The organism is Streptomyces sp. NPDC050617 (assembly GCF_040654795.1).
Lineage (GTDB): Bacteria > Actinomycetota > Actinomycetes > Streptomycetales > Streptomycetaceae > Streptomyces.
This window is the reverse complement of record NZ_JBFAIS010000028.1, coordinates 1-54,842: the sequence shown is the minus strand read 5'-3', so window position 1 is coordinate 54,842 and position 54,842 is coordinate 1. Positions and strand designations below refer to the sequence as shown.

The 54,842-nt window shown below is 71.7% G+C and carries 52 protein-coding genes and 2 pseudogenes (1 of these 54 running past the window's edge); 29 read left to right on the top strand and 25 right to left on the bottom strand.

Features of this window, described 5'->3' with window-relative positions:
- Positions 1-195 carry the end of an alkaline shock response membrane anchor protein AmaP gene (amaP, locus tag AB0I49_RS30060; protein ID WP_363230270.1) on the top strand. It extends 402 nt beyond the left edge of the window, so 195 of the gene's 597 nt are visible here — the last part of the coding sequence; its start codon lies off the left edge, out of view; it ends in the stop codon at positions 193-195.
- Positions 196-279: 84 nt separating this feature from the next.
- On the opposite strand, the gene AB0I49_RS30055 is transcribed toward amaP, so the two are convergent.
- The 5 genes and pseudogenes from AB0I49_RS30055 to AB0I49_RS30035 form a co-directional block, all read right to left on the bottom strand.
- Positions 280-1,038 carry an SDR family oxidoreductase gene (locus tag AB0I49_RS30055; RefSeq protein ID WP_363230269.1) on the bottom strand — a complete coding sequence of 253 codons (759 nt, stop codon included), beginning with the start codon at positions 1,036-1,038 and terminating at the stop codon, positions 280-282.
- A gap of 4 nt (positions 1,039-1,042) precedes the next feature.
- Entirely contained in the window at positions 1,043-2,830 is a 1,788-nt protein-coding gene (locus tag AB0I49_RS30050) for a glycoside hydrolase family 15 protein (RefSeq protein WP_363230268.1), read from the bottom strand.
- Between the two features lie 350 nt (positions 2,831-3,180).
- A pseudogene (locus AB0I49_RS30045) lies at positions 3,181-3,942 on the bottom strand (SURF1 family protein); the annotation flags it as partial.
- 58 nt (positions 3,943-4,000) lie between these two features.
- The gene (locus AB0I49_RS30040) at positions 4,001-5,014 is read right to left on the bottom strand and encodes a DEDDh family exonuclease (RefSeq protein ID WP_363230267.1); all 1,014 of its coding nucleotides are present in this window, start codon (positions 5,012-5,014) and stop codon (positions 4,001-4,003) included.
- A gap of 106 nt (positions 5,015-5,120) precedes the next feature.
- Entirely contained in the window at positions 5,121-5,738 is a 618-nt protein-coding gene (locus AB0I49_RS30035) for a helix-turn-helix domain-containing protein (protein ID WP_363230266.1), read from the bottom strand.
- Between the two features lie 114 nt (positions 5,739-5,852).
- Between AB0I49_RS30035 and AB0I49_RS30030 the strand changes: the two genes are divergently transcribed.
- From AB0I49_RS30030 to AB0I49_RS30020, 3 genes are all read left to right on the top strand, one after another.
- The gene (locus tag AB0I49_RS30030; RefSeq protein WP_363230265.1) at positions 5,853-6,650 is read left to right on the top strand and encodes an acetoacetate decarboxylase family protein; all 798 of its coding nucleotides are present in this window, start codon (positions 5,853-5,855) and stop codon (positions 6,648-6,650) included.
- Between the two features lie 108 nt (positions 6,651-6,758).
- On the top strand, positions 6,759-8,048 hold the full coding sequence (locus AB0I49_RS30025) for an amidohydrolase family protein (protein ID WP_363230264.1): 1,290 nt from the start codon (positions 6,759-6,761) through the stop codon (positions 8,046-8,048).
- Positions 8,041-9,288, top strand: coding sequence for an amidohydrolase family protein (locus AB0I49_RS30020; RefSeq protein ID WP_363230263.1), 1,248 nt, complete (start codon positions 8,041-8,043; stop codon positions 9,286-9,288). The genes AB0I49_RS30025 and AB0I49_RS30020 overlap by 8 nt, the downstream gene beginning before the upstream one ends.
- On the opposite strand, the gene AB0I49_RS30015 is transcribed toward AB0I49_RS30020, so the two are convergent.
- Positions 9,245-12,454 carry an NACHT domain-containing protein gene (locus AB0I49_RS30015; RefSeq protein ID WP_363230262.1) on the bottom strand — a complete coding sequence of 1,070 codons (3,210 nt, stop codon included), beginning with the start codon at positions 12,452-12,454 and terminating at the stop codon, positions 9,245-9,247. The two genes, AB0I49_RS30020 and AB0I49_RS30015, sit on opposite strands and share 44 nt — an antisense overlap.
- A gap of 156 nt (positions 12,455-12,610) precedes the next feature.
- Here AB0I49_RS30015 and AB0I49_RS30010 point away from each other — a divergent pair, with 156 nt between their 5' ends.
- Entirely contained in the window at positions 12,611-13,519 is a 909-nt protein-coding gene (locus AB0I49_RS30010; RefSeq protein WP_363230261.1) for a sterol desaturase family protein, read from the top strand.
- Positions 13,516-14,271 (top strand): lysoplasmalogenase, encoded by a 756-nt coding sequence (locus tag AB0I49_RS30005; protein ID WP_363230260.1) that lies wholly within the window; start codon positions 13,516-13,518, stop codon positions 14,269-14,271. The genes AB0I49_RS30010 and AB0I49_RS30005 overlap by 4 nt, the downstream gene beginning before the upstream one ends.
- Here AB0I49_RS30005 and AB0I49_RS30000 read toward each other — a convergent pair.
- On the bottom strand, positions 14,243-15,766 hold the full coding sequence (locus AB0I49_RS30000) for a S8 family serine peptidase (protein ID WP_363230259.1): 1,524 nt from the start codon (positions 15,764-15,766) through the stop codon (positions 14,243-14,245). The genes AB0I49_RS30005 and AB0I49_RS30000 overlap by 29 nt on opposite strands.
- 670 nt (positions 15,767-16,436) lie before the next feature.
- On the opposite strand from AB0I49_RS30000, the gene AB0I49_RS29995 reads away from it, so the two are divergent.
- The 3 genes from AB0I49_RS29995 to moaA all read left to right on the top strand — a co-directional run bounded on the left by AB0I49_RS29995 (position 16,437) and on the right by moaA (position 19,531).
- Entirely contained in the window at positions 16,437-16,730 is a 294-nt protein-coding gene (locus tag AB0I49_RS29995; RefSeq protein WP_363230338.1) for a DUF485 domain-containing protein, read from the top strand.
- Positions 16,727-18,349, top strand: coding sequence for a cation acetate symporter (locus AB0I49_RS29990; RefSeq protein WP_363230258.1), 1,623 nt, complete (start codon positions 16,727-16,729; stop codon positions 18,347-18,349). The genes AB0I49_RS29995 and AB0I49_RS29990 overlap by 4 nt, the downstream gene beginning before the upstream one ends.
- A 192-nt stretch (positions 18,350-18,541) precedes the next feature.
- Positions 18,542-19,531, top strand: a complete 990-nt coding sequence (gene moaA, locus AB0I49_RS29985) for a GTP 3',8-cyclase MoaA (RefSeq protein ID WP_363230257.1) — start codon at positions 18,542-18,544, stop codon at positions 19,529-19,531.
- Positions 19,532-19,634: 103 nt separating this feature from the next.
- On the opposite strand, the gene AB0I49_RS29980 is transcribed toward moaA, so the two are convergent.
- Both AB0I49_RS29980 and AB0I49_RS29975 read right to left on the bottom strand, forming a co-directional pair.
- The gene (locus AB0I49_RS29980; protein ID WP_363230256.1) at positions 19,635-19,901 is read right to left on the bottom strand and encodes a hypothetical protein; all 267 of its coding nucleotides are present in this window, start codon (positions 19,899-19,901) and stop codon (positions 19,635-19,637) included.
- A 179-nt stretch (positions 19,902-20,080) separates the two neighbouring features.
- Positions 20,081-20,455 (bottom strand): DUF3099 domain-containing protein, encoded by a 375-nt coding sequence (locus AB0I49_RS29975; protein ID WP_363230337.1) that lies wholly within the window; start codon positions 20,453-20,455, stop codon positions 20,081-20,083.
- A 210-nt stretch (positions 20,456-20,665) separates the two neighbouring features.
- Here AB0I49_RS29975 and AB0I49_RS29970 point away from each other — a divergent pair, with 210 nt between their 5' ends.
- A complete protein-coding gene (locus AB0I49_RS29970; protein ID WP_363230255.1) occupies positions 20,666-20,941 on the top strand; it encodes a GlsB/YeaQ/YmgE family stress response membrane protein in 276 nt (91 codons plus the stop codon).
- Positions 20,942-21,067: 126 nt separating this feature from the next.
- Here the strand turns inward: AB0I49_RS29970 and tyrS are convergent, their stop codons facing one another.
- The 3 genes from tyrS to AB0I49_RS29955 form a co-directional block, all read right to left on the bottom strand.
- Entirely contained in the window at positions 21,068-22,492 is a 1,425-nt protein-coding gene (gene tyrS / locus AB0I49_RS29965) for a tyrosine--tRNA ligase (protein ID WP_363230254.1), read from the bottom strand.
- 156 nt (positions 22,493-22,648) lie between these two features.
- Positions 22,649-24,058 carry a metallopeptidase TldD-related protein gene (locus tag AB0I49_RS29960; protein WP_363230253.1) on the bottom strand — a complete coding sequence of 470 codons (1,410 nt, stop codon included), beginning with the start codon at positions 24,056-24,058 and terminating at the stop codon, positions 22,649-22,651.
- A gap of 79 nt (positions 24,059-24,137) precedes the next feature.
- Positions 24,138-25,679, bottom strand: coding sequence for a TldD/PmbA family protein (locus AB0I49_RS29955; RefSeq protein WP_363230252.1), 1,542 nt, complete (start codon positions 25,677-25,679; stop codon positions 24,138-24,140).
- Positions 25,680-26,027: 348 nt separating this feature from the next.
- Here AB0I49_RS29955 and AB0I49_RS29950 point away from each other — a divergent pair, with 348 nt between their 5' ends.
- Positions 26,028-26,981, top strand: coding sequence for an AraC family transcriptional regulator ligand-binding domain-containing protein (locus AB0I49_RS29950; RefSeq protein ID WP_363230251.1), 954 nt, complete (start codon positions 26,028-26,030; stop codon positions 26,979-26,981).
- Positions 26,982-27,046: 65 nt separating this feature from the next.
- Complete coding sequence (locus AB0I49_RS29945; protein WP_363230250.1) at positions 27,047-28,210, top strand: alpha/beta fold hydrolase; 1,164 nt, start codon at positions 27,047-27,049, stop codon at positions 28,208-28,210.
- Here AB0I49_RS29945 and AB0I49_RS29940 read toward each other — a convergent pair.
- The 3 genes from AB0I49_RS29940 to AB0I49_RS29930 all read right to left on the bottom strand — a co-directional run bounded on the left by AB0I49_RS29940 (position 28,194) and on the right by AB0I49_RS29930 (position 29,297).
- On the bottom strand, positions 28,194-28,385 hold the full coding sequence (locus tag AB0I49_RS29940) for a Scr1 family TA system antitoxin-like transcriptional regulator (protein ID WP_363230249.1): 192 nt from the start codon (positions 28,383-28,385) through the stop codon (positions 28,194-28,196). The two genes, AB0I49_RS29945 and AB0I49_RS29940, sit on opposite strands and share 17 nt — an antisense overlap.
- Before the next feature lie 109 nt (positions 28,386-28,494).
- On the bottom strand, positions 28,495-28,995 hold the full coding sequence (locus AB0I49_RS29935) for a hypothetical protein (protein WP_363230248.1): 501 nt from the start codon (positions 28,993-28,995) through the stop codon (positions 28,495-28,497).
- Entirely contained in the window at positions 28,992-29,297 is a 306-nt protein-coding gene (locus tag AB0I49_RS29930) for a hypothetical protein (protein ID WP_363230247.1), read from the bottom strand. Before AB0I49_RS29930 ends, AB0I49_RS29935 begins: the two co-directional genes overlap by 4 nt.
- 256 nt (positions 29,298-29,553) lie before the next feature.
- Between AB0I49_RS29930 and fabG the strand changes: the two genes are divergently transcribed.
- Together fabG and fabI are read left to right on the top strand one after the other, a co-directional pair.
- Entirely contained in the window at positions 29,554-30,258 is a 705-nt protein-coding gene (gene fabG / locus AB0I49_RS29925) for a 3-oxoacyl-[acyl-carrier-protein] reductase (RefSeq protein ID WP_363230246.1), read from the top strand.
- Positions 30,259-30,263: 5 nt separating this feature from the next.
- Complete coding sequence (fabI, locus tag AB0I49_RS29920; protein WP_363230244.1) at positions 30,264-31,034, top strand: enoyl-ACP reductase FabI; 771 nt, start codon at positions 30,264-30,266, stop codon at positions 31,032-31,034.
- Positions 31,035-31,128: 94 nt separating this feature from the next.
- On the opposite strand, the gene AB0I49_RS29915 is transcribed toward fabI, so the two are convergent.
- Entirely contained in the window at positions 31,129-31,812 is a 684-nt protein-coding gene (locus AB0I49_RS29915; RefSeq protein ID WP_363230243.1) for an FCD domain-containing protein, read from the bottom strand.
- Between the two features lie 257 nt (positions 31,813-32,069).
- On the opposite strand from AB0I49_RS29915, the gene AB0I49_RS29910 reads away from it, so the two are divergent.
- The 4 genes from AB0I49_RS29910 (at position 32,070) to AB0I49_RS29895 (ending at position 34,808) form a co-directional block, all read left to right on the top strand.
- Positions 32,070-33,308 (top strand): MFS transporter, encoded by a 1,239-nt coding sequence (locus AB0I49_RS29910; RefSeq protein WP_363230336.1) that lies wholly within the window; start codon positions 32,070-32,072, stop codon positions 33,306-33,308.
- A gap of 132 nt (positions 33,309-33,440) precedes the next feature.
- Positions 33,441-33,557 (top strand): SGM_5486 family transporter-associated protein, encoded by a 117-nt coding sequence (locus tag AB0I49_RS29905; protein ID WP_363230242.1) that lies wholly within the window; start codon positions 33,441-33,443, stop codon positions 33,555-33,557.
- Positions 33,558-33,758: 201 nt separating this feature from the next.
- Positions 33,759-33,968, top strand: coding sequence for a hypothetical protein (locus tag AB0I49_RS29900; protein WP_363230241.1), 210 nt, complete (start codon positions 33,759-33,761; stop codon positions 33,966-33,968).
- Between the two features lie 288 nt (positions 33,969-34,256).
- The gene (locus tag AB0I49_RS29895) at positions 34,257-34,808 is read left to right on the top strand and encodes a histidine phosphatase family protein (RefSeq protein WP_363230240.1); all 552 of its coding nucleotides are present in this window, start codon (positions 34,257-34,259) and stop codon (positions 34,806-34,808) included.
- Positions 34,809-34,893: 85 nt separating this feature from the next.
- Here AB0I49_RS29895 and serB read toward each other — a convergent pair whose 3' ends face one another.
- Together serB and AB0I49_RS29885 are read right to left on the bottom strand one after the other, a co-directional pair.
- Complete coding sequence (serB, locus tag AB0I49_RS29890; RefSeq protein ID WP_363230239.1) at positions 34,894-36,144, bottom strand: phosphoserine phosphatase SerB; 1,251 nt, start codon at positions 36,142-36,144, stop codon at positions 34,894-34,896.
- 253 nt (positions 36,145-36,397) lie between these two features.
- The gene (locus AB0I49_RS29885; protein ID WP_363230238.1) at positions 36,398-38,053 is read right to left on the bottom strand and encodes a streptophobe family protein; all 1,656 of its coding nucleotides are present in this window, start codon (positions 38,051-38,053) and stop codon (positions 36,398-36,400) included.
- A gap of 220 nt (positions 38,054-38,273) precedes the next feature.
- Here AB0I49_RS29885 and AB0I49_RS29880 point away from each other — a divergent pair, with 220 nt between their 5' ends.
- Complete coding sequence (locus AB0I49_RS29880; RefSeq protein ID WP_363230237.1) at positions 38,274-40,940, top strand: FHA domain-containing protein; 2,667 nt, start codon at positions 38,274-38,276, stop codon at positions 40,938-40,940.
- A gap of 100 nt (positions 40,941-41,040) precedes the next feature.
- Here AB0I49_RS29880 and AB0I49_RS29875 read toward each other — a convergent pair whose 3' ends face one another.
- The 4 genes and pseudogenes from AB0I49_RS29875 to AB0I49_RS29860 form a co-directional block, all read right to left on the bottom strand.
- Complete coding sequence (locus tag AB0I49_RS29875) at positions 41,041-41,778, bottom strand: transglycosylase SLT domain-containing protein (protein ID WP_363230236.1); 738 nt, start codon at positions 41,776-41,778, stop codon at positions 41,041-41,043.
- 331 nt (positions 41,779-42,109) lie between these two features.
- Complete coding sequence (locus AB0I49_RS29870) at positions 42,110-42,811, bottom strand: nitroreductase family protein (protein WP_363230235.1); 702 nt, start codon at positions 42,809-42,811, stop codon at positions 42,110-42,112.
- 32 nt (positions 42,812-42,843) lie between these two features.
- A complete protein-coding gene (locus AB0I49_RS29865) occupies positions 42,844-43,914 on the bottom strand; it encodes an S-adenosylmethionine:tRNA ribosyltransferase-isomerase (protein ID WP_363230234.1) in 1,071 nt (356 codons plus the stop codon).
- Positions 43,915-44,042: 128 nt separating this feature from the next.
- Positions 44,043-44,768, bottom strand: a pseudogene (locus AB0I49_RS29860) (SDR family oxidoreductase); the annotation flags it as partial.
- Between the two features lie 193 nt (positions 44,769-44,961).
- Between AB0I49_RS29860 and AB0I49_RS29855 the strand changes: the two are divergent.
- From AB0I49_RS29855 to AB0I49_RS29840, 4 genes are all read left to right on the top strand, one after another.
- The gene (locus AB0I49_RS29855; protein ID WP_363230233.1) at positions 44,962-46,119 is read left to right on the top strand and encodes a GAF domain-containing sensor histidine kinase; all 1,158 of its coding nucleotides are present in this window, start codon (positions 44,962-44,964) and stop codon (positions 46,117-46,119) included.
- Positions 46,112-46,792, top strand: a complete 681-nt coding sequence (locus tag AB0I49_RS29850) for a response regulator transcription factor (protein WP_363230232.1) — start codon at positions 46,112-46,114, stop codon at positions 46,790-46,792. The genes AB0I49_RS29855 and AB0I49_RS29850 overlap by 8 nt, the downstream gene beginning before the upstream one ends.
- A 197-nt stretch (positions 46,793-46,989) precedes the next feature.
- Positions 46,990-47,235, top strand: coding sequence for a chaplin (locus AB0I49_RS29845; RefSeq protein WP_363230231.1), 246 nt, complete (start codon positions 46,990-46,992; stop codon positions 47,233-47,235).
- A gap of 198 nt (positions 47,236-47,433) precedes the next feature.
- Positions 47,434-47,691, top strand: coding sequence for a chaplin (locus AB0I49_RS29840; RefSeq protein ID WP_363230230.1), 258 nt, complete (start codon positions 47,434-47,436; stop codon positions 47,689-47,691).
- A 103-nt stretch (positions 47,692-47,794) separates the two neighbouring features.
- Here AB0I49_RS29840 and AB0I49_RS29835 read toward each other — a convergent pair whose 3' ends face one another.
- Entirely contained in the window at positions 47,795-48,613 is an 819-nt protein-coding gene (locus AB0I49_RS29835) for a hypothetical protein (protein ID WP_363230229.1), read from the bottom strand.
- A gap of 110 nt (positions 48,614-48,723) precedes the next feature.
- Between AB0I49_RS29835 and AB0I49_RS29830 the strand changes: the two genes are divergently transcribed.
- The 3 genes from AB0I49_RS29830 to AB0I49_RS29820 all read left to right on the top strand — a co-directional run bounded on the left by AB0I49_RS29830 (position 48,724) and on the right by AB0I49_RS29820 (position 51,059).
- Positions 48,724-49,515, top strand: a complete 792-nt coding sequence (locus AB0I49_RS29830) for an ABC transporter ATP-binding protein (RefSeq protein WP_363230335.1) — start codon at positions 48,724-48,726, stop codon at positions 49,513-49,515.
- A gap of 82 nt (positions 49,516-49,597) precedes the next feature.
- Positions 49,598-50,020: an NfeD family protein gene (locus tag AB0I49_RS29825; RefSeq protein ID WP_363230228.1), complete on the top strand. Its 423-nt coding sequence runs from the start codon at positions 49,598-49,600 to the stop codon at positions 50,018-50,020.
- A gap of 85 nt (positions 50,021-50,105) precedes the next feature.
- Positions 50,106-51,059: an SPFH domain-containing protein gene (locus AB0I49_RS29820; RefSeq protein ID WP_363230227.1), complete on the top strand. Its 954-nt coding sequence runs from the start codon at positions 50,106-50,108 to the stop codon at positions 51,057-51,059.
- 71 nt (positions 51,060-51,130) lie between these two features.
- On the opposite strand, the gene AB0I49_RS29815 is transcribed toward AB0I49_RS29820, so the two are convergent.
- Both AB0I49_RS29815 and AB0I49_RS29810 read right to left on the bottom strand, forming a co-directional pair.
- Positions 51,131-51,634, bottom strand: coding sequence for an HNH endonuclease (locus AB0I49_RS29815; RefSeq protein WP_363230226.1), 504 nt, complete (start codon positions 51,632-51,634; stop codon positions 51,131-51,133).
- Positions 51,635-52,053: 419 nt separating this feature from the next.
- Entirely contained in the window at positions 52,054-52,593 is a 540-nt protein-coding gene (locus AB0I49_RS29810) for a YbhB/YbcL family Raf kinase inhibitor-like protein (RefSeq protein ID WP_363230225.1), read from the bottom strand.
- Positions 52,594-52,683: 90 nt separating this feature from the next.
- On the opposite strand from AB0I49_RS29810, the gene AB0I49_RS29805 reads away from it, so the two are divergent.
- The 3 genes from AB0I49_RS29805 to AB0I49_RS29795 all read left to right on the top strand — a co-directional run bounded on the left by AB0I49_RS29805 (position 52,684) and on the right by AB0I49_RS29795 (position 54,336).
- Entirely contained in the window at positions 52,684-53,148 is a 465-nt protein-coding gene (locus tag AB0I49_RS29805) for a ribonuclease domain-containing protein (protein ID WP_363230224.1), read from the top strand.
- Positions 53,145-53,576 carry a barstar family protein gene (locus tag AB0I49_RS29800; protein WP_363230223.1) on the top strand — a complete coding sequence of 144 codons (432 nt, stop codon included), beginning with the start codon at positions 53,145-53,147 and terminating at the stop codon, positions 53,574-53,576. The genes AB0I49_RS29805 and AB0I49_RS29800 overlap by 4 nt, the downstream gene beginning before the upstream one ends.
- A 109-nt stretch (positions 53,577-53,685) precedes the next feature.
- Complete coding sequence (locus AB0I49_RS29795) at positions 53,686-54,336, top strand: DNA-3-methyladenine glycosylase (RefSeq protein ID WP_363230222.1); 651 nt, start codon at positions 53,686-53,688, stop codon at positions 54,334-54,336.
- Positions 54,337-54,842: the final 506 nt, after the last annotated feature.

Here is a 54,842-nt window from a genome sequence, read left to right as displayed (position 1 = left end):
ACGCTGCGCGGCCGGCGCACGGCGCCGCACGCCCGCGTGGGCCTGGTCCTCGAAGCCCACGCGGAACCGGCGGTGGCCCTGGACCGGCTGCGGACCGAGGCCCTGGAGCACGCCCGCGCCTCGGCGGGCCTGGACCGGCTGCCCGCCGAGGTCCGCCTCAGGGCGGTCCGGCACCGCGCGCGCCGGGTGACGTGACGACCTGATGACCTGACGGGCCGGGGCGCGCGCCCCGGCCCGTACCGCTCAAGAAGCAGCGCACCCCGTGAGAGCCCGTAAGGGCTAGAAGCCGTGCCGCGCGCCCCCGTCCACCGGCAGCATCACGCCGTTGACGTACGACGCGGCGGGGGAGAGCAGGAAGGCCGCGGTGCGGCCGAACTCGGCGGGGGTGCCGTAGCGGCGCAGCGGAATGGCGGCGGTACGGCGCGCCTGGTTCTCCTCGGCGTCGCCGCCGCCGAGCGCGTCGAGTTCGCGGATGCGGTCGGTGGAGATGCGGCCGGGGAGCAGGCCGAGCACGCGGATGCCGCGCGGGCCGAGCTCCACGGACAGGGACTTGGCGAACCCGGCGAGGCCCGGCCGGAGCCCGTTGGAGATCGTGAGTCCGTCGATCGGCTCGTGCACGGACGCGGAGAGCACGAAGGCGATCACGCCGCCCGCGCCGAGCGCCTGCGACGCGGCGCGGGCGAGCCGGACCGCGCCGAGGAAGACGGCCTCGAAGGCCGCCCGCCACTGCTCGTCGGTGTTGTCGGCGGCGGAGCCCGGCGGCGGGCCGCCGACGCTGATCAGGATGCCGTCGAGACGGCCGAAGCGGTCGCGGGCGGCGGCGATGAGGCGGTCGGCGGCGTCGGGGTCGGCGTTGTCGGCGGGCACTCCGGCGCAGCCGTCGCCGAGCTCGTCCGCGGCGGCGGCCACCGTCTTCCCGTCCCGGCCGGTGATGATCACCTTCGCGCCGTCGGCGAGCAGCTCGCGCGCGGTGGCGTTGCCCAGCCCGCGGGTGGCCCCGGTGACGATGTACACGCGGTCTTCGAGTCCAAGATCCATGGGGTCAGTCTGCCGGTTGCCCGTCCGCGAGGGTGTGGGCGGTGCCGACCAGCCCGATGTGGCTGAACGCCTGCGGGAAGTTGCCGAGCATCCGCCCGGCCACCGGGTCGTACTCCTCGGCGAGCAGCCCGACGTCGTTGCGGAGCGCCAGCAGCCGCTGGAACAGCTCCTCGCCCTCTTTCTTCCGGCCGGTCATGCACAGCGCGTCGGCCAGCCAGAACGAGCAGACGAGGAAGGCCCCCTCGGATCCGGGGAGCCCGTCCACCGTGCCGCCCTCGGTGCTGTAGCGGCGTACGAGGCCGTCGTGGCACAGCTCGCGCGCCACCGCGTCGACGGTGCCGACCACGCGGGGATCGTCCGGCGGCAGGAAGCCCACCCGCGGGATGAGGAGCGTGGCGGCGTCGAGCTCGGGCGAGCCGTAGGACTGCGTGAAGGTGTTGCGCTCCGGGTCGTACCCCTTCTCGCAGACCTCCCGGTGCACCTCGTCGCGCATCGTCCGCCAGGCGTCCAGGTCGCCTTCGAGCCGGGGATCGGCCTCCAGGGTGCGCACGGCTCGGTCGGCGGCGACCCAGGCCATCACCTTGGAGTGGACGAAGTGCCGGCGCGGCCCGCGGACCTCCCACAGCCCCTCGTCGGGCTCCCGCCACGTGGACTCCAGGAACTCCATGAAGCGCCGCTGCACGTTCCAGGCGTGCGGCTTGTCCTTGAGCCCGGCCGAGCGCGCGAGGTGGAGGGAGTCGATGACCTCGCCGTACACGTCGAGCTGGAGCTGGTCGACGGCGCTGTTGCCGATGCGTACGGGCGCGGACCCCTCGAATCCGGCGAGCCAGGGCAGTTCGGACTCCGGCAGCCGGCGCTCGCCCGCGATGCCGTACATGATCTGGAGGTCGGCGGGGTCGCCGGCGATGGCGCGCAGCAGCCAGTCCCGCCAGTCGGCGGCCTCCTCCTGGTAACCGGCGGAGATCAGCGCGCCGAGGGTGAGCGTGGAGTCGCGCAGCCAGCAGTAGCGGTAGTCCCAGTTGCGCACGCCGCCGATGGACTCGGGGAGGGAGGCGGTGGGGGCGGCGACGATGCCGCCGGTGGGCGCGTAGGTGAGCGCCTTGAGGGTGATGAGGGAGCGGACGACGGCCTCCCGGTGCGGACCCCGGTGGCAGCACTTGCGGGCCCAGGCGCGCCAGTCCTCCAGGCTGTGTTCCAGGGCCTCGTACGGGTCGATCTCCTTCGGGCGCGGCTTGTGCGAGGGGTGCCAGGTCAGGACGAACGCGACCTGCTCGCCCTCGGCGACGGTGAAGTCGGAACACGTGGAGAACTCGCGGCCGTACGTCTTGACCGGGGGTTCGCTGCGCAGCCACGCGGAGTCCGGGCCGGCGATGGCCACCCGCCGGCTGCTGCCGGAGCGGCGCACCCAGGGGACGACGCGGCCGAAGTCGAAGCGCAGCCGCAGCACGCTGTGCATGTCGACGGAGCCGCTGACGCCTTCGACGATGCGGATCACGTCCGGGGCCTTGTCGCGCTGCGGCATGAAGTCGGTGACCTTGACCGTGCCGCTCCCCGTCTCCCAGACCGTCTCCAGGACGAGGGAGTCGTCGAGATAGGCGCGGCGGGTGCAGGTCCCGGCGCCGTCCGGGGCGAGCCGCCAGTGCCCGTTGTCCTCGTCCCCCAGCAGCGCCGCGAAGCAGGCGGCCGAGTCGAAGCGGGGCAGACAGAGCCAGTCGATGGAGCCGTCCTTGCCGACGAGGGCGGCGGTCTGGAGATCGCCGATGAGCGCGTAGTCCTCGATGAGTTGAGCCACGCGTGCCGCCTTCCCGGTAGGCGGGGGCGCTACTCCGCCGAGGCGGCCGTACGAGCGATCCCGGCACCCTCGGAAGCACCGGCCCCCTTAGGCTCACCGGCCTCGGCAGGCTCGCCGGAGCCCTTCGGCCCACCGGCTTCCTTCGGCCCGCCGGCCTCCGCAGGATCGCCGGAGCCGCTCGGCCCACCGTCGTCCTTCGCTTCGCCGGTGTCCTCAGGCTCGTCCTTCGGCCCACCGGCTTCCTTCGGCCCGCCGGCCTCCTCCGGCTCACCGGCCTCCTCCGGCTCGCCGGTGTCCTCCGGCGCTCCGGAGCCCTTCGGTTCGCTCGGGGCGGCCTCTTCGGCCGCCTTGGCCGCCTTGGCCGCTTCGGCGAGGCGGTCGCGGCGCTCCCTGCGGACCAGGATGACCCATCCGACGGGGACGGCGCCGGAGAACAGCCACCACTGCACGGCGTACGCCATGTGCGGGCCGATCTCGCTGTGGTCGGGCGCGGGGACGAGCTCGGGCTGGCCCTTGGCGTGCGGGGATGTCAGCTCGATATAGCCGCCGAGCAGCGGGCGGTGCACGTTCTTCGCCTGCTCCTCGCTGTTGATCAGCATGACCTGGCGGGGCGGCAGGCCCTTTTTGTCCTTGATGCCGCTGTAACCGCTGGTTTCGTCCTCTTTGAGGCGGCCGGTGATCGAGACCTTCCCGGCGGGCGGCGCGGGGACCTTCGGGAACTCGGTGAGGTTCTCGTTCGCGGGGATCCAGCCGCGGTTGACGAGGACCGCCCGCCCGTCGTCGAGCAGCAGCGGCGTGAGCACGTAGTAGCCCTGGCTCTGCCCGTCCGCCGAGGTCCGCTGGCGGACCACCACCTCGTCCTTGGTGTCGTACGTTCCCTGCGCGGTCACCCGCCGCCACATGTCGTCGTGAGGGACGGTCCGGCCGGGCGCGGTGAGCTTGCCGACCGGTACGGGCGTGGCGGCCAGGCTGTCCGCGATCAGCTGGTTCTGCGCGACTTTGTGCTCATGGCGGTGGAACTGCCAGAAGCCCAGTTTGATCATCACCGGAATCAGGACGAGCCCCACCAGCGTGAGGATCACCCACTGCCGGGACAACAGGAAGCGATACACGGCTTTGACGGTACCCGCAGGGGCGCGGGCCCGGACTACGGGGTCCCGCGGCCCCCCCTCACGGGGCGGACGGCGCGGGCACCACATGCTGGAGCAGCTGCATGAAGGCGGCCTCGTCGATCACCGGGGTGCCGAAGGAGGCGGCCTTGACCGTCTTGGAGGTGGCGGAGCCGGGATCGTTGGTCACCAGCACGCTGGTCAGCCGGGAGACGCTGGTCGCGATGTGCAGCCCGGCCTCGATCGCCCGGTCCTCCAGCAGCTCCCGGTCCACGGACGTGTCGCCCGAGAACGCCACCCGCATGCCCTGGACGAGCTGTTCGCCCGGTACGTACCGGCCGGGGTTCGGATACGGGCAGGCGGGCCGCTTGCGGCTGGCCCGCCAGGTGCCGGGGCGGTACGAACCGCCCCCGGCGTGCCCGGAGCGCCCGCCCTGATAGCCGATGGGGGAGGCGGCCGACGGCCCGTCCGACCACTCCGTGAGCGGCTGGCACGCCAGCAGCGGCAGCCGCAGCCCCGCCCGCGCCGCCAGCGCCAGGCTCGGCCGGAACGCCTCCGCCAGCACCCGCGCGTCGTCCAGCGCGTGGTGGGCGCGCTGCTGCACCACCCCGTAGTGCGCGGCGAGGGACTCCAGCTTGTGGTTGGGCAGCGGCAGCCGCAGCTCCTTGGAGAGCGCGATGGTGCACAGCCGCTGCCGCACCGGCGTCGTGGCCCGCGCGCGGGCGTACTCGCGCGCCAGCATCGACCAGTCGAAGGCCGCGTTGTGCGCGACCAGCACCCGCCCCTCCAGCTTCTCGGACAGCGTGGCCGCGATCTCCCCGAACAGCGGCGCGCCCGCCAGCATGTCCGAGGTGAGGCCGTGGATCCAGACCGGACCCGGATCGCGCTCGGGATTGACCAGCGTGTACCACTGGTCCTGCACCTCGCCGCGCGCGTCCAGCTGATAGACGCCCGCCGACACTATCCGGTCGTCTCTGGCGAGGCCGGTCGTCTCCACGTCGACGACCGCGTAACCCTCGGGGTACGCGGTCGGCCACGGTGTCGGCAGTGCGGCTGCGGTGTGGTCTTCGAGCATGGTCCCAGAGGATACGGGCCACCGCTGACAGCGAGGCCCGGCAGGGGACGGCGGGCCGGCCGCCGCGCGCGCCGCGCGCCGGACCGGCCGGAGGCGGCGGGCCCGGTCAGCGCGGGAGGAGCCCGTCGACCAAGGCCCGTACGGACGTGAGGAAGAGCCGCTCCGAATCGACCGGACGGGCGAGGGCGCGCGCGAGCGGCGGATCGCGGTCGGCGGCGGACGCGTCCCACCGGGCCACGCCGCTCGGGCCCCGGGCGGGCGCGCGTTCGCGGTTGCGCTCCACGAGGACGTACCCGACCACCTGGAACTGCACGGCCCGCACGGCCGCCGCGGCGCGCGCCCCGCGCAGCCCGGCCGCGTGCACCTCGCGGATCAGCGCCCGCTGCGCGGGGACGAACATCCGCTCCGTCAGGCCGCGTTCATGGACCACCGCGATCAGCTGCGGATGCTCCAGCAGATCGCGCCGGAGCGCGCGGGCGACGGAGACGATGCGCTGCCGGGGGGTGCGCCCGGTGGGCCGTACGGTCCCGAGGCGGCCCACGGTGGCCTCGACGAGCGCGTCGAGCAGCGACTCGCGATTGCCCACGTGCCAGTAGATCGAGGTGACGGCGGTATCGAGCTCGGCGGCCAGTCTGCGCATCGACAGGGCCTGCGGGCCGTGCCGCTCGACGAGTCGCGCGGCGGCGTCGAGCACGTCCTCGCGGGTCAGCGCCGGTTTCGGCATGTCGCCCCCAACTCCGCTGTGTACGGCGCTCTTTACCCTTCGCGCTCGCGCCTGTAACTGTGTTACACGCAACAGGTCCGGAACGCTGGGGATGCTGTCGAAGGGCGGTAGCACATGGCACGCGTACGGTACGGCGCGCGCGAGGCGGCCGAGGTCGAGGCGGAGCGGGAGCGGAACACGCGGCTCCCCGACATCTGGTCCACAGGCGTGGTCGCGCTCTGGGAGAGCGACCCGGACGCGGTGGCGGCGGTCCTGCCGCCGCCCCTCAAACCGACCGGCCGCCCGCTCGTACGGGCCGCGATCAGCAAGGTCGACCTGCCCGGCTACCCCCTGGGCGCGGGCTCGGTGGCGGTCGCGGCGCACCACGCCGGGCACGACGGCTGGTACCCGCTGGTCATGCCGATGACCCACGAACGGGCGCTGATCGGCGGGCGCGAGGTCTTCGGCGAGCCGAAGAAGCTCGGCGAGGTGGTGATCGAACGGGACGGCGGCGTCGTACGGGCGTACCTGGCGCGGCACGGCATCGCCTTCGTCGAGGTGCGGGGCGCGGTCGGCGGCGCGCTGCCGCTGCCGCCGACCGCCGAGAAGCTGGACTTCTACTTCAAGTTCCTGCCCGGCGTGGACGGCGTCGGCTTCGACGCCGACCCGGTGCTCGTGCACTGCACGCGCACCGAGAAAGTACGCAAGCTGGAGGCGATGAGCGGCGACGTGCTGCTGCGCGAGTCCGCGTACGACCCGGTCGCCGACCTGCCGGTGCGCCGCCTCGTGGAGATCACCATCGGCGAGAAGACCACGGACCAGAAGGGCCGGGTCGTGGAACGGGTCAGCGCGCGGGCCCTGTTGCCGTACGTGCACCAGCGCTACGACGACGTGCGGCAGATCGTGGACGGGCCGCCGGAGGGAAGCGTCTGAGCCGGTGCGGCCGGCCCGGCGCCCGTAGCCCCGCAGATCACCTGAATCCACCTGAATCCACTGAGTTCATCTGAGTCCATCTGATTCCATCCGACCGAGGAGCAAGTGATGACGGACATGACGGACCCGTACTTGATCATCTCCTCCGACTCGCACGCCGGACTGCCCACCGAGGAGTACCGGCCGTATCTGGACGCGAGGTTCCACCGGGACTTCGACGAATTCCTCGGGCAGCGCGAGAGCCGCCGCCAGGAGATGACCCGCCTCGGCATCCGCAACGAGACCTTCGCCGCCAAGTGGTTCGAGGAACACGAGGAGGGCCTGCGCGGCGGCTGGGACGCCGCGCAGCGGGCGAAGGAACTCGACGGCGACGGCGTGGCGGGCGAAGTCGTCTTCCCGGACGCCGACGCCGTCGACAGCCGCACCGCCGCCCCCTTCGGCGTCGGCCTCGGCCTCTCCGGCGACCAGGACCCGGACCTCGGCATGGCGGGCGCCCAGGCCCACAACCGCTGGCTCGCCGACTTCTGCGCGCACGACCCGAAGAGGCACTGCGGCGTCGCCCTGCTGCCCATCACCGGCGACGTGGACCGCGTGGTCGCCGAGATCCACCGCGCCAAGGAGACCGGGCTCGGCGCGCTGATGATCCCCGCCATGTGGGTGGACAAGGCCCCGTACCACGACCGCCGCTACGACCCGGTGTGGGCGGCCGCCGCCGAGGCCCGGATGCCGGTGATCACCCACTCGGGGGCCGCGCCGCGCCACGAGTACGGCGACCACCTGGGCATCTACGTTTCCGAGGTGACCTGGTGGCCCGCCCGGCCGCTGTGGTTCATGCTCTGGTCCGGCGTCTTCGAGCGCCACCCCGGCCTGCGCTTCGGCATCGCGGAGTCGGGCTGCTGGTGGCTGCCCAACCTGCTGTGGTTCATGGACCGCCTCTACCTCGGCTCGCACGGCGGCAAGAAACTCTCGCCGTTCGCCGAACTCAAGCGTCCGCCGCACGAGTACCTCGACCGCAACATCTTCATCTGCGCCACCAACACCAAGCGGCGTGAACTCGCCCAGCGCTACGAGATCGGCGTCGACAACATCCTGTGGGGCAGCGACTTCCCGCACCCCGAGGGCACCTGGCCGCGGACGCGGGAGTGGCTGCGCGGCACGTTCCACGACATCCCGGTCGGGGAGACCCGCCGGATGCTCGGCCAGTCGGCGGCCGAGGTCTTCGGCTTCGACGTCCCGGCCCTGACCGAACTCGCCCGGCGCATCGGCCCCGTCCCGGCCGACCTCGGCCAGAGCGCGAACCAGGCGCCCGTCGAGGCGTCCTGGCGGCGGTCGCGTGAGACCGGCCGGCACTGGCTGACCGGGTTCGACTTCCCGTACATCGGGGTGGGCGATGACTGAGCACGGCCCCGCCGATCGCTATACGGTCATCTCCGCCGACTGCCACGCCGGCGCGGATCTCCTCGACTACCGCCCGTACCTGGAGCGCGCGCACCACGAGGCGTTCGACGCCTGGGCGGCCACGTACGTCAACCCGTACGAGGACCTCCTCGCCGACTCCGCCGACCGCAATTGGAACTCCGACCGCCGCCTGGCCGAACTGGAGGCGGACGGCATCGTCGCGGAAGTCGTCTTCCCCAACACCATTCCGCCGTTCTTCCCCAGCGCGTCCTTGATGGCCCCCGCGCCGACGGTGGATGAATTCGCCCAGCGCTGGGCGGGCCTGCGCGCCCACAACCGCTGGCTCGCCGACTTCTGCGCTGCGGCCCCCGGCCGCCGCGCGGGAGTGGCGCAGATCCTGCTGAACGATGTCGAGGAGGCCGTACGAGAAGTCCGCTGGGCCAAGTCTTCGGGCCTGACGGGCGGCATCCTGCTGCCGGGCACCCCACCGGGTTCGGGCCTCCCGGAACTCCACTCCCGGACGTACGACCCCCTGTGGGCGGTCTGCGCGGAACTCGACGTCCCGGTCAACCACCACGCGGGCTCCGCCTCCCCGCCCCTGGGCGACGAACCTTCGGCCCGTGCCGTCTTCATGGTCGAGACGACGTGGTTCTCGCATCGGGCCTTGTGGCATCTGATATTCGGCGGAGCTTTCCACCGCCACCCGGGGTTGCGATTGGTCCTTACGGAACAGGGCTCGGGCTGGATTCCGGGTGTGCTGGAAATGCTGGACTACTACCACGGGCGGCTGGTCGCCGCGTCTACGCGCGCGGCTGCGGCTACGGCGGAGGCCAAGTTCGGGGCAGGGCTGGGGGAATTGATGGGTGCGCGTCCGAGCGAGGTGTGGCGCGACCACTGCTTCGTCGGCGCGAGCTTCATGCGGCCTCATGAGGTGCCGCTGCGCGACCGGATCGGCCTGGAGAAGATCATGTGGGGAAGCGATTACCCGCATGACGAGGGCACGTATCCGTACACGCGGGAGGGGCTGCGGGCGGCTTTCGCGGGGGTGGAGCGGGGAGAGGTCGCGGCGATGGTCGGGGGGAACGCGGCGCGGGTTTACGGGTTTGATTTGGAGGTTTTGGGTGCGATCGCGGGGAGGGTGGGGCCTACGGTCGCGGAGGTTGGGGAGCCATTGGGGGAGGTGCCGGAGGGGGCTACTAGTCCGGTATTCGCGAAGGGGGCTTCTTTGCGGGTTTGGTGAGGAGAAACAGCAGAGTGATTCGTTCGGGTGCAATTTGCTCTTCGCCGGTTACGCGGGTCTCGTCGGTGAGGCAAATGGTGAGCTTCTCCAAGTCGGCCACTGGGCTCAGGTCGATCGGGGTTCCGGAAAGCGCGCAACGCGATAGCCAGAGTGATCTTAGGTTTGGCAGTTCGCGCAACGGGGCGAGTCCGTTGGGTATGTTGCATTGCCATAGGCTGAGCCGTTTTAGCTGCGGGAATTTTTCTACCAGGGTCAGGTCGAGTGCACTCAGTTCTCTCAGGTGCAGATCCGATAACTCGGTAAGGGAGGTAGTCCTGGACAGTTGCTGCAAATGCATCGAACCAGTGAGCCCGAGCAGGGTGAGGTGCGGCCAGCGTTCAATGCCCTCCAGGCTCAGATGGCGTGTTTGTGGATGGAGTCGGAGCTCTGTGAGTTGAGGGCCGACTGGCAATTCCTCTAAGCGGTCGAAGAACAAGGGGTGATCGATCGATAGAGACCGGAGATTAGGCATGTCCCGCAGTGGCTCCGAGGAGGCGCCAGGGTGAACGTCGGAAAGGTGGAGAGAAGCTAGCCCCGGACCGGCGAGCGGGCTCAGATCGCTTAATTCTGGGCAACGGTTGAGTGCGACCTCTTGCAGGTGGAGGTTGGTAGAGAGTGCGGATAGGTCGCTGAGGGTGTGGTTATCGAGAATAGTGAGCCTTTGAAGGCCGTTGGTTAGGAGCAACGGCCTCAGGTCGGCGTGTGGACCTGCCACAAGCGCGCAGTGTATCTGCGGTATGTGACGTGAGGCGGCGAGCTGCTCTTCGCTCTCCACTCGCAGATAGGATTTTTCCCACGAGTGGAAAGCCAGGATTTCCTGAGCATACGGTTCTGCCTCGAAAGAACCCCATGCCTGCGACATCTGGTTTGCGACCGGTGAACGTGCGTCATCTTTGAAGCGAGAAATCAGGGCGAAGGCGGCATCCCCCTTGATCAACCCCGCAGTTCGCACCACCGCTGCCGCAGCATCTTCGTCGAGCCCGTCCGGCCCTGGTAGCAACTCCAGGACTAACGCGCCGACCTTCGCCAGCTCCTCTGCATCGTTCAGCGTGCGTGGTGGCAGCAACTCGGCTGTTCGCCTCTCCACATCCGCCCGAAGCGCCGGATCTAATTCTGGAGCATGCTCCAGACAAGCCGCAGCCAGCAGCACGAGCCTTTGTCGATGCCCCTTCCCCCGCTCCGCGCGTCGCAGTAACTGCCGTAGCAGCCGCTTCCGTTCCTCCACGCGCGCGTGCCCCACTGCCATCCGTACAACGTCATCCCACTGGTCGTCATGCGCGTTGCGGACCAGCAGCCCGAAGTCGCGCGTCTCGACCGCCTCCTTAGACCCCAAGTAGTCCTGAAACGTCCGATGGACGAAGTTCACCGAACCGGGGATCGGTTCAAGAAGCAGACCGCTGCGGTTGAGCAGATGGTTGAAGACCGCTTGCGCGTCGCCTTGCGCGCGTACGTGCGGCATTGCGGTCATCCATCCGTCGATCATCTCGATGGCCTCCGCGCACGTAGCTTCGGCCTGACCATTGCGGATCAGCCAATACGCCAGGCGCTGGAGCAGCACCATCTGCTCGTCCCGCGTCAGGTCGACGCCCTCCACCCCGGCGATCTCGCGCTCCGTATCCCGCCGTACGAGCAGCATGTCCAGCGAGGCGTCGTACAGCTCCTTGCGGGCGCGCGGCAGGTGCATGCGGCGGTCGCGGTTGAGGGCGCAGAGCAGGGCGCACATCAAGGGGTTCGTGGCGAGCTGGCCCAGTTCGCGGCGGGAGGTGACGGCTTGCTGGAGTGAGCGCTCGTAACCGTCCAAGAGTTGCTGTTGCCGAGGATCGGCACACTCCTCGCGAGCCGCCCCATGCCAATGCGCGATGAACTGCCGAATGTCCTCGCGCCCCATCGGCAGCAAGGAGTGCGCTGTAAATCCCTGCCCCTGCAACCAGTCCTCCGGGACGGCGGAAGGGCGCGTGGTGACGATGTACCGGGCATGAGGGAAGGCGGACAAGAGCGACCGCAGCCATTCCCTCGTGCGCTGCCGCAGCGCCGACGGGACCTCGTCCACGCCGTCCACCAGGACCAGCGCCCGCCCCTCGGTGAGCAGTTCCTCCACCCACCCCGCCGGCGCGGCCCCCGCCAGCGGATTGCCCGTGGCGGCCAGGAACTCACCCGGCAGCGGCAGCGACTCGCGCGTCGCGAAGGACCGCAGTCGCAGCACGAACGGCACGTGGCCGTTCCAGTCGCCCAGCGTCTGCCCGAAGCTGCGGCGCGCCGCATTGGTGGCGAGCCATTGCATGAGCGTGCTCTTGCCCGAGCCCGCCGGGCCGCGCAGCAGCATCCGGTCGCTGCCCGCCAGGGCCTGTTCGGCCGAGACCGAGACAGTCATGGGTTGGGCCGTCGGCTCCAAGCTGTAGTGCTCGGCCTCGCTGCTCATACTCAACGTGATGTACGCGGTGCTCAACGGCCATTCCCGCGCCCCGTTGCACCCCAGCGTCAGCCCGAAGAGCTGCAACCTGCCGTGCGTCGCCTCGACGTACCGCCCGTAGCGCTCCTCGAACTCAAGGGCCCGCGCCTCGGGCGTGGGCCCCAGCCTCTCCCGCACGGCCTCCACCGCCCGTCCCGCCTCGCCTGACCGCCGCACCAACTCGACACTCGTACGCGCCGGGAAGGACCGCAGCGTCGTCACGTACTCCACAAGGTGCGAGCAAGCGGCATCCAGCAACTCCCCGAACAGCGCTGTCCCTTCCTCGCCGAGCCCCGCCCGTTCCGGCAGCCCAGGGGAGCGCTCCAAGAGCGCCGCCCGCAGCCGCGCCGGATCGAGGTCCGCCGCGAACAGTGTCTCCTGATCGATGACGTCCGGCCCGCTGAAGACATCGCACACCGCATCGACCGCTGCCCGCTGCTCATGCTCCGGCAGCGACGGCCCCGCCCCGGCCCCCGTTCCCGCCAGCCGCCGCGCCAACACCCCCACCAGCCGCGCCGTCTCCTCCTCGCCCAGCCGCTCGGGCCGCCGCCCCGCCCGCGCCGGGCGGCCGGGCCTGCGTACGAGCCCCGCCCCCGGGTTCTTGGCGATCAGCGACTTGGCGAGCGCGCTCACGACCGTGGTCGCCAGCCGTAGAACGACCGCTTCCGCCCCCTGCATCCGCCGCTACCTCCCGTGTCGCAACGTCGGAGCAACGTCGGAGCCAGTATCCGCCCGCGCCCCCGCCCCTACTGGCCGAACCCCCGGTAACCCCATCTCATACCGATCGGTAACAACCCCTAGCGGCACCCCCTCCCGCCCGCCTATGGTGCCGCCATGCCCCATCTCCCCGATGTCGTGATGTGGTCCATACCCGCCTTCGTCCTGCTCACCGTCCTTGAGATGGCGAGCTACCGATGGCACCCCGCCGAGGAGAGCGGGGCCGCGGGGTATGAGGCCAAGGACGCCGCCACGAGTATCGGGATGGGCGTGGGCAGCCTCGTCTTCGACGCGCTCTGGAAGATCCCGATCGTGGCGGTCTACACCGCGGTCTACGAACTCACGCCGCTGCGCGTCCCCGTCCTGTGGTGGACGCTGCCGCTGATGCTGCTCGCGCAGGACTTCTTCTACTACTGGTCGCACCGGGGCCACCACGTCATCCGCGTCTTGTGGGCCTGCCATGTGGTCCACCACTCCAGTGAGAAGTTCAACCTGACGACCGCGCTGCGGCAGCCGTGGACGACGCTGACCGTGTGGCCGTTCTACGTGCCGATGATCGCGGTGGGCGTGCACCCGGCGGCGGTCGCGTTCTGCTCGTCGGCCAATCTCGTCTACCAGTTCTGGGTGCATACGGAGCGGGTCGGCAGGCTGCCGCGGCCGTTCGAGTACGTGCTGAACACGCCGTCCCACCACCGGGTGCACCACGCCTCGCAAGGCGGCTACCTCGACCGCAACTTCGGCGGCATCCTGATCATCTGGGACCGGATGTTCGGCTCCTTCGTGCCGGAGACGGAGCGGCCGGTCTACGGGCTCACCAAGAACATCCGCACGTTCAACCCGCTGCGCGTCGCCACCCATGAGTACGTCGCCATCGCGCGCGACGTACGGGCGGCCACCAGCTGGCGCGAACGGGCCGGGCGGATCTTCCGGGGGCCGGGGTGGCAGCCCGTACGGACGGCGGCCGGGGACGCGACCCCGGCCCGCACCGCGCCCGCCTCCGCCACCGCCCCCGAACGCGTCGCATGAACCACCGGCAGCGGGCCCTGGCCGTACGCGCCACCGGCGCCCTCTTCGCCGCCCTCGGCGCCGCCCACCTCATCGCCCTCGCCGCGCACCTCGACGGCGTGCACCACCTCACCAAACCCGCCCTGATGCCCGCCCTCGCCCTGCACGCCGCCGCCCGCGGCGCGCCCCGGCCGCTGCTCGCCGCGCTGCTGTTCGGCTGCGGCGGCGACACGCTGCTGCAACTCGACGACCAGGCCGCCTTCCTCGCCGGCATGGGGTCCTTCGCCGCCGGGCACGTCTGCTACCTCGTCCTTTTCGCCCGGCACGCGACAGCGATCGGCCGCCCGCGTACGTCCGTACTCGCGGCCGCCTACGGCATCGCCTGGCTCGGCACCGTCGCCCTCCTGTGGCCCGGCCTCGAAGCCGGGCTGCGCCTCCCGGTGGCCGGGTACGCGCTGCTGCTGACCGCCATGGCGCTCGGCGCGACGCGCGTCGGGGCGCGGACGGCGGCGGGCGGGCTGCTGTTCCTGCTGTCGGACACGCTCATCGCGAGCGGCCTCGCCGACTGGCCGCAGCCGCCCGCGCCCCAGCTCTGCATCATGGTCACCTACCTGGCGGCGCAGTACCTCCTCACGGACGGACTGCTGCGGGCGGCGGCCGAGTCCCAGGGGCCCGCCCCGACACGTACGTGGGGCCGGGCGCGTACCGCCCGGCCCCACGACTCGCTCACTCACACGGCGGAGGTCAGTCCTGGACCGCCTTCAGGGCGTTGACGATGCCGAAGCCGTAGAAGCTGTTGACGTGCTTGGTGCCGGTGCAGGCCGCGTCGGCCGGCGCGGTCGGGCAACCGGGGTTGTCCGCCTGGGCCTTGAGCAGCCACTGGATCTCCTGCGGGCTCGCGTCCGGGTGCGCGCTCTTGAGGAGCGCCGCCACGCCCGCGACATGCGGGCCCGCCATCGAGGTGCCCTGGAGGTAGCCGTAGTCGCCGCCGGGCAGGGTGGACAGGATGCGGCCGTCCTTGGCGGGCAGCTCCGGCACCTGCCGGACGTCGCCGCCGGGGGCCGCGACGTCGATCTGGTTGAGGCCGTAGTTGGAGTAGTACGACTTCAGGGACTTGACGCCGGTCGCGGCGACCGTGACGACGCCCGGCACCTGGGCGGGCACGTCCAGGCACTTCGACGGGTCTATGTCGCGGGACGCCGGGGTGCTGTCATTGGGGCTGGAGGCGTCGTTGATCTTCTTGGCCGCCAGGTCGAAGTTGGAGTTGCCGGCGGAGGCGACGTTGACCGCGCCCTTGCGGGTGGCGAACTTCGCGGCCCGGCCGACGGCGTCGGCTATGGCCTTCTGGTCGGGGTCGTCCGCGCAGTTGAACATCCACGGGTCGACGTAATAGCTGTTGTTCGTCACCTGCACGTGGTGTTCGGCGGCGAAGACGAACGCGCACACCACGCTCTCGGCGTAGAAGAAGCTGCCCTCGGCCTGGCTGACCTTGATGGAGGAGACCTTCACGTTGGGCGCGACGCCGGTGACGCCGACGCCGTTGCGCGGGGCGGCGATCTCGCCGGCCACGTGGGTGCCGTGGTAGTCCTCGTCCGGGTTGAACGGCCGCCAGGAGCCCGGGCTGGTGTCGGCCTTGCCGGTGACGCAGCTCGCCGACTGGCTCCGCGAGAAGTTCGCCTTGAGGTCGGGGTGGGTGTCGTCCACGCCGGTGTCGATGACGGCGACCGTCACCTTCCGGGACCCCGGATTGACCTCGGCGGCCTTGTCGGCCTTGATGGCGGCGATGTCCCACTGGAGCCCCTCCAGGGGCTCCTTGCCCGTGGCCAGCGAACGCGCCTCGCTCCGCGCGGTGGCCTTCGGGACCTTGATCTTCTCGGGCTTGCCGACGTCCGTGGTGGCCGCGGACGTGATCGGCGCGGTCCGGGTGGCGCCGGCGCTCTGCACGCCCGGCACCGTACGGACGGTCTTCGCGAAGTCGGGGTTCTTCGAATGGGCGACGATCACGCCGATCTGCTGGTAGGCGGTCACGACGCTGCCGCCGGCCCGGCCGATCGCCTTCTTCACCTTCGCCACCGTGGCGTGGTCGGCGGTGGTGTTGACCACGTACGACAGCAGGGGCCCGTCGGCGGCTACGGGCGCCTTGGCCGGGAGCGCGTCCTGCGGGGCGGCCGAGGCCGCGCCGGGCAGCAGGCCGACGGAGGCGACGAGCGCCAGTCCGGCCGGCACCGCCAGCAGGGCGCGCCGGCGTCTGGATCGCAGATGAGCCATGGGTTCTCCACATCATCCGGGTACCGCACGCGCACATGCCGCGCACGGACGGGTACATGACGAGTGAAGCTAGCGCCGATCATGGCCGTCGAGCAATGATTTCCCCAAGAAAGTCCGGTACGGGCCTCGATCGGGCCTCTTGCGAGGTCCGCCCCGCAACCTCTTGCGACGTCCGCGCCCTCAGGGCTCCTGACGCCCCTTCAAGGCGGTGGTGCCGGACCTCTCAGGGCTCCTGACGCCTCCTCAAGGCGGCGGCGCCGGACCCCGCAGCGTGTCGATGCTCAGCGGCGGCAGCGGCGGCCGGGGCCCGTACCAGCGGCCGTCCGCCGCCGGCGAGGCCCGCCGCGCCGACCGTACAGCCCTGACCGGGGCCGCCAGGCCGACCATCCCGTACGGGCGCCGCTTCGGGCCGGAACCGGGGCGTCCGGGCGGGGGCGGGGGCTGGGGATTGTTCACATCTGGACAACGAAGCCGCGTGCGGGCGGTGTCGCCCCCGTAGGTGGTTCTTGTCGACTTCAACCACAACCCCCTGTCGAATGGCGTCGCGCCCCTCTACGATGCGTGATCCGGATCACATGTCATGGCTCACGCACCGCTGCCGCTTGTCAGGAGAGAGACCGTGGACTCCGCACCACACACCGCCGAAGGGCAGGGCGGGCCGGATCGTTTCATGGACGTCCAGTCCAGTGAAGAATTCGCCGAACTGCGGCGCTCCCACCGCTCGTTCGCCTTCCCGCTCACCGTCGCGTTCATCGCCTGGTACCTGCTGTACGTGCTGCTGTCCAACTACGCGGGCGGCTTCATGGGCACCAAGGTCGTCGGGAACGTCAACATCGCCTTCGTCTTCGGACTGGCCCAGTTCCTGACCACGTTCCTCATCGCGTGGTGGTACTCCCGGCACGCGGCCGCCCGCATCGACCCGAAGGCCGAAGCCATCAAAGAGCGCCTGGAGGGCGACGCGTGACCACCAGCCAGCAGCTCGCCGCCGCGGCCGCCAGCGAGCACCGCACCCTGATCATCACGCTCTTCTCCGTCTTCGTCGCCATCACCCTGGGCATCACGGTGTGGGCCGGCCGGCAGACCAAGGACGCCACCGACTTCTACGCCGGCGGCCGCTCCTTCACCGGCTTCCAGAACGGCCTGGCCATCTCCGGCGACTACATGTCCGCCGCCTCGTTCCTCGGCATCGCCGGCGCCATCGCGCTCTTCGGCTACGACGGGTTCCTCTACTCCATCGGCTTCCTCGTCGCCTGGCTCGTCGCGCTCCTGCTGGTGGCCGAACCGCTGCGCAACTCCGGCCGGTTCACCATGGCCGACGTGCTCGCGTACCGCCTCAAGCAGCGGCCCGTACGCACCGCCGCCGGCACCTCCACCATCGTCGTCTCGATCTTCTACCTGCTGGCCCAGATGGTCGGCGCGGGCGCCCTGGTCGCGCTGCTGCTCGGCGCGACGGGCGAGGGGGCGCGACGCTGGATCATCGCCCTCGTCGGCATCGTCATGGTGCTGTACGTGACCATCGGCGGCATGAAGGGCACCACCTGGGTGCAGATCGTCAAGGCGGTCATGCTCATCGCGGGCACCCTGCTGGTCACGATCCTGGTGCTCAACAAGTTCGGCTGGAACGTCTCCACGCTGCTCGGCGAGGCGGCGAAGGAGAGCGGCAAGGGCAAGGCGTTCCTCGAACCCGGCCTCCAGTACGGCAAGGACGGCACGTCCAAACTCAACTTCATCTCGCTCGGCATCGCACTCGTCCTCGGCACGGCCGGACTGCCCCACATCCTCATCCGCTTCTACACGGTGCCCACCGCCAAGGCCGCCCGTAAGTCCGTCAACTGGGCCATCGGCATCATCGGCGCGTTCTACCTGATGACCATCGCGCTCGGCTTCGGCGCCGCGGCCCTCGTCGGCTCCAAGGCGATCATCGCCTCCAACGAGGCGGGCAACACCGCGGCCCCGCTGCTCGCCCAGGAGGTCGGCGGCGGCGCCGACTCGACCGGCGGCGCGATCCTGCTCGCCGTCATCTCCGCGGTCGCCTTCGCCACCATCCTCGCCGTGGTCGCGGGCCTGACCCTCGCCTCGTCCGCGTCCTTCGCGCACGACCTGTGGGCCAACGTCATCCGCAAGGGCCGCACCAGCGAGCGCGAGGAGGTCCTCACCGCCAAGTTCGCGGCCGTCGTCATCGGCGCGATCTCCATCGTGCTCGGCATCTTCGCCCACCGGCTCAACGCCGCGGCGCTGGTGGCCCTCGCCTTCGCGGTCGCCGCCTCCGCCAATCTGCCGACCATCCTCTACAGCCTCTTCTGGAAGCGCTTCACCACCCAGGGCGCGGTCTGGTCGATCTACGGCGGGCTCGCCTCCTCGGTCGCGCTGGTGATCTTCTCGCCGGTGCTCTCCGGCAACGACAAGGCGCTCTTCCCCGGCATGGCCTTCGACTACTTCCCGCTCGCCAACCCCGGCCTGGTCTCCATCCCGCTGGGCTTCCTGCTCGGCTGGCTCGGCTCGCTGCTCTCCAAGGAGCGGCCGGACGCCCGCAAATACGCCGAACTGGAGGTCCGCTCGCTCACCGGTTACGGCGCCCACTAGCCCGTACGCCGCCCGTACCGCTGGGCAACGATCACCACCCGGCCGCACGGCCGGCGGCGGCCCCTCGTCGCGCAGGGTCACCAAGCGCTCACGCCCGTTCATTTCGGGCGAGTGCTGAGTGTCCGACCCATCGCGTACGCTGCGGATTATTGGCTGTATCCATGGTTCATTTCCGCAGGAGGGGCCGCCACCATGCTCATCGACACCTTTGGTCGCGTCGCCACCGACCTCCGCGTCTCCCTGACCGACCGCTGCAACCTGCGCTGTACGTACTGCATGCCGGAAGAGGGACTGCAGTGGCTCGCCAAGCCCGATCTGCTCACCGATGACGAGATCGTCCGCCTGATCCGCATAGCCGTCACGGAGCTGGGCATCACGGACGTCCGCTTCACGGGCGGCGAACCGCTGCTGCGTCCCGGCCTCGTCTCCATCGTCGACCGCGTCGCCGCCCTCGAACCGCGCCCCAAGATGTCGCTGACCACCAACGGCATCGGCCTCCAGCGCACCGCGCGGGCCCTCGCCGACGCCGGCCTGGACCGCGTCAACGTCTCCCTGGACACGTTGCGGCCCGACGTCTTCCAGACCATGACGCGGCGCAAGCGCCACGGCGACGTGCTGGACGGCCTCGCGGCCGCCCGTGACGCGGGGCTCACCCCCGTCAAGGTCAACTCCGTGCTGATGCCCGGCCTCAACGACGACGAGGCCCCCGACCTGCTCGCCTGGGCCGTCGAGAACGACTACGAACTCCGCTTCATCGAGCAGATGCCCCTCGACGCGCAGCACGGCTGGAAGCGCGACGGCATGATCACCGCCGGGGACATCCTCGCGTCGCTGCGCACCCGCTTCGACCTCACCCCCGAGGGCGACGACGCGCGCGGCTCCGCGCCCGCCGAGCGGTGGGTCGTCGACGGCGGCCCGGCCCGCGTGGGCGTCATCGCGTCCGTCACCCGCCCGTTCTGCGCCGCCTGCGACCGCACCCGGCTCACGGCCGACGGCCAGATCCGTACGTGCCTGTTCGCCCAGGAGGAGTCGGACCTGCGCGGCGCGCTGCGCTCCGGCGAGCCCGACGAGGAGATCGCCCGCCGCTGGAAGCTCGCGATGTGGGGGAAGAAGGCCGGTTCCGGGCTGGACGACCCGTCCTTCCTCCAGCCTCAGCGCCCGATGTCGGCCATCGGCGGCTGATGCCGGTCGACGGGCGGCTGGTGTCGGCTCTCGGCGCCCGATGTCGGTCGACGGCGGCCGGTGCCGGCTCTCGGCGGCCGGCGCCGGTCGGCAGCGGCTGGTGTCAGCCGCGGCCGGCCCCCGCCTCCCAGTCGGCGAGCGTCACCACGTCCTTGAGCATCGACCGGACGCCGAGGAACTGGGAGAGGTGCTCGCGGTGTTCATCGCACGCGAGCCACGTCTTGCGGCGCTCGGGGGTGTGGATCTTCGGGTTGTTCCACGCCAGCACCCACACGGCGGCGGCACGGCACCCCTTGGCCGAGCAGATCGGCGCTTCGGCGTGCGGTGACGCGGTGTTCGGGGCTTCGTCGTTCCGTGGTTCGTCGTTCACGGCAACCAGTGTGCACATGGCGACGCCGGGCAGCCACGGGGGGAGCCGCCCGGCGTCGGTCCGTCGCTCCGACGGGGGATGCGGAGCGCATACGAAGTATGTCACGGGCGAGCCGGGGCGGTGCACCGGAACCACATGATTGATCTGAGCTTTTCTTGAGCTTTGTGCCGCGCTGAAGGTCAGCCCTGGGCGGCCGAACCCTCGCTCCGCTCACCGGCCTTGGCTTCCGGGACCGGTTCCGCGCCGGGCTCCGGCGCACCCGCCGCCAGCATCGGTCGGGTCGGCGCGGGCACGAAGGTGCCCGGCAGCGAAGGAGCGTTCTCCCGGCCCGCGTTGGCGATGACCACCGCGATATAAGGCAGCGCGGCGCCCAGAACCAGTGTCGCGATGGCCACATACCGCTCGACGTCCCACAACACGACGGTCGCGATGACGGCCAGAGTCCGCACCGACATGGAGATGATGTACCGCCGCTGCCGGCCGCGCACATCCTCCGTCAGCCCTTGCCGGGCGCCGGTGATCCGGAAGGTCTCGGCACTGCTCTGCTTCCGCATCACGTTCCACCACCTGATCGCAGCGCCGGCTCTCCCCGTCCGGGACGTAGCCAACGTTACGCCGAGCCACGTCGGGGTTCGAGACCGGGGCGCGTCCTGCGACGCCGTCCCCTGTCATGCCTACCTCGTACGACCCGGTCCGACATGCGCCGTACGGGTATTGGACGGAGACTGGGCTGGCACGCCACATCGCGCCGCATAGGAGGCGACATGAGCTGGTTGTGGGCCATCATCGTCGGTTTGGTGCTCGGTCTGATCGCCAAGGCGATCCTGCCGGGCAAGCAGCAGATCCCGCTCTGGCTGACGGCTGTGTTCGGCATCCTCGGCAGCGTCCTGGGCAACTGGGCGGCCACCGGGCTCGGCGTCAACGACACCCGCGGCATCGACTGGACGAGACACCTGCTGCAACTCGCGGGCGCGGTCGTGATCGTCGCCGTGGGCGACCGGCTGTGGGCCGCGGTACGGGGCGGCAAGCAGCGCACGTGAACGGGCGGGCGCGAGGTATGAGGGAGCGGCCGGGAAACCACCTGACGGGTGGTTTCCCGGCCGCGTCGCGCCTTATAGCCGGCTTCTAGCCGACCGAGCAGGTGCGTGGTAGGGCGCGCCGCGCCGTCAGGCCCCCTGGACGCCCTGGAGCTGCGCGAGCTTGCGTCCGGCCTTCAGGTACACGCCGCCCTCGGCGTCGAGCCCGGCCTTCGCCAGCACCTCGGCGACGACCTCGGCGAGCGGCCGGATGGCCTCCGCCTCGGCCAGCACGATCGACTCCTGTCCGTCCCCGGTCTCCACGACCAGCCGCAGCCCGTTCTGCTTGGCGACCCGGCGGGCCGCCGACGCGCTGGGCTGGAACTCCAGGACCGCGGCGAGCACGGCCGTCGCGGGCTTCTCGCCGTGCTCGGCCAGGTCCACCACGGGCAGCGTGCCGACGTCCACGAAGCTCTTCTTCGAGAACTGCGCCGTGAACCCGGCGCGCGCCGCCATCGCCGCCTCCACCCCGTACAGGGCGGCCACGACCTCGCCGGCCAGGACCTTCTTCAGGTCCATCGGGTGCAGCGTCCGCGCCTCCAGCCGCGCGCCCACCGCGTCGATCTCCGCGTCGGTCCACTCGGTCCAGGCCCGCAGGTACGGGACCATCAGCCGGTCCGGAATCGACATGATCTTGCCGAAGACGTCGTCGGCGGGGGCGGTCAGGGCGACCGCGTTCCCCTTGGACTTGCTCATCTTCGCGCCGGTGCCGTCGGTGCCCTCGATCAGCGGCATGGTGGCGATCATCTGCGGCCGCTGACCGTAGATCTCCATCACCTTGCGGCCCATCTGCATGTTGAGCAGCTGGTCGACGCCGCCCAGCTCGATGTCGCAGTCGAGCTCCGCGGAGTCGATGGCCATCGCGATCGGGTAGATCAGCTCCGACATGGTCAGCCCCGAGCCGGCCGCCAGCCGGTTGCGGAAGTCGTCGCGCTGGAGCAGCTGCGAGGCCGGGACCTGCGCGAGGATGCCGATGAGCTTCGGCAGCGCGATCCCCGCCAGCCACTCGCTGTTGAACCGCACCGCGACCTTGTCGAAGTCGAAGAACGGCCGGACCTGGTCCTGGTACGTGGACAGGTGCCGGGCGATGTCCTCGTCGGTCAGCGGCGGGCGCTCCGCGGACCGCCCCGACGGGTCGCCGATCTTGGCCGTGATGTCGCCGATCAGCAGCGTGACGTCATGGCCCATCCGCTGGAAGCGGCTCAGCACGATCATGGGCACGGTGTGGCCCAGATGCACATCGGCCCCGGTGGGGTCGATGCCGAGCTTGACCTTCAGGCCGCGGCCCGCGGCCCGTACGGACTCGATCTCCGCGGCCAGCTTCTCCGCCGACGGCAGTACGTTCACGGCCCGCCCGGCGATCAGCTCCGCCTGCTCCGCGGCGGAGAGGTCCGTCAGGTCGAGATAGCGCCGCGAACCCGTCTCGGTGAGCAGCCGCTCGACCGTGGTGTCGGAGGAGAGGTCCTGCGCGAGGAGCTCGCTGGCGCGGGCGACGGATTCGCCGAGGCGTGTCATGGCGTTCCTGATGATCGGTGTACGGGTGGGATGGTCGGGACCAGTCTATTCGGCGGCTCGTATGGCCGGGCCGCGGCTCGTGCCCCCAGGCTGCGGCTCGTACGGCCGGGCCGCGGCTCGTACGTGCAGGCCGCGGCTCACACCACCGACAGCGGCTCACACCCCCTGGCTGACGGAGCTCATGTTGAAGTCCGGGACCCGCAGCGCGGGCATCGCGGCGCGGGTGAACCAGTCGCCCCACTCGCGCGGCAGCGTGCGCTCGGTGCGGCCCGCCTCGGCGGCGCGGGAGAGCAGCCCCACGGGCGACTCGTTGAAGCGGAAGTTGTTCACCTCGCCGACGACCTCGCCGCGCTCCACCAGATAGACGCCGTCGCGGGTCAGCCCGGTCAGCAGCAGCGTGGCCGGATCGACCTCGCGGATGTACCACAGGCTCGTCAGCAGCAGCCCGCGCTCCGTCCCCGCGATCATCTCCTCCAGCGAACGGGAGCCGCCGCCGTCGAGGATCAGATTGTCGACGGCCGGGGCGACGGGCTGCCCCGTGAGCTCGGCGCTGTGGCGGGTGGCCTGCAGCCGGTTCAGCACGCCGTCGCGGATCCAGTCGGTGCGGGCCAGCGGCAGCCCGTTGTCGAAGACCGACGAGTCGTCCTCCGAGGCGTGCGCGATCACGAACGGCGCGGCCTCCAGGCCCGGCTCCGCCGGGTCGCTGCGCAGCGTGAGCGGCAGCTCGGACAGCCGCTCGCCGACGCGGGTGGCGCCGCCGGGCCGGGCGAAGACCGTACGGCCCTCCGCCGCGTCCCGCGCGCTCGCCGCCCGCCACTGCTGGTAGATCAGCAGGTCCGCCACGGCCGTCGGCGGCAGCAGCGTCTCGTACCGCCCGGCCGGCAGCTCGGTCCGCCGCTCGGCCCAGGCGAGCCGCCGGGCGAGGTCGGCGTCGAGCGCCGCCGGGTCGATGTCCTTGAAGTCCCGTGTGGCCCGCCCCGCCCAGGCGGACCGCGCCGGACCGCCGTCCCGCCCGGCGGCCTTCGCGTTCAGCTCCAGGGTGCCGGTGGGCTGGTCGTGGCGGAGCCGCAGCCCGGTGGAGGCGCCGAGGTAGCTGGAGACCACCTCGTGGTTGGCGAACCCGTACAGCGCCCGGCCGGCCGCGCGGGCCCGCGCGAAGGACTCGCCGAGCGCCGGGGCGAAGTCCGCGAAGACCTCGGGGGAGGTGACGGCGGGCGCGTCGGCGAAGTCGGGGGAGTGCGGTACGCCCGCCACCAGCGGCCGGGCGTCCTCGGCGGGCCCGGCGGTCCGCGCGGCCTCCTCGGCGGCCCGTACCAGCGGCTCCAGCTCTTCCGTCGTGACGGCGGAGCGCGAGACGACGCCGCAGGCGGTGCCCTGCGCCCCGTCGACCGTCGCGACGACGGTCAGCCCACGGCCGCGGGTGACGCCGTTGGTCGTCAGGGCGTTGCCGGCCCAGCGGAGGTTGGCGGTGGAGCGCTCCTCGGCGATGACGACGCAGCCGTCCGCGCGGGACAGCTCCAGGGTCCGTTCGACGATCTCGTGGGGCTTGCTGCTGCGCGGGCTCATCGGCCGGCCTCCTGGGCGGGGTGGTGACGGTGCTGCTGTCCGAGGGCTGCGGGGCGTACGGCTTGCGGTCGACGCCGGTTCATCGGCCGGCCTCCCGCGCGGTGTTGAGGATGTTGACGCCCTCGAAGAGCGCCGAGGGGCAGCCGTGCGAGACCGCCGCGATCTGGCCGGGCTGCGCCTTGCCGCAGTTGAAGGCCCCGCCCAGCACGTACGTCTGGGGGCCGCCGACCGCCGCCATCGAGCCCCAGAACTCGGGCGTCGATGCCTGGTAGGCGACATCGCGCAGCTGCCCGGCGAGCCGCCCGTGCTCGATGCGGAAGAAGCGCTGCCCGGTGAACTGGAAGTTGTAGCGCTGCATATCGATGGACCACGACCGGTCGCCCACCACATAGATGCCGCGCTCGACGCCCGAGATCAGCTCCTGTGTGGACGGCCCGTCCGGCGCGGGCCGCAGCGAGACGTTCGCCATCCGCTGTACGGGCACATGGCCGGGCGAGTCCGCGTACGCGCACCCGTTGGACCGCTCGAAGCCGGTCAGCTTCGCGATCCGCCGGTCGAGCTGGTAGCCGACGAGCGTGCCGTCCTTGACCAGGTCCCAGGACTGGCCGGCCACGCCCTCGTCGTCATAGCCGATGGTGGCCAGCCCGTGCTCGACCGTGCGGTCGCCGGTCACATTCATGATCTCGGAGCCGTACTTGAGCTTGCCCAGCTGGTCGAAGGTGGCGAAGGACGTCCCCGCGTACGCCGACTCGTAGCCCAGCGCCCGGTCCAGCTCGGTGGCGTGGCCGATCGACTCGTGGATCGTCAGCCACAGATTGGACGGGTCCACCACCAGGTCGTACGCGCCGGGCTCGACGCTCGGGGCGCGCATCTTCTCCGCCAGCAGCTCCGGGATGCGCGCCAGCTCCGCGTCCCAGTCGTAACGCCCGTCCGTCAGGTACTCCCAGCCGCGCCCCACCGGCGGCGCGATCGTCCGCATCGAGTCGAACTCGCCGCTGGCCGGGTCCACCGCCACCGCCGTGAGCTCCGGGTGCAGCCGGACCCGCTGCTGGGTCGTCACGGTGCCGGCCGTATCGGCATAGAACTTGTTCTCGTGAACGGTCATCAGCACCGCGTCCGCGTGCGCCACCCCGTCCGCGCGCAGCAGCCGGGCGCTCCAGTCGGCCAGCAGGTCCGTCTTCTCGGCGTCCGGCACGGTGAACGGATCGATCTCGTACGAGGAGACCCAGGTCCGCTCCGCGTGCACCGGCTCCGCCGCCAGCTCCACCCGCTCGTCGGAACCGGCCGCCGCGATCACCCGCGCCGACAGCTTCGCCATCGCCACGGCCTGCGCGGCCACGCGCGCCGCCGCGTCCATGGTCAGATCCACCCCGGACGCGAACCCCCACGTCCCGCCGTGCACCACGCGCACCGCGTACCCCAGATCCGTGGTGTCCGAGGCCCCCGTCGGCCGGGCGTCCCGCAGCCGCCACGACGCGCTGCGCACCCGCTCGAAACGGAAGTCGGCGTGATCGGCCCCCAGCGCCCGCGCGCGGGCCAGCGCCGCGTCGGCCAGCGGTCGCAGCGGCAACGCGAGAAACGACGCGTCGATGTCGATGGAGTGTGGCGAAGCAGCAGGCACGGCATCCTCCGGTAGTGGTTCCTGCGCATCATGCCGCTCGGGTGCCCTGTTGCCCAGCGCCTTTATCGTTTACCGGCCTTGGCGCGCGGCGGTGGCCGAGCTCTCGCCGGGACCGATCGCACGGCGTGTAGCGTCGGAAGAATGCGCGGCGGCAAAGCCTTCGTGACAATCGCGGCCGCACAAAGGCCTGACCACGATGGCCCGACAAAGCGGTGAGGGGCACGCCAATCATGCGATGAGGTGAAAGGCACAGTGAGTGATCCGACGGACTCTCCCCGTGGCAGCGGGCCGCTTTCACCGAGCTTGGGCACCATTTCGGTAGCCGGGCCCCGAGCCCTCCTGGACCTGTTGTCCAGAACGGGAGTCGACAGCCGCCGACTGGCCCGCGCAACCGGTCTCGACACGGACCGGCTCACCGACCCGGCCGGCTGGGTGGAGGGCCGGCTCGGCATGGATCTGCTGGACCGCGCCGCCGACACGGTGGGCGACCCCCTGTTCGGCGCGCGCTTCGGCCGTGATCACCAGCCCGGCAGGCAGGGCCTGTTCGACTACCTGTTCCTCACGGCGGACTCACTCAAGGCAGCCTTCGACACGGCGATCCGGTACATCTCGGTAGTCGCCACCGGCGGTGCGTACGGGTGGGCCGAAGGCGCCGGCGGGGCCGTCGTCGAACGGATGCTGCCGGGCGGCCCCCGTTTCCCGCACGCGGAGTCGTACGCGCTGAGCTGGCATCTGACCATGGCCCGGCACGCCACCGGCCGCCCGATCCGCCCCGCCCACATCGGCCTCGTGCAGCCGGCCCCGGCCCCGAAACGGCGCCACGCGCTCGCCGAGATCCTGGGGGCGGACGACGTCGACTTCGGGTGCCCGGCGACCACGATCACGCTGACGCGCCGGGACCTCGACCTGCCGCTGCTCGGAGCCGACCCCCTGCTCGCCGCGATGCTCCGCCGGCACGCGGACGGGCGCCGGCTGCCCGCGGAGTCCTGGCCCGACCGGGTACGTGCCTTCCTGGCCGACGGTTTCGCCGACCGCCCGGTCACGCTCGACACCGCCGCCCGGCACCTGGCGGTAAGCCCCCGCATGATGCAGCAGCACCTGCGCGAAGCCGGAACCAGCTGGCGGGCCGAGGTCGAGGCGGCTCGCGACAGCCGGGCGGTCGATCTGCTGCGCAACAGCCCGCTGCCGGTCAGGGCCATCGCGACCCGGCTCGGCTATTCCGATGACCGGGCGTTCCGCCGCGCTTTCCACCGGCGGCACGATTGCGGTCCCGATGCCTATCGGCGCGGCACGACCGCGTGAACGGTCCCCGAGCCCGCGGATTCGGTCCTCCCGCCACCGCTCGTACCGCTTTTAGCGTGGCGTGCATGAGCAATGAGCCGATTCAGCGCAGCAGCGCCGCGATTCACTACCGTTTCGACGACCGCGACATGGATTACGTGTTCCAGATGTCCGTGGCCGCCGCCAAGACCGGTGGCCCGGACGCGGGCGAGCTGTACGCCATCGCCTCCCGGATCGAGGACGGCGATACGAAGAGCTGGGTGAAGGAATTCGAAGCCTACGGCGACGCGCAGCGTGCCCTGGCCGCGGACTGGGAGGCGCGAGGGCGGCGGCGCAGCGCCGGCGAGGTCCTGATGAAGGCGTACTACGCCTACCGGCAGGCATGGCAGTTCGCCGCCGCGGACGCTGCCGTGTTCGAGGCCCTCATCGGTAAGTTCGAGAGCGCGTTCGCCGACGCCACGAGGCTGATGGAACTGCCCCTGACGTACCTGGAAGTGCCCTTCGGGTCCGCGTCGCTCCCCGGACTGCGCCTGGACGCCGGCCCCGGGGCCCCGACGCTGCTGCTGCACGGCGGCCTCGACACCTGCCGGGAGGACGTGTTCCACCTCATCGGACTGAACGCGTGGCGGCGCGGCTACACCGCGGTGATGGTGGACCTGCCCGGCCAGGGCACCACCCCGCTGCGCGGTCTGCACCTGATGAGCGAGGCGGAACGGCCCATCGGAGCGGTCGTCGACCACCTCGTCGCCGCCTACGGCACGGACCCCGCGCGGCTGGCCCTCCTGGGCATGAGCGCCGGCGGCTACATGGTCAGCCGCGCCGTGATGACCGAACGCCCCGTCGCCGCCTGCGTCGCCAGCACCCCGCTCTACGACGGCGGCAGCATGCTTCCCGTCGAGGCGCTCGAAGCCATGGCCGCCGCCGGTGGCGCGGTACACGCCGGCTTCCTCATGTACCTGTGGCGCTCCGGCCTGACCACGGCGGCAGAACTGGCCGAACTCTTCGCCACCTTCCGGGCCGACCCGTCCGGGGTCGACTGCGCCTTCCTGTCCATCGCGGGCAGCGGCGAAGGGCCCGGCTTCATCGACCAGACCCGCCGCTGGCACGACGGCCTCCCCGTCGCGGACAAGACACTGCTCGAACTCGACGCGTCCACCGGCGCGGACGCGCACTGCCAGGCCAACAACCCCACGCGCCTGGCCCAGGAAGTCTGCGACTGGCTGGACGGTGTCTTCAGCCGACGCGGCTGACCACCGGGCGCTGTTCGCGCCACAGCGTTCGACATTCACTCATGGGGCCCGGGAAGCCCACCAGGCTGAAACTGCCCGCGTTGCCGAGGTGAGGGGTCGCGTCCAACGGCATGACCTGCAGGGTCACGTTGGGCATTTCGGAAACGTCGAGCAGCCGCCGCAACTGTTCCCGCATGGTCGTCGGCCCCCAGTTCCTCGGCGGCCGTATCGAGGGTCAGACCAGCGGAGTTCCGGTACCGTCTGAAAGCTTCGCCGAGCCGTCGGCGGCGGACAGTGGGCCGGGGCTATCGCAGGACCCGCTTGCCTGCGATGAATCCGGCGATGTCCGGTGTGGCGAGTACACGGACGCTGTCGTCCGTGGGGCCGGTGAGGGCGTCGCGGTACGCCGTGATGTCGTGGGGGTCCGAGGTGACGATGACCGCGGCGGGGTGTCGGGCGGCGATGACCACGAGGAGCGCGTCGACGGCGTCGGGCCGCTTCTCCTGGGGGATCGACGCCGTGGCCAGCAGGTGTCCGGCGCGTTTCGCGTCGTCCTCCGTGTGGCCTGCCTGGCAGGCGCCGCACGCGGGGAGTGCCGCGGTGCGGGTGCCGAAGACGACGCACTGCGGCACCGCGCGGGTCAGCGGAGTCCACCGCCCGGGGCGCCACGCCTGTGCCAGGACGGGGAGCGGTACGACGGGAGGGTGCCCTTCCTCGGTCAGGACCGTGTGCAGGAGGTGGGCGGACTTCTCCCGGCGGTCCAGGGCGATGAGCATCCCCGCGTCGTAGACGAAGACCGAGTTCACGCCGCGTTCCGGGCCTCGGCCGCCAGGGCTTCGGCGATCCCGGCCCGGGCCGCCGTCAGCTCGTCGTCGTCGAAATCGATCTCCGGACCGGTGTCCTCGGGGGCCGGCAGGGCCTCCGTGGCGCTGACCGCGGCATCCGTTGCCGCAAAGCGGCGGGCGACGACCGCGTCGTCCGCCATCTGACGCAGTACGGCAGCGGTGACGTACGAGGACACGTCGAGCCCCATGGCGTCGGCGTGCTCCTTCACCGACGCACGGACGGCCGGGTCCATGCTGATGCTGAAGCGTTCCCTGGTAGCCATACGAAGGACCGTAGCACGCCGTGTTACGCGATGGTCGGCGTCCGGCCGGGCGCATCGGGAGCCGTGGAATGATCACGGCTCGCCGCAGCCGCGCCGCCGCCCACCCACCCAGGGCTATTCGGGTCCACGTCACCGGCGGCTTCTGTAGGGACCCGACAGGGACCGCCACTCGCCCCTGTCGAAGCTCGATTCTCTTTTCGGCGACGCGGACCTATACGTTCGGTGTATCCAGCACCACCTACGAAAGGGTGATCCGTTGAGCCGCTCGGTTCTCGTCACCGGAGGCAACCGGGGCATCGGCCTCGCCATCGCCCGGTCCTTCGCCGACGCAGGCGACAAGGTCGCCATCACCTACCGCTCCGGTGAGCCGCCGGCCGGGTTCCTGGCCGTGAAGTGCGACATCACGGACCCCGAGCAGGTCGAGCAGGCGTACAAGGAGATCGAGGAGAAGCAGGGCGCGGTCGAGGTGCTGGTGGCGAACGCCGGCGTCACCCGCGACCAGCTGCTGCTGCGGATGTCCGAGGACGACTTCGCGTCGGTCGTCGAGACCAACCTCACCGGCACCTTCCGGGTCGTCAAGCGCGCCTCGAAGGCCATGCTGCGCGCCCGCAAGGGCCGCGTCGTGCTCATCTCCTCAGTCGTCGGGCTGATGGGCTCCGCCGGGCAGGCGAACTACGCCGCCTCCAAGGCCGGGCTCGTCGGCTTCGCCCGCTCCCTCGCCCGTGAGCTGGGCTCCCGGAACATCACCGTCAACGTCGTCGCCCCCGGCTTCGTCGACACCGACATGACGCGCGTACTCACCGACGAGCAGCGCAAGGGCATCGTCGGGCAGGTCCCGCTGGGCCGCTACGCCGATCCGGCCGAGGTCGCCTCCTCGGTCCGCTTCCTCGCCTCGGACGAGGCCGCATACATCACTGGAGCCGTCATTCCTGTCGACGGCGGATTGGGCATGGGTCACTGATCAGCATGAGCGGAATCCTCGCAGGCAAGCGCATTCTGGTGACGGGCGTCCTCACGGAGTCCTCGATCGCCTTCCAGGCCGCCAAGGTCGCCCAGAACGAGGGCGCCGAGGTGATCCTCACGGGCTTCGGCCGGCTCTCCCTCGTCGAGCGCATCGCCAAGCGGCTGCCCAAGCCGGCCCCGGTCATCGAGCTGGATGTCACCAACCAGGAGCACCTCGACGGGCTGGCCGACAAGGTCCGCGAGCTCCAGGGCGACGGCGCGGGCCTGGACGGCATCGTGCACTCCATCGCCTTCGGCCCGCAGGGCGCCTTCAACTTCCTGGAGGCGAGCTGGGAGGACGTCTCGACCGCCGTGCACGTCTCGGCGTACTCGCTGAAGTCCCTGACCATGGCCTGCCTGCCGCTCATGGAGCACGGCGGCTCGGTCGTCGGCCTCACCTTCGACGCGCAGTTCGCCTGGCCGAAGTACGACTGGATGGGCGTCGCCAAGGCGGCCCTGGAGTCCACCAACCGCTACCTCGCGCGGGACCTGGGCGCCAAGAACGTCCGCTGCAACCTGGTCTCGGCCGGCCCCATCAAGTCGATGGCCGCCAAGTCCATCCCCGGCTTCGAGGAGCTCGCGGACGTCTGGAACCACCGCGCGCCCATCGGCTGGGACCTCACCGACCCGGAGCCCGCCGGCCGCGGCGTCGTCGGCCTGCTCTCCGACTTCTTCCCGCGCACCACGGGCGAGATCGTCCACGTGGACGGCGGCGTGCACATGATGGGGGCCTGAGTCCTCACGGCCGTACGTACGCGACGACGCCCCGGAACCCGCAGCGCGCGGGGGCCGGGGCGTCGCCCGTTCGGTCCGGCGGGCCGCGCGGCCGTCAGCTGCGGGTGCAGCGCGCCGGACGGCAGTCGAAGTTGTGCGCCGCCGCCTCGGTCTCCGCCTTCTCGCTGTCGCCTTCGCGGATCGCGGCGACCAGCCGGGAGTGGTCCATCCACGCCTCCGGCCGCAGTTCCGTGCCGAGGCCCGCGCGCAGGAAGCCGCGCACCACCCCGCCGAGGTCCGCGTACACCTCGCTCATGACCTCGTTGTGGGCGGCGGCCACCACGGCCGCGTGCAAGGTCGCGTCCGCCTCCACGAACAGCTCCGCGTCCCCCGACTCCCACGCCCGTTCGCGCCGGTCGAGCAGCGTCTCCAGCTGCCGCAGGTCCGCGTCGGTGCGCCGCAGGGCGGCCAGCGCGGCGGCCCGCGTCTCCAGCGCGCCGCGCAACTCCGCGACCTGCTCCGGATCGGAGTCCGCGAACCGGCGGAGCATCACCCCGGCCAGCTCGCTGGTGGCGACGACGTACGTGCCCGAGCCCTGCCGGATGTCCAGCAGGCCGTTGTGCGCGAGCGCGCGCACCGCCTCCCGGACGGTGTTGCGGGCCACGCCGAGCTGTTCGACCAGTTCGGGCTCGGTCGGGATGCGGGAGCCGACGGGCCACTCGCCGGAGGTGATCTGGGTCCGGAGCTCGGCGATCACCTGGTCGACGAGGGCGGAGCGCCGGGGAGAGGTCAGTGGCATGAGACTCGGCTCCTGAACGTGAACGGTGGAGGTGATCCACCTCATCATGGAAAGCTGGACAGCTAATCATCCCATGATTCTATGATGGGCCAATGGCAGACGAAGAGGTTATGACGAGCAATCCCGGCGGAGCGGACCGCGCCCACGAGACTCACGAGTCCCCTGGGGTACCGAGGGCGCCCGAGATACCCGAGGCGCCTGAGATGCCCAACCTTTCCGAGATGCCCAAGGCTTCCGAGACGCGCAAGGGGCCCGAGATGCCCGAGGCGCCGGACCCCCGCGGCGCCGGTGCGCGATGGCTGCGCCCGCTGGTGCTCGCCGGCCTCGTCCTCGCCGCCCTCAACCTCCGCCCCGCCGTCACCAGCCTCGGCCCCCTCCTCAAGGAGGTGCGCACGGGCCTCGGCATGAGCGGCGCCGTCGCCGGACTCCTCACCTCGGTGCCCGCCCTGTGCTTCGCGGTCTTCGGCTTCGCCGCGCCCCGGCTCGCGCGCCGCTGGGGCCCCGGCGCGGTCGTCTGCGCGGGCATGGCCGCCATCGCCGCGGGCCTGATCCTGCGGCCGTTCGCCGGCGGCACGGCGGTCTTCCTGGCCGCGAGCGCCCTCGCCCTGGCGGGCATAGCCGTCTCCAACATCCTGATGCCGGTGATCGTCAAGCGCTACTTCCCCGACCGGGTCGGCTCGACGACGGGCGTCTACTCCATGGCCATGGCCCTGGGCACCGCGGCGGCCGCCGCCGCGACCGTGCCCATGACCCACGCGCTGGGCGGCAGTTGGCGCGTCGGGCTCGGCGCGTGGGCCGTGCTCGCCGCACTCGCAGTGGTGCCCTGGGCGGTCGTCGCCCGCGACCGTACGCACCCCGACGCCCGCACCGGCCGTACGCACCACGGCGCGCCGAACGCCGCGCCGGACGAGTCCCGCGCCCCCATAACCCGCTCCGCCACCGCCTGGGCGATGGCCGTCTTCTTCGGCCTCCAGGCCACCGGCGCGTACATCACCATGGGCTGGATGCCGCAGATCTTCCGCGACGCGGGGATGTCCGCCTCCACCTCGGGAGTGCTGCTGGCCGTGGTCATGCTGGTGAGCGTGCCGCTCTCCTTCGTACTGCCGCGGGTGGCCTCCCGGCTGCGCAGCCAGAGCCCCCTCGTCGTGCTCCTCGGCGTCTTCGGCCTCACCGGCTACGCCGGGCTCTACCTCGCTCCGGCCGGGGGCGCCTGGGCGTGGGCGCTGCTGATCGGCGTCGCCAACTCCGCCTTCCCGCTGGCCCTGACGATGATCGGGATGCGGGCGCGGAGCAGCGCCGGCGTCATCCGCCTCTCCGCCTTCGCCCAGAGCACCGGCTACCTGATCGCCATCCCCGGCCCGCTGCTCGTCGGCGTGCTCTACCAGCACAGCGGCGGCTGGGGGCAGCCGATCGCGCTGATGGCGGCCCTCCTGGTGCCGCAGGTCTTCGCCGGGATACTGGCGGGCCGCGACCGCGTCATCGAGGACGAGGTCTGAGGGGCGGGGCGTACGGGCCGGAGGGCGGGCCGACGGGCGGGGTGAAGGGCGGGGTGAAGGGCGGGCGGGGCAGGTCCGCGTCAGGGCCGGGCCCCTCGGCGCGACCGCCGGGCGGGGTGCGAGACTTGCTCCATGCCCGTGCTCGATGAGAACCCCAAAAACGGCCAGAAGACCCTGCTGACCATCCTCGGCGTGATGCTCGTCATCACCGTCGTCATCGGGATCGTCGCCTCCCTCGCGGCCCCCTGACCGTCCCGATGATTGCCCTCTGACCGACCCGCCGGCCCCCGCCGCCGCCCCCGAGGGTGGGGTTAGCCCCACCACCCTTAGGGGTGCTGGGTCAGGGGGAAGTGGGTGGGTCACCGGATGGGACGGGCGATCCGCGCTCCCTAGGTTTGATGTACACCGCGAACCGGCGGTGCCCGTTCGAACCGCTCGGAGGCGATCCCGGTGTCCGCCGACACGCACCTGCACGTCACTGCTCCCCGTACCGCGCAGACGCGGCTGCCCTGGTGGGCCCTGGTGCTGCCCGCGGCGGCCTTCGTCGTCCTGTTCGTCCTGATGGTCTCGCCGGCCGCCGCGGACTCGGTGAGCGCCGACTCGGCCTCGCACGCGCTGGAAGTGCTCCGGAACGTGCTCGGCGGCCTGCTGTCGTCCTGACCGCACGGGCCGCCGGGCGCGGGCCGGGCGGGAGCGTACGGGCTGCTGGGCGCTTCGGGCCGGAGCGTACGGACTGCTGGGCGCGGGTCGGGCTGGCGCGTACGGGCCGCCGGGCGCCGGGCGGGACCGCAGCGTACGGGCCGCTGGGCGCCGGGACGGAACGCGGCGTACGTACGTACTCGGGCGGTCCGGCGACGGCCGGCGCGGCCGGGGGCGCGCCGTCCCCCGTGGTGAACAAGGCTTTCAACACCCCGCGCCTCACGGACGGTTTCATGCGAAGCTGGACGTATGAGCGCCGCCGCATCTTCCCGGGGTACGACCCCCCAAGCCACGGAATCCCGCAAGATCGTCATTCTCCGGCACGCCAAGGCCGACTGGCCCGACGTGGACGACCACGACCGTCCGCTCGCGGAGCGCGGCCGCAAGGACGCTCCGATCGCCGGACGCCGCCTCGCCGACGCGGGCATCGTCCCCGACCTGGCCCTCTGCTCGACCGCGGCCCGTACCCGCGAGACGTGGAAGCTCGCGGTCCACGAGCTGCCGCAGCGCCCGAAGACCGTCTATGAGGACCGGCTGTACGAGGCCAGCCTCGGCGAACTGATCGCCGTACTCAACGAGACCGCCGACGACGTGCGCGACCTGCTGCTCGTCGGCCACAACCCCGGAATGCACGCCCTGGCCGACGCCCTCGCGGGCGAGTCCGAGGGCGACCTGCTGCCCCGTATGAACCGCTCCGGCTTCCCGACCGCCTCCATCGCGGTGATCGCCTTCGAGGGCTCCTGGAAGGGCGTCGAGCACGGCGTCGGCCGCCTGGTCGAATTCTGGGCCCCGCACGAGTAGCCGCCCGTCGGCTCGTCAGCGCACCGAGCCCCGGAGCCGATGGCTCCGGGGCTCTGGCGTCGGTATGGGCGGAACTTGGCGGAACCTACTCGTGGGTGTCGGCCGCCTCGACCTCTTCGCGGGTGATGCCCAGCAGGTACAGAACCGTGTCGAGGAAGGGCACGTTCACGGCGGTGTGCGCGGCCTCGCGGACCACCGGCTTCGCGTTGAACGCGACGCCGAGGCCGGCGGCGTTGAGCATGTCCAGGTCGTTCGCGCCGTCCCCGACCGCCACGGTCTGATCGAGCGGAACCTTCGCCTCCGCGGCGAACCGGCGCAGCAGCCGGGCCTTGCCGGCCCGGTCCACGATCTCCCCGGTGACACGGCCGGTCAGCTTGCCGTCCACCACCTCCAGGGTGTTGGCGGAGGCGAAGTCCAGCCCCAGCCGCTCCTGGAGGTCGTCGGTGACCTGGGTGAAGCCGCCGGAGACGACGCCGACCTGGTAGCCGAGGCGCTTGAGGGTGCGGATGAGCGTACGGGCGCCGGGCGTGAGCCGGACCTCCGCGCGCACCTTGTCCACCACGGACTCGTCCAGCCCCGCCAGCAGCGCGACCCGCGCGTGCAGCGACTGCGCGAAGTCCAGTTCGCCGCGCATCGCCTGGGCGGTCACCTCGGCGACCTCGGCCTCGCAGCCCGCGTGCGCCGCGAACAGCTCGATGACCTCGTCCTGGATCAGGGTCGAGTCCACATCCATGACGACGAGCCGCTGCGCGCGCCGCTGGAGGCCGGACGCCACGACGGCCACGTCCACGCCGAGCCGCGCCGCCTCGGTGGCGAGCGCGGTCCGCAGGACGGCGGTCTCCGCGCCCGAGACCGCGAACTCCACGGCCGTGACGGGGTACTTGGCGAGCCGGAAGATACGGTCGATGTTGCCGCCGGTGCCGGTGATACGGGCGGCGGTGGCCGCCGTCGACTCGGCGGTCAGCGGGTGGCCCAGCACGGTGACATGCGAACGGCCGGTGCCGCGGGGCCGGTTGTCGCCCCGGCCCGAGATGATCTCGGCCTGGAGGTGCAGCGACTCGGCCCAGCTGTGCACGGTGGCCCGCAGCTCGCCCTCGGTGGCGCCGCTGCCGACGGGGGCGGTGATCAGTGCGCAGAGCACGATCCGGCCTCGGGTGACGACCTGCTCGATGTCTATGACATCCACCGACCAGGCGGCCAGGGTGTCGAAGAGCCCGGCGGTGATGCCGGGCCGGTCCTTGCCGAAGATCTTGACGAGGAGGGTGGGGGAGTCGTCCCCGGCGAGGCCGGAGACGGCGGGGACGCCGGAGACGGGCGGAGTCTGCGATGCGCTCATGGTGCTCATACGGTATCGGGCGCCACGCGGAAACCGCACAGGTGTCCCGGGTGCTGGGATGCCGGGCGCTGCCGCGGACCGCGGGCGCGGAGCGCGCGGCCGGGCCCCGCCGAGCCGCTGCCCCGGCCCGTCCGGAGACCCCCGCGAACGCCCGAAAGAGGGGCGGCCGACCGGCCCGGCGCGAGCTATCTCTGGAGACGACGGCCGGCCCCCTTTCGAGTAGGCGGCCGGAATGCCGCGCCCCCCCGATCCCTCAGCCCCGAGGCCCCGGCGGTCCCTCCGGGCGGCCAGGCGCCGGAGGCGGCGGTGGCGGAGGCGGTGGGGCCTCTCTCGGCGGGCGGCGGCGCGGGGGCGGTTTGGGGGCGGCGGTTCGGGTCGGGGTCGTGTAGGGGTCGTCCTTGGCGGGGCGCAGATACGGGTTCGTCTCGTCGTGCGGGCGGTAGGCGGGGGAGGGGTTGTACGGGCCCGGCCCGTACGCCAGATTCGGATAGGTGCGCGAGCGGTCGGGGTCCGGCCCGACCGCGCCGCCGCCGTCGCCCCGCCCCCGCGCGTACGGAGCGGCCCACCGCCCCGCGGCCCCCGTCGCACACGCCAGCAGGGCGCCGACCGCCCCGGCCGCCGCTCCCCAGGCCGCGCCCAGCGGCAGCGCCGCGACCCCGTTCCCGTGCAGGTCGAGCCCGGCCCCGAACGCGTCGAACCCCAGCACCGACAGGCTCGCGTCCGCCTTCACCCTCGTCAGCCGCACCAGCAGCGGCAGCGTGAGCGCCGTCACCGTGCCCAGCCACACCGCCGACCGCACCGCGAAGGCGAGCGGCCGCAGCCCGTTCCGGGGGGTGCGGGCCGCCGCGAGCAGCCCCGTGGCCAGCATCGTCAGCACGCACGCGACGACCAGCAGCCACACCCGCCCGTCCAGCTCCGCCAGCCGCCCCACCGTCACCGACTCGTCCGTCTTCGAACCGAGCAGCTTGTCGAGCGGGTCGGGCAGCAGCCGCACCAGGACGCCGCTCGCACTGCCGTGCCAGGGCACGAAGAGCCCGATCGGAATGCCCAGCCAGACCCCGTTCGGCGCCGCGAGCACGGCGGAGCCGAGCACCCGGCGCGGGTGGTCGTCGCCGATCGCCGCGTACACGGCCGCCGCGAGCCCGGCGCAGACCGCGAGCACCAGGGCCGCGCGCAGCGCCGACGCCGCCGGCCGTACGGTCCGGTGCAGCGCCTCCCAGCCGCGCGGCAGCGGCGTGGAGCGGGACGAGAGCAGCGCGATCAGCAGCACCGCGAGGACCCACAGCGCGCCCCCGAGCAGCGAGGCCCCGGTCCGTACGCTGAAGCCGACGGCGGCCTTGGCGTTCGCGAGGTCGGCGAGCCCGTTCGTCAGCCCGCCGCCGAGGTCCCCGAGGTCGCCGAGGCCCGGGATCTCGATGCCCGTGCGCCCGCCGGCGATCTTGTCGAGGCCCAGCTCCGAGCCGTCGATCGTGACGGTGTCCGAACCGGCCCAGGCGAGCACCCCGAGCAGGACGAGGAAGAGCACGGCCACGGTCGCCGCCCGCGCCGCCAGCTCCCCGCCCCGGATCGTCGCGCCGGCGGCCCGCAGCGACCGCAGGAACACCCAGCCGAGGACGAGCGCGCCGGCCAGGCTCACGCCCAGTGGCGCGATATCGATGGCGGTGCGCGCCTGCGCGCCCTCCAGACCGAAGGCCTTGAGGTCGCCGGAGGGGGTGACGGACCCGCCGACGGCGAGCACCACGGCGGCCGCGGTCATCGGCCCGAGCCGGCCCGTGCCGTCCGCACCGAGCAGCTTCAGGCCGAGCGCCGCCACCGCCGCCATCGCCAGGAAGGCCCAGCTCACCGCCGCTATGGAGGTCAGGACGATATCCGCGCCGCGCGCCGGCCGCCTGCCGCTGCTGGTGGTCATCACGCCCCCGATCCACCTCGGTTGCCCGGATACCCGCGACCCGCGCGTATCCGGGGGCGGTTACTACTCTCCGGGGGTGTTCCGGTTGCGTCAACGGGCCCCTGTTACCCGGCCCTGATCAATGCCGACTTTCAGATGAGGGACTGTCCCTGAAATAGTTCCTCCCGATGTTCGCCATCCCTAGACTCCCTGTCGTGGGGGGTAATTCGGGGGACAAGTAGTGGGGCATGGAGTGCCGGAACTCGTACTGGAATTGAACGGACAGACCTGGACACTCGATCCATCCAGGTCATATACCCTCGGACGGGATCCGCAGGGGGACATGGCGATCGAGGACGCGCGGGTCTCATGGCGGCACGCCACCGTCCGCTGGGACGGCCGCAGTTGGGTCATCGAGGACCATGGGAGCACCAACGGCACGTACGTGCAGGGGCAGCGCGTCCAGCGGATGGAGATCGGCCCCGGCTCGACCGTCCATCTCGGAAACGCGACCGACGGCCCGCGGCTGATCCTCTCCGGCGCGGCCGCCGCGGCGCCGGGCTCGGGGCTCCCCGGCGGGCGGCAGGCGAGCGCGGCCCAGCCGGCGAACGCCGCCCCGCCGCAGGTCGCGCCGGGAATGCAGGGAATACAGGGAGCACAGGGAGCGCAGGGCACGCCGGGGGCGCAGGCCCCGGCCCCGCAGCACCAGCAGCCCGGCCCCGGCTGGGGCCGGCAGCCCGCGCCGCACCAGCAGGCGCACCCGCAGCCCGTACCGCCGCAGGCCGGCTGGCAGCAGGCGCAGCACCAGATGCCGCCCCAGCACCAGCCGCCCCAGCAGGCGTACGTACCCGCGCAGCAGCAGCCGCCGGGCATGGGCGGCCAGGCGGCCCCGGCGGCCCACGGCGACCGCAGCCCCACCACCTTCCATCAGCTGGCGCTGGGTCGGGTGATGCGCATCGGCCGCGCGCTGGAGAATGAACTGGTCGTTTCCGACCTTCAGGTATCCCGATATCACGCCGAATTCAAGGCCGCCCCGGATGGCCGCTTCGAAATCGTCGACCTCGGCAGTCACAACGGCACCTATGTCAATGGGCAGCCGGTCCGCCATCAGATCATCGGCCCGAACGACATCGTCGGAGTCGGCCACTCCACTTTCCGGTTGGTCGGGGACCGGCTGGAGGAATTCGTCGACACCGGCGAGGTCTCCTTCTCGGCCCGCCATCTGACGGTCACCGTCGCCGAGAACAAGACCATCCTCAAGGACGTCTCCTTCGGCGTCCCCGAGAAGTCCCTGATCGCGGTCATCGGCCCGTCGGGCTCCGGCAAGTCCACCCTGCTGCGCGCCCTCACCGGCTACCGCCCCGCCGACCGGGGCGAGGTCCTCTACGACAACCGGAACCTCTACAAGCAGTTCGCCGAGCTGCGCCAGCGCATCGGCCTGGTCCCGCAGGACGACATCCTGCACAAGGAGCTCAGTGTCCGAAAAGCGCTGCGGTACGCGGCCAAGCTCCGCTTCCCCGGCGACACCGCCGAGAACGAGCGCGAGGCCCGGATAGGCGAGGTGCTGCGCGAGCTCAAGCTCGACCTCCACGCAGACAAAAAGGTGCACTCCCTCTCCGGCGGCCAGCGCAAGCGCGTCTCCGTCGCCCTGGAGCTGCTCACCAAGCCGTCGCTGATCTTCCTGGACGAGCCGACCTCCGGCCTCGACCCGGGCATGGACCGCGACGTCATGCAGCTGCTCCGCGGCCTCGCCGACGACGGCCGCACCGTCCTGGTCGTCACCCACTCCGTGGCCGAGCTCGCCCTTTGCGACAAGCTCCTGGTGATGGCCCCCGGCGGCTCGGTCGCCTACTTCGGCCCGCCCGACGAGGCGCTGAACTTCTTCGGCTACGGCACCTGGGCCGATGTCTTCTCCGCCTTCGAGAACTACCGCGACTACGACTGGTCGGGCCGCTGGCGCGGCTCGCAGCACTACCAGATGTACGCCGCCGACCTGGACGCCGCCGCACCCCAGCAGGCGTACGCGCAGCACGCCCCGCCGCCGGCCCGCGTCCCCAAGCCGCAGAGCTGGGGCTCCCAGCTCTGGACGCTGATGCGCCGCTATGTCTCGGTCATCGCCTCCGACCGCGGCTTCATGGGGCTGATGGTGATCCTGCCCGCCGTGCTCGGCGGGGTGAGCTGCGTGATCCCCTCCGACTTCGGGCTGGGCGCGCCGACGAAGGGCCGCTTCAACCAGGACGCGGGCACCATCCTGCTGATCCTCGCGGTCGGCATGTGCTTCTCCGGCGCCGCCAACTCCGTCCGCGAGCTGATCAAGGAGCGGGTGATCTACGAACGGGAACGGGCCGTCGGCCTGTCCCGCTCCGCCTATCTGATGTCCAAGGTGATCGTCCTCGGCGTGATCACCGCGATCCAGGGCGTCATCCTCTGCGCGATCGGCTTCTCGATCCGCGCGCTGCCCGAGGAGGGCGTCGTCCTCGCCGGCCTCCCGGCCGTGGAGCTGTGTCTGGTGATCATCGCCCTCGGCTTCACCTCGATGATGATCGGCCTCGTGATCTCCTCGCTGGTCAAGACCGCCGAGAAGACGATGCCGCTGCTGGTGATGTTCGCGATCGTCCAGGTCGTCTTCACCGGCATCATGTTCAAGATCTACGACTCGCCCGGCGTCGAGCAGATCGCCTGGCTGATGCCGTCCCGCTGGGCGGTCGGCGCCGCGGGCGCGACGCTGGACCTGACGCACATCATGTCCCCGATGGACAAGGACGACCCGACCAACCTCGACCCGCTGTGGGAGCACTCCGCGGCGGTCTGGGGCCTGGACATGGCCGTGCTCATCGCCCTCGGCGTCGTCTGCGGCCTCGCGGTCGCCAGGCTGCTGCGCCGCCACGAGCCGGAGGTCATGCGCTAGCGGACATGGCGCAGGGCCCGTACGGACGTCCGTACGGGCCCTGCGCCATGTGGGAGCCGGGGCCGGTCTCTGCCGACGGCCTCGACCGGTCTCGACCGGCTCAGTAGGCCGAGTTCACGTTGTCCATCGAGCCGTACCGGTCGGCCGCGTACTTGCAGGCGGCGGTGATGTTGGCGACCGGGTCGTAGATGTCCCAGGACGTGCCGGCCACGTGGTACTGCTTGAAGGTCGGGTCGATGACCTGCAGCAGGCCCTTGGACGGGATGCCGGCGACGGCGTTCGAGTCCCAGTTGTTGATGGCCTGCGGGTCGCCCGTGGACTCGCGCATGATGTTGCGCTTGAGGCCCTCGTAGCTGCCGGGTATGCCCTGCTCGTGCAGGATGTCGAGCGACTGGCGGATCCAGCCGTCGAGGTTGTTCGCGTACTGGGGCTTGGGAGCGGTCGCCGGAGCGGCGGCGCGCTTCTCCGAGCGGTTCGCGGCGCCCTTGCCGGAGCGCTCCTCGCCGGCCTTCGCCTTGGCGTCGGCGGCGGCCTTCTTCGCGTCGGCCTCCGACTTCTTCTTGGCGTCGGCCGCCTTGACCCGGGCCTCGTCCTTCGCCTGCGCGGCGAGCGAGCCGGACTGCTTGACCAGCGCTTCCTGCTGGATCTTGGTGCCGAACGTGGTGGAGTCCTGGGCGACGGGCTTGACCGCGATCGACTGCGTGTCGCCGTTGGCCTCGGCCGAACCGGGCACAGCCGCGAAGGTCACGGCGGCGACACCGGCAGCGGCGATGCCGGCGACGGAGAACTTGTGGACCTTGGAGAGACGGCTGTAGCCAGGAATGGTGGGGACGGGCATGCGGGGGTGACCTCTTCCAATCGCTTGAGTCGCAGTGGCCGGATCGGCGCGGGGAACGCCGCTTCTCGATCGACGGCGCCCTGCGACTCGGCAATTGTTAGCGGCCGCAAAAAGCTGTGGCAAAGGTGTGACGTACTACCCGACTTCGTGGAACACGGGGGTGTTCGGGTCAGTGCGAACGCCCCGCATACCCGTTCGCAACCCCGTTATGCCTCCACTACTCCGGCTCGTAAGTGATCTGCGCCCTATGCGCGGGCTCACACCGGGCGCCCCCTGATCTCGCCCGGTGTGCGCGCACGACCGCGGAGCGTGTGCCCCCTGGGGGTGGATCTCAGAGCTCGACCATCACCTGGTCCAGGGACTTGCGGACCAGGTCCGGCACCTCGCAGTCCGCCGCCGGATAGCCGACGGGGAGTACCGCGAACGCCTTCTCGTTCACCGGGCGGCCCAGCACCTCGCCCAGGAAGCGCATCGGGCTCGGCGTGTGCACCAGCGCCGCCAGCCCCGACAGGTGCAGCGCGGAGAGCAGCATCCCGACCGCGATGCCGACCGACTCGTCCACGTAATAGTGCTTGCGCTTGGCGCCGTCCGGCCCCAGCCAGTACCGCTGCTGGAACACGACGATCAGCGCCGGAGCGTCCGTGAGGTGCGGTTTCACCTCGTCCGTGCCCAGCGGACGCAGCGCCGCCAGCCACTCCTGGCCGAGCCGCCCCTCATAGGAGAGGTGCTCCTCGGCCTCCGCGGCCTGCCGGATGCGCCGCCGCACCTCGGCGTCCTTCACCAGGACGAAGGTCCAGGGCTGCTGATGCGCGCCGGACGGCGCGGTGGCCGCGCAGGCGATGGCGTCCTTCACCACCTGCTCCGGCACCGCGTCGGTCGAGAACTGCCGTACGGTCCGCCGCTCGTCCATCCGCCGCCGCAGCTCGGCGGCGCGGGCGAGGGACTCGGCGGCGGGCATCCGGGCCGGCCGGTAGGGGACCGTCCGGTAGGGGTCGCCGTGCGTCGGGGTCCAATTCCTCGTCGGTGTAGACATGACCCAGAGTCTGATCGCCGGAAGGCTGATCATCAATGGGGCAGGATCAGCTGGATATCCCCGAACTCATGCCATAGATAGCCTTGTTCGATAGCTTCCGCATAGCTACTGCAAAGCAATTCCTGACCCGCCAGCGCCTCCAGCATCAGCAGATGCGACGCCTCCGGTTCATGCAGCCCCGTCAACAGCCCGTCCACCGCCCGCACTCCGCGCTCCGGCGTCACGACGAGATCCGTCCACCCCGCCGCGGCCCGCACCGCGCCGCCGGACCCGGACGGATCGGCCGCCGTCTCCAGCGCCCGTACCGCAGTCGTGCCCACCGCCACGATCCGGCCGCCGCCCGCCCGCGCCGCGTTCACCAGCCACGCCGTCGACGGCGGCACCGCGAACCGCTCCGGGTACGGCGGCTCGTGCGCCTCGCCCGACGCCACCCCCGTATGCAGCGACACCGGGGCGATCTGCACGCCGCGGCTCACCAGCCGCGCCACCAGGCGCGCGGTGAACGGGCGGGCCGCGCTCGGCATCTCCGCCGAGCCGTAGCCGTCGGCGTCGGGCACCGCGAAGACGTTCTGATACGCGGAGAGCGGCTGATCCCGTTCCGTATAGCCGTAGCGGATCGGCCGGCCGTGCCGGTGCAGCACCGCCTCCGCCTCCGCGGACGGCCGCACCCACCACAGCCGGTCGCCCGCCGGGTCCACCGGCCCCTCGAACACGAGCCGCAGCCCGTCCGGCAGCGTCACCACCGCCCACGTCAGGTCGCCCGTACGCCGCCGCGTCGTGCCGCGCCCGTCCGGCCGGCGCACCTCCACCGACCAGCGGCCGTCGTCCGCCCGCGTCGAGAAGTGCACCACCACGGGCTCCCCGCCGAGCCGGCCGTCCACCGCGGCGGGCAGCGTCCGCGAGGTGTTCACCACCAGTACGTCCCCGGCCCGCAGCAGCTCGGGCAGCTCGCGGAAGGCGTGGTGCGAGACACCGCCCCGGCCGCTCACCAGCAGCCGCACGTCGTCCCGGCGCAGCCCCGGCCCGCGCTGCTCGGCCGGAACCCGCGCCGACAGCTCCTCGGGCACCCGCGGTACGTCCCGCAGTCGTCCCCCCGCCTTCATCGCCCGCCCCCTCGCTCGTCCCCGGTCCGCCCGCCATCCGCTTCCGCCCGGCTGCCGCCCGTTCCGGACCGCGGAGCCGCGTCCAGGCTCCCGGCGGCGGCCCCGGCCGGCTCCCCTCCAGGGCCCGTCCGCCCGTCGGCGAGCAGCGCCGCCGCCTCGTACCGCCCGCTCGCCGGCCGCTCGTCCAGCAGCCGCAGGAAGGCCGGCGCCACCTCCGCCGGCAGCGCCCGCCCCGCGAGGTCCTCGCCGGGTTCCGCCGCCGCGTACAGGTCGGTGCGCATGTCGCCCGGATCGACCCACCAGACGCGCAGCGCCTCCTCCTCCACCGCGAGCACCGCGGACAGCTGCTCCAGCGCGGCCTTCGACGCGCCGTAGCCGCCCCACGTCCCGTACGCCCCGACCGCCGCGTCCGAACTGACGTCGATCACCGCGCCGCCCCCCGGCGCGGCCCGCAGCAGCGGCAGCGCCTGCTGCACCAGCCCCAGCGGCGCCACCACATTGGTCTCCAGCGCGGCCCGCAGCCCGTCCAGGGGGTGCGATTCCAGGGAGACCAGCGGTTCGGCGCCCAGCGCGCTCGCGTTGTTCACGAGCAGATCGAGCCCGCCGAGCCCCCGCGCGGCGGCCACCAGCTCGGCCCGGTGCCGCGCGTCCGTGACGTCCCCGGGCAGCGCGACCACCCGGCCGCGGACCCCTTCCTTCCCCCGCGCCCCTTCTGTCCCCAGCGCCGTGGCCGCGTCCCGCAGCGGCCCCGCCGACCTGGCGTCCAGCACCAGACTCCAGCCGCGCCCGGCCAGCGCCGCCGCCAGCGCGCGGCCCAGCCCCTTCGACGCCCCCGTGATGATCGCCACCGGCATGGACCCCATCCCCCTTCTCGTCCCACTCGTGTGCTCCGTACGTTCTGGAGCCACCGTAGGAATGCGCCGCCACCGCCCGCCTCGGCTGCCGGACCCACCCAGAGAAGGCACTTCGGCCTAGGTCACGAGAGGTAGGAGCCATGCCTCCGCAGGCCCGATACGCCCCCGCCCGGCCGCCGGTACGGTGACCCCCATGAGCAACGGAAACGGCCAGGGCCCGCCCACCGGCCTGGCCGCGGTGAGCACCGCTCTGCTGGCCATGAGCAGACACCTGGAGGTCCGCGACGTCCTCAAGACGATCGTGGTGTCCGCCCGCGAGCTGCTCGACGCCGAATACGCGGCGCTCGGCGTCCCCGACGACCACGGCGGCTTCGCCCAGTTCGTCGTCGACGGCGTCAGCGACGAGGAGTGGAAGGCCATCGGCCCGCTGCCCCGCCAGCACGGCATCCTCGCCTCGATGCTCCACCAGGCCACCCCCGAGCGCCTCGCCGACGTCCGTGAGGACCCCCGCTTCGGCGGCTGGCCCGCCGCGCACCCCGACATGTCCGACTTCATCGGCATGCCCGTGGCCGACGGCGACGAGGTGCTCGGCGCGCTCTTCCTCGCCAACAAGAGGTGCCCCAAGCCGGAGGGCGGCTGCGGCTTCACCGCGCAGGACGAGGAACTCCTGCACACGCTCGCCCAGCACGCCGCCATCGCGCTGACCAACGCCCGCCTCTACGAGCGCAGCCGCGAGCTGACCATCGCGGGGGAGCGGGCCCGTCTCGCCCACGAGCTCCACGACGCCGTCGCCCAGAAACTCTTCTCGCTGCGCCTGACCGCCCAGGCCGCGACCGCCCTCGTCGACCGCGACCCGGCCCGCGCCAAGGGCGAGCTGCAGCAGGTCGCCGCGCTGGCCGCCGAGGCCGCCGACGAGCTGCGCGCCGCCGTCGTGGAGCTGCGCCCCGCGGCTCTCGACGAGGACGGCCTCATCGCGACCCTGCGCACCCAGATCCAGGTGCTCGACCGCGCCCACACCGCCAGCGTCACCTTCGACGCGCACGGCGTACGGGCCCTGCCGGCCGCCCAGGAGGAGGCGCTGCTGCGGGTCGCGCAGGAGGCCCTGCACAACGCTCTGCGGCACTCCGGCGCCGACCGCGTCGACGTCACGCTCGTACGGCGCGGCCAGGGCGCGCTGCTGCGCGTCAGCGACGACGGCCGCGGCTTCGACCCGCTCGCGGTCCGGCGGGCCGGCCGCCACCTCGGCCTGGTGTCGATGCGGGACCGGGCGAGCGGGGCCGGCGGCAGGATGACCGTGAAGTCGGGGCCCGGCAAGGGCACCGCGATCGAGATGGAGGTGCCCGGTGGCTGAACACAGGGACGGCCCCGAGGCGGCCGCGGGCGACGGGCGCGCGATCCGGGTGCTGCTGGTCGACGACCACCAGGTGGTACGCCGCGGGCTGCGCACCTTCCTGGAGGTCCAGGACGACATCGAGGTGGTCGGGGAGGCCGCCGACGGAGACGAGGGCGTCGCCCGCGCCGAGGAGCTGCGGCCCGACGTCGTGCTGATGGACGTGAAGATGCCCGGCACCGACGGCATCGAGGCGCTGCGCAAGCTCCGCGGCCTCGACAACCCGGCGCGGGTCCTGATCGTCACCAGCTTCACCGAGCAGCGCACCGTGGTCCCCGCCCTGCGCGCGGGCGCGGCGGGCTACGTCTACAAGGACGTCGACCCGGAGGCGCTGGCCGGCGCCATCAGGTCCGTACACGCGGGGCATGTGCTGCTCCAGCCCGAGGTCGCCGGGGCGCTGCTGTCGCAGGACGAGGCGGGCGGCGGGCACGGGCGCGGCACGACGCTGACCGAGCGGGAGCGCGAGGTGCTGGGCCTGATCGCCGACGGCCGGTCCAACCGCGAGATCGCCCGGGCCCTCGTCCTCTCCGAGAAGACCGTCAAGACCCATGTCTCCAACATCCTCATGAAGCTCGACCTGGCGGACCGCACCCAGGCCGCCCTGTGGGCGGTACGGCACGGCATAGGCGCCTGACGGCCCTGAAGCCCTGAAAAGTCCTCGAAGCCCTGGTCACGCGGCTCATGCACGGCCGGGGCCCGTCGGCAGCACACTCGGGCAACTTCATACGGTCGTGTGAATGTCGGCCCGGCGGCGCAACTCGAATGGCCCAGCCCAGTTCTCCATGGCGCGCCGCGGCGATTGGCCGCGGCCACGCGAGGAGGATCTGAGAAGTGAAGAACATGAAGAAGCTCGCCGCCATCACGATCGCCGCCGGCGGTCTGGCCGTCGCCGGCGCGGGCGTCGCCTCGGCCCACGGCGGTGCGCACGCCGGCGGCGTCGCCAAGAACTCCCCGGGAGTCGCGTCCGGCAACTCCGTTCAGGTGCCGGTGCACGTCCCCGTGAACGCCTGCGGCAACTCGGTCAACGTGATCGGGGTGCTCAACCCGGTCTTCGGCAACACCTGCCTGAACCGCTAGCCGAGGCGTAGCGGCCCAGCCGCACACCACCGGCCCCCCGGACGCCGTCCGGGGGGCCGGACCCGTTCGCGGGGCCGAACGTTGATCCGATCGAGCGCAACCCGTACCCGACCCGTGTCATCCACGCGACGGGCGCGTTTGCCAGCGTGCGATCCCGCGGCCGGGGTCGTCGAACATCCAGCAGGAGGAACACTCTTCATGAACACTGCCAAGAAGGCGGCCCTGGTTCTCGCCACCGCCGGCCTCGCCGCGGGCGCCGCCGCCGGTTCCGCGTTCGCCAACGACAACGGGGGCGGCGGCGCCGTCGCGCACGGCGCCGCCGTCGGTTCCCCCGGCGTGCTCTCCGGCAACCTGGTCCAGGTGCCGGTGCACGTCCCGATCAACCTCTGCGGCAACTCGATCGACATCATCGGGCTGCTCAACCCGGCCTTCGGCAACACCTGCGTCAACCGCTGACCCAGGGCGCCCCGAAAGGCCCCGCGGACCGCTCACCGGTCCGCGGGGCCTTCCCGCGTTTCGGACCGAAGGCTTTCCGGGCCCGCCGAGCGGCGCCCCGCCCTCAGCGCCGGTCCCGCTCCCGCCCCTCCACGAACGCGTTGTACGCGGCGACCTGCGCCCTCCGGGCCGTACGCTCCACCGGCCGCAGCGCCTCCGCCCGCGCCGCCATCTCCGACGCGCTCACCGCCCCGCCGTGCTCACGGCCGTCGCCGCCCGTCCCGTGCGCGATCGCGATCAGCGCCCCCACCCGCTGCGCGAGCTCCAGCACCCGCGCCGCGCGCGCCGGATACCCCGGCGCCAGCACCTCCCGGCCGCGCTCGGCCCGCGCCCGGTACGCCTCCAGGGCCGCCTGCGCCACCGGCCCGGACCCCGCCACGTCCAGCCGGGAGAGCGCCTCGGTCGCCTCCCGCAGCGCCTCGGCCAGCTCCCGCTCCGCCTCCCCGAGCGAGGGCACGTCGGCGGGCGGCGCCTCCCGGACGGGCAGGCAGTCCCACACCACCTCGACATGCCGGTCCGCGGCCGGCACGTCCGCCGCCGGACCCGCCTCGCGCACCCGCGGTACGAGCCCGAGCGCCGCGCCCGCGGCGAGCACCGCCTCCTCGGCCTCCAGCGCCCGCGCGTTGAACTCCGGGGGGCCGCTCAGCCCCAGCGGATGGCCGGGCACCGGCAGCGCGACGCGCAGCCCGGCCGCCCCGAGCGCGCGCAGCCGCCCGAGCGCGAGGGTGAGTCCGACCGGCCCGGACTCGCCGGGCAGCCCGGCGACGCGGTGCGCGGTGTCGTCCCCCGTGATGTGATGCGCGGCGTCATCGGGCGGGACAAGTCCGGCAATGAGGGCGTTTCCCCACGCGGCAAGCCGCCCTGAGCGAGGTTCATCGAGCATGGCCCCCAGCCTAAGGACTGGCACTGACACCCGGTGGCGTAGGTTTTATACGGGGGCTGCGCCTACCGGCGCCCGCGACGATCGAGACTGCAATGGGAGACAACGCGCTCATGAGCGATGTGCTGGAGCTGGTGGACGTATCAGTGGTCCGCGAGGGCCGGGCTCTGGTGGACCAGGTCTCCTGGTCGGTCAAGGAGGGGGAGCGCTGGGTGATCCTCGGGCCCAACGGCGCCGGCAAGACCACCCTCCTCAATGTCGCCTCCAGCTACCTCTTCCCGACCAGCGGCACCACGAAGATCCTCGGCGAGCAGCTCGGCAAGGTCGACGTCTTCGAACTGCGTCCGCGCATCGGCATGGCGGGCATCGCCCTCGCCGACAAGCTGCCGCGCAGCCAGACCGTCCTGCAGACCGTGCTCACCGCCGCCTACGGCATGACCGCCGGCTGGCAGGAGCACTACGAGGACGTCGACGAGCAGCGCGCCCGCGCCTTCCTCGACGTGCTCGGCATGACCGAGTACACCGAGCGGAAGTTCGGCACCCTCTCCGAGGGCGAGCGCAAGCGCACCCTCATCGCCCGCGCGATGATGACCGACCCCGAGCTGCTCCTCCTCGACGAGCCCGCCGCCGGCCTCGACCTCGGCGGTCGCGAGGACCTCGTACGCCGCCTCGGCCGGCTCGCCCGCGACCCGCTCGCGCCCTCCATGGTGATGGTGACCCACCACGTCGAGGAGATCGCCCCCGGCTTCACCCACGTCCTGATGATCCGTCAGGGCAAGGTGCTCGCCGCCGGCCCCGTCGAACTCGAACTCACCTCCCGCAACCTCTCCCACTGCTTCGGCCTCCCTCTGGTCGTCTCCCGCAACGGAGACCGCTGGACCGCTCAGGGACTGCCGCTGGCCTGATCCGCCGTCATCGGCCGCCCCCGCCGCCCCGCCGCCCACAGCCGGTCTGTCCCGACCGGGCCCGCGCCCCTACGATGAACGCGTGGACTCATGGGTGTGGTGGCTCGTAGCCGCGGCGGGGCTGGGGATTCCCCTGGTCGTGACCGCGATGCCCGAATTCGGGATGCTCGCGGTCGGTGCGGTCGCCGCCGCGGTGACCTCGGCGCTCGGCGGTGGCACCGTGATGCAGTTCGTGGTGTTCGCCGTCGTCTCGGTCGCCCTGATCGCCGTCGTACGCCCGATCGCCGCCCGGCACCGCAAGCAGCGGCCGGAGCTGGCGAGCGGGGTCGAGGCGCTCAAGGGCCGCCAGGCCGTCGTCCTCGAACGGGTCGACCGCGGCAGCGGTCGCATCAAGCTCGCCGGCGAGATCTGGTCGGCGCGCTCCCTCGACGCCGACCAGAGCTACGAGGTGGGGGCCCAGGTGGACGTCGTCGAGATCGACGGCGCCACCGCTGTCGTGATGTGACCTCAACCCCTGCACGGCAGGGGCGAGTTCTGACAGAATCGATCTTCAGACAACCGGATCTGCAACCGAAGGCGCGGGGAGCACGTTGGAACCGATCATCATCGTCCTGATCATTCTGGTGGTGCTCGTCTTCATTGCGCTGATGAAGACGGTGCAGGTCATCCCGCAGGCGAGCGCCGCGATCGTCGAGCGGTTCGGCCGGTACACCCGCACGCTCAACGCCGGGCTGAACATCGTCGTCCCGTTCATCGACTCGATCCGCAACCGCATCGACCTCCGCGAGCAGGTCGTGCCGTTCCCCCCGCAGCCGGTGATCACCCAGGACAACCTGGTCGTCAACATCGACACCGTCATCTACTACCAGGTGACCGACGCCCGGGCCGCGACCTACGAGGTCTCCAGCTTCATCCAGGCCATCGAGCAGCTCACCGTCACCACCCTCCGCAACATCATCGGCGGCATGGACCTGGAGCGGACCCTCACCTCCCGCGAGGAGATCAACGCGGCGCTGCGCGGCGTCCTCGATGAGGCCACGGGCAAGTGGGGCATCCGCGTCAACCGCGTCGAGCTCAAGGCCATCGAGCCGCCGACCTCCATCCAGGACTCGATGGAGAAGCAGATGCGCGCCGACCGTGACAAGCGCGCCGCGATCCTCCAGGCCGAGGGCACCAGGCAGTCCGCGATCCTCACCGCGGAGGGCGAGAAGCAGTCCGCGATCCTGCGCGCCGAAGGTGAGGCCAAGGCCGCGGCCCTGCGCGCCGAGGGCGAGGCCCAGGCGATCCGTACGGTCTTCGAGTCCATCCACGCCGGGGACCCGGACCAGAAGCTGCTCTCCTACCAGTACCTCCAGATGCTCCCGAAGATCGCCGAAGGCGACGCCAACAAGCTCTGGATCGTCCCCAGCGAGATCGGCGACGCCCTCAAGGGACTCAGCGGCGCCGTCGGCAACATGGGCCTCCTCGGCGGCAATTCGGGCGGCGGCGGCGACGCGCCCGCCAGCCTCACCAAGCCGCGCCGCGAACAGCCCCCGCTCGACTGACCGTACGAGCCCCCGAACGGACACCACGTCCGGTCGCCCCGCCCCCGGCGGCGGCGACCGGACGTCGCGCGTTACGCGGGCACCGGCAGCCACTCCGGCAGCGCCGGCCCCTCCCGCACGCCCAGCGCGAGCACCAGCGCGTCCGACGGCGTCGGCTCGAACGGCCGGCTCAGCAGCCGCATCCCCGCCTGCTCCGGAGTCCGGTCCGCCTTGCGGTGGTTGTCCTCCGCGCACGCCGCGACCGTATTGAGCCAGGTGTCGCCGCCGCCGCGCGAACGCGGCAGCACGTGGTCCACGGTCGTGGCGCGCCGCCCGCAGTACGCGCACCGGTGCCGGTCACGCACCAGCACCCCCCGCCGCGACCACGGCGCCCGTCTTCGGAACGGCACCCGTACGTACCGGCTGAGCCTGATCACCAGCGGTACGGGCACCTCGACCGCCGCCGCGCGCACCCGCAGCCCGGGGTGCGCCTGCTCGACGACCGCCTTGTCCTGGAGCACGAGCACCACCGCCCGCCGCAGCGACACCGTCGCCAGCGGCTCGAAGCTCGCATTGAGCACCAGTGTCTCGCGCATCCCGTCCACCTCCCGGCCAACTCCCGCCCCAGCAGCGGGAACGGCACCACTGTGCCGGGCGACAGACCACGCGGACAACGCAATATCCGCATACCGGAAGGCGTACGAAAGATGAACGGGCGAAGGAGGCGCGGGCCAAGGGCGAACGGGCCCAGGGCGAACGGGAAAAGAAAACGCTCCGGGACCCTTCCCCCGTGAAATCAGGGACCCGGAGCGTTTGGCAGCAGGCGCGGACATACGGCACGGAGCCGCATTCCGGCGGACGGCCGACGCGCCCGAAGACACGCCCCACCGCCCCCGCCACTGCGGTACCCGCTGCCCGACGACAGTGGAGACGCGAGACATCTTCAGCCGTCGGCCACGTCCTACTGTGCGATCCCGGACGTCCGGGCGCAACGCATTTTCCGCCCGTACGGACCTCAGTCCGCCGCCGGAACCTCGTACTCGCCGATCAGCTCGGCCCGGCCCACCGTGTGGAACCGCAGATTGAAGCCCACCACGGCCGGCGACGCGTCCGCGTCCGGACCGAGCTTCGCCTGGTCCACGGCGTACACCGTGAACACATAGCGGTGCGGCCCGTCCCCGGGCGGCGGCGCGGCGCCGCCGAAGTCCCGCGTCCCGAAGTCGTTGCGCACATGCACCGCACCCTCGGGAAGCCCCTTCATGCCGCCCGAACCGGCCCCCGCCGGCAGCTCCGTCACCGACGCCGGAATGTCGAAGACCGACCAGTGCCAGAAGCCGCTGCCGGTCGGCGCGTCCGGGTCGAAACACGTGACGGCGAAGCTCTTCGTACCCGCCGGGAACCCCTCCCAGCGCAGATGCGGCGAGGTGTTCCCCCGGTCGAAGACCTGGCCGTCCGGGAGTGCCGCACCCGGCGTCACGTCGTCGCTCACCACCGTGAACGACGCCACCGGCGGATGGAAAGCGTGGGGCAACGGCCGTCGCTGCTGCTCGGACACGTCAAGACCTCCTATACGCGCTGTACGTGCGAATCGCTGGAGCCGCCAGCCTAGCGACGGCGCCCGGAGCGCTGCTGACACCATACGGAGGTGCTTCAACGCCTCTTTCACCACCACGTACGCGCTCTGACCGCCGCACTGGCCGCGCTGCTCCTGCTTCTGCTGCCCGCCTGCTCGTCGGACAAGCAGACCGACCGCACGTCGTCCTCGTCACACCATGCGGCCGCCTCGTCCCAGCCGGGATCCGCCGCCGGGGCCCCGGACTGGGCCAAGGGGATGAAGACCGTCCGCACGGACCGGCTGCCCGCGGAGGCCCGCAAGACCCTTCAACTCATCGACAAGGGCGGCCCGTTCCCGTACTCGAAGGACGGCACCGTCTTCGGGAACTACGAGAAGCGACTGCCGAAACAGAAGCGCGGCTACTACCACGAGTACACCGTCCCGACGCCTGGCGCCCGCAACCGCGGCGCCCAGCGCATCATCACCGGCGACCACGAAGAGCGCTACTACACCGCCGACCACTACAAGACCTTCGAAGCGGTGGTGCGCCCATGACCGGACTGCTGCCCGCCGCCGGCATCCCCGGCCTGCTGACCGGCGCCGTCGCGCCCGGCGTCTACCACTGGCACCCGCCGGTCTCCGTCCCCCGCACCGCGCACCACGCCGCCGAAGCCGGCTGGCGGCCCGCCGTACTGAACCTCCACGGCGTCACGGACAAGGACTCCTTCCTCGCCCGCTGCGCCGCCGACCTGGAACTGCCCGACTGGTTCGGCCACAACTGGGACGCCCTCGCCGACTGCCTCACCGACCTCTCCTGGTGGGGCGAGGCCCGCGGCTACCTCCTGCTCGTCGAGGGCTGGGCCGCCTTCCGCACCGCGGCGCCCGAGGACGCCGCCGTCGCGGCGGACATCTTCGCCGAGTCGGTGAACCACTGGGCCGGCGGCGGCTCACCGATGACCGTGCTGCTGGCCGCGGACTCCTGAGGCCCGATGACACCAAGGGGGCGCGCCGCCCGTACGCACACGAGCGACGAGCCCCCTCGTCCCCCGCGTCCACCCGGCGCTTCGCGGGGTTCCAGTAGCCTTGATCCGCATGATTGACGCACCGGAGCGGGCCCCACTCACCCGCGACTTCTTCGACCGTCCCGTGCTGGAGGTGGCGCCGGACCTCTTGGGGCGCACGCTCGTACGCATGACGCCGGACGGCCCGATCGAACTCCGCCTTACAGAGGTCGAGGCGTACGCGGGCCAGGCCGACCCGGGATCGCACGCCTATCGCGGCCGCACCGCGCGCAACGCCTCGATGTTCGGTCCGCCCGGACACGCGTACGTCTACTTCATCTACGGCATGTGGTTCAGCCTCAACCTGGTGTGCGGCCCCGAGAACACCGCGAGCGGCGTCCTGCTGCGCGCCGGCGAGGTGACGACCGGCGCGGAACTGGCCGCCGAGCGGCGCCCCAAGGCACGCAACGCCAAGGAGCTGACGAAGGGCCCCGCCCGCCTGGCCACCGCCCTGGACATCGACCGATCCCTCAACGGCACCGACATCTGCGCCGGTCCGCGGGCTCCGTTGTCGGTCTTGACCGGCGCCCCGGCCCACCCGGCACTGATCCGCAACGGCCCCCGTACGGGCGTCAGCGGCGAGGGCGGCGTCCACCCCTGGCGCTACTGGATCGACGGCGACCCGACGGTCAGCCCGTACCGTGCCCACACCCCGCGCCGTCGCCGCACACCCGCCGCTTGACTCCGAGCCCCGAGCCGCCTAACGTGGCCCGAGCCGCTTGAGACGGACAGCGCTGTGTGCGCGGACCGCAGAGCGGCACAACCACTACTACGAGGACCTTCCCAAACCGGGGCCTTATTCGGCTGTGCCGAAAATTGCTCCGATCGGCTCGATTATGAGTCGCCGGGGGAATCCGCTAAAGTAGTGACCACGCCGAAAGGCGCGGAACAAACCCCCTCCGACGGGGGATCGGAAATGAAATCCGACCGGAAACGGAACGGAAAACGGATCTGATAGAGTCGGAAACGCAAGAACGAAGGGAAGCGCCCGGAGAGACCGGTGAAACGGTCACGAAGGAAGCGTCCGTTCCTTGAGAACTCAACAGCGTGCCAAAAGTCAACGCCAGACTATAAAACACCCCGGGCAGGACAGTCTGTTCTGCTTGAGGTTCCTTTGAAAAGTCCACCGCAGCCTTCGTGGCTGGGGTGGCGATTACAGCGAGGACGCTGTGCGCGACCGGGCTTATT

Bases quoted from the DNA above. Each gene is read 5' to 3' on its own strand.
- AB0I49_RS30055 (WP_363230269.1), bottom strand. From the start codon at position 1,038: ATGGATCTTGGACTCGAAGACCGCGTGTACATCGTCACCGGGGCCACC.
- AB0I49_RS30040 (WP_363230267.1), bottom strand. From the start codon at position 5,014: ATGCTCGAAGACCACACCGCAGCCGCACTGCCGACACCGTGGCCGACC.
- AB0I49_RS30035 (WP_363230266.1), bottom strand. From the start codon at position 5,738: ATGCCGAAACCGGCGCTGACCCGCGAGGACGTGCTCGACGCCGCCGCG.
- AB0I49_RS30030 (WP_363230265.1), top strand. From the start codon at position 5,853: ATGGCACGCGTACGGTACGGCGCGCGCGAGGCGGCCGAGGTCGAGGCG.
- AB0I49_RS30025 (WP_363230264.1), top strand. From the start codon at position 6,759: ATGACGGACATGACGGACCCGTACTTGATCATCTCCTCCGACTCGCAC.
- AB0I49_RS30020 (WP_363230263.1), top strand. From the start codon at position 8,041: ATGACTGAGCACGGCCCCGCCGATCGCTATACGGTCATCTCCGCCGAC.
- AB0I49_RS30015 (WP_363230262.1), bottom strand. From the start codon at position 12,454: ATGCAGGGGGCGGAAGCGGTCGTTCTACGGCTGGCGACCACGGTCGTG.
- AB0I49_RS30010 (WP_363230261.1), top strand. From the start codon at position 12,611: ATGCCCCATCTCCCCGATGTCGTGATGTGGTCCATACCCGCCTTCGTC.
- AB0I49_RS30005 (WP_363230260.1), top strand. From the start codon at position 13,516: ATGAACCACCGGCAGCGGGCCCTGGCCGTACGCGCCACCGGCGCCCTC.
- AB0I49_RS30000 (WP_363230259.1), bottom strand. From the start codon at position 15,766: ATGGCTCATCTGCGATCCAGACGCCGGCGCGCCCTGCTGGCGGTGCCG.
- AB0I49_RS29995 (WP_363230338.1), top strand. From the start codon at position 16,437: ATGGACGTCCAGTCCAGTGAAGAATTCGCCGAACTGCGGCGCTCCCAC.
- moaA (WP_363230257.1), top strand. From the start codon at position 18,542: ATGCTCATCGACACCTTTGGTCGCGTCGCCACCGACCTCCGCGTCTCC.
- AB0I49_RS29975 (WP_363230337.1), bottom strand. From the start codon at position 20,455: ATGCGGAAGCAGAGCAGTGCCGAGACCTTCCGGATCACCGGCGCCCGG.
- AB0I49_RS29970 (WP_363230255.1), top strand. From the start codon at position 20,666: ATGAGCTGGTTGTGGGCCATCATCGTCGGTTTGGTGCTCGGTCTGATC.
- tyrS (WP_363230254.1), bottom strand. From the start codon at position 22,492: ATGACACGCCTCGGCGAATCCGTCGCCCGCGCCAGCGAGCTCCTCGCG.
- AB0I49_RS29960 (WP_363230253.1), bottom strand. From the start codon at position 24,058: ATGAGCCCGCGCAGCAGCAAGCCCCACGAGATCGTCGAACGGACCCTG.
- AB0I49_RS29945 (WP_363230250.1), top strand. From the start codon at position 27,047: ATGAGCAATGAGCCGATTCAGCGCAGCAGCGCCGCGATTCACTACCGT.
- AB0I49_RS29940 (WP_363230249.1), bottom strand. From the start codon at position 28,385: ATGCGGGAACAGTTGCGGCGGCTGCTCGACGTTTCCGAAATGCCCAAC.
- AB0I49_RS29930 (WP_363230247.1), bottom strand. From the start codon at position 29,297: ATGGCTACCAGGGAACGCTTCAGCATCAGCATGGACCCGGCCGTCCGT.
- fabI (WP_363230244.1), top strand. From the start codon at position 30,264: ATGAGCGGAATCCTCGCAGGCAAGCGCATTCTGGTGACGGGCGTCCTC.
- AB0I49_RS29915 (WP_363230243.1), bottom strand. From the start codon at position 31,812: ATGCCACTGACCTCTCCCCGGCGCTCCGCCCTCGTCGACCAGGTGATC.
- AB0I49_RS29910 (WP_363230336.1), top strand. From the start codon at position 32,070: ATGCCCGAGGCGCCGGACCCCCGCGGCGCCGGTGCGCGATGGCTGCGC.
- AB0I49_RS29905 (WP_363230242.1), top strand. From the start codon at position 33,441: ATGCCCGTGCTCGATGAGAACCCCAAAAACGGCCAGAAGACCCTGCTG.
- AB0I49_RS29895 (WP_363230240.1), top strand. From the start codon at position 34,257: ATGAGCGCCGCCGCATCTTCCCGGGGTACGACCCCCCAAGCCACGGAA.
- serB (WP_363230239.1), bottom strand. From the start codon at position 36,144: ATGAGCGCATCGCAGACTCCGCCCGTCTCCGGCGTCCCCGCCGTCTCC.
- AB0I49_RS29885 (WP_363230238.1), bottom strand. From the start codon at position 38,053: ATGACCACCAGCAGCGGCAGGCGGCCGGCGCGCGGCGCGGATATCGTC.
- AB0I49_RS29875 (WP_363230236.1), bottom strand. From the start codon at position 41,778: ATGCCCGTCCCCACCATTCCTGGCTACAGCCGTCTCTCCAAGGTCCAC.
- AB0I49_RS29870 (WP_363230235.1), bottom strand. From the start codon at position 42,811: ATGTCTACACCGACGAGGAATTGGACCCCGACGCACGGCGACCCCTAC.
- AB0I49_RS29865 (WP_363230234.1), bottom strand. From the start codon at position 43,914: ATGAAGGCGGGGGGACGACTGCGGGACGTACCGCGGGTGCCCGAGGAG.
- AB0I49_RS29855 (WP_363230233.1), top strand. From the start codon at position 44,962: ATGAGCAACGGAAACGGCCAGGGCCCGCCCACCGGCCTGGCCGCGGTG.
- AB0I49_RS29840 (WP_363230230.1), top strand. From the start codon at position 47,434: ATGAACACTGCCAAGAAGGCGGCCCTGGTTCTCGCCACCGCCGGCCTC.
- AB0I49_RS29835 (WP_363230229.1), bottom strand. From the start codon at position 48,613: ATGCTCGATGAACCTCGCTCAGGGCGGCTTGCCGCGTGGGGAAACGCC.
- AB0I49_RS29830 (WP_363230335.1), top strand. From the start codon at position 48,724: ATGAGCGATGTGCTGGAGCTGGTGGACGTATCAGTGGTCCGCGAGGGC.
- AB0I49_RS29815 (WP_363230226.1), bottom strand. From the start codon at position 51,634: ATGCGCGAGACACTGGTGCTCAATGCGAGCTTCGAGCCGCTGGCGACG.
- AB0I49_RS29800 (WP_363230223.1), top strand. From the start codon at position 53,145: ATGACCGGACTGCTGCCCGCCGCCGGCATCCCCGGCCTGCTGACCGGC.
- AB0I49_RS29795 (WP_363230222.1), top strand. From the start codon at position 53,686: ATGATTGACGCACCGGAGCGGGCCCCACTCACCCGCGACTTCTTCGAC.